46 protein-coding genes (2 of these 46 running past the window's edge) are annotated in these 57671 nt (G+C 70.1%); 34 read left to right on the top strand and 12 right to left on the bottom strand.

Annotated elements, in window-relative coordinates:
• Positions 1 to 2625, top strand: partial view of a choice-of-anchor D domain-containing protein gene (locus tag AMOR_RS12305; RefSeq protein ID WP_248361462.1) — the 3' portion only. 1986 nt of this gene lie to the left of the window's left edge; the window shows 2625 of its 4611 coding nt (coding positions 1987–4611); its start codon lies beyond the left edge, outside the window; the stop codon is at positions 2623 to 2625.
• Between the two features lie 137 nt (positions 2626 to 2762).
• Here AMOR_RS12305 and AMOR_RS12300 read toward each other — a convergent pair whose 3' ends face one another.
• Entirely contained in the window at positions 2763 to 4205 is a 1443-nt protein-coding gene (locus AMOR_RS12300) for a glycoside hydrolase family 55 protein (protein ID WP_248361460.1), read from the bottom strand.
• Between the two features lie 535 nt (positions 4206 to 4740).
• Between AMOR_RS12300 and AMOR_RS12295 the strand changes: the two genes are divergently transcribed.
• The 7 genes from AMOR_RS12295 to wecB all read left to right on the top strand — a co-directional run bounded on the left by AMOR_RS12295 (position 4741) and on the right by wecB (position 13608).
• Positions 4741 to 6294 (top strand): lipopolysaccharide biosynthesis protein, encoded by a 1554-nt coding sequence (locus AMOR_RS12295; protein WP_248361458.1) that lies wholly within the window; start codon positions 4741 to 4743, stop codon positions 6292 to 6294.
• A gap of 159 nt (positions 6295 to 6453) precedes the next feature.
• Entirely contained in the window at positions 6454 to 7602 is a 1149-nt protein-coding gene (locus tag AMOR_RS12290; RefSeq protein WP_248361456.1) for an O-antigen ligase family protein, read from the top strand.
• 14 nt (positions 7603 to 7616) lie between these two features.
• On the top strand, positions 7617 to 8972 hold the full coding sequence (locus AMOR_RS12285; RefSeq protein WP_248361454.1) for a glycosyltransferase family protein: 1356 nt from the start codon (positions 7617 to 7619) through the stop codon (positions 8970 to 8972).
• Complete coding sequence (locus AMOR_RS12280) at positions 8956 to 10176, top strand: glycosyltransferase family 4 protein (RefSeq protein ID WP_248361452.1); 1221 nt, start codon at positions 8956 to 8958, stop codon at positions 10174 to 10176. Before AMOR_RS12285 ends, AMOR_RS12280 begins: the two co-directional genes overlap by 17 nt.
• Before the next feature lie 126 nt (positions 10177 to 10302).
• Complete coding sequence (locus AMOR_RS12275) at positions 10303 to 11325, top strand: polysaccharide biosynthesis protein (protein ID WP_248361450.1); 1023 nt, start codon at positions 10303 to 10305, stop codon at positions 11323 to 11325.
• A gap of 31 nt (positions 11326 to 11356) precedes the next feature.
• The gene (locus AMOR_RS12270) at positions 11357 to 12481 is read left to right on the top strand and encodes a polysaccharide biosynthesis C-terminal domain-containing protein (protein ID WP_248361448.1); all 1125 of its coding nucleotides are present in this window, start codon (positions 11357 to 11359) and stop codon (positions 12479 to 12481) included.
• A gap of 5 nt (positions 12482 to 12486) precedes the next feature.
• On the top strand, positions 12487 to 13608 hold the full coding sequence (gene wecB / locus AMOR_RS12265) for a non-hydrolyzing UDP-N-acetylglucosamine 2-epimerase (RefSeq protein ID WP_248361446.1): 1122 nt from the start codon (positions 12487 to 12489) through the stop codon (positions 13606 to 13608).
• A gap of 8 nt (positions 13609 to 13616) precedes the next feature.
• Here wecB and AMOR_RS12260 read toward each other — a convergent pair whose 3' ends face one another.
• Positions 13617 to 14765 (bottom strand): glycosyltransferase family 4 protein, encoded by a 1149-nt coding sequence (locus tag AMOR_RS12260; protein ID WP_248361444.1) that lies wholly within the window; start codon positions 14763 to 14765, stop codon positions 13617 to 13619.
• 22 nt (positions 14766 to 14787) lie between these two features.
• Positions 14788 to 15963, bottom strand: coding sequence for a glycosyltransferase family 4 protein (locus AMOR_RS12255; RefSeq protein ID WP_248361443.1), 1176 nt, complete (start codon positions 15961 to 15963; stop codon positions 14788 to 14790).
• Between the two features lie 204 nt (positions 15964 to 16167).
• Here AMOR_RS12255 and AMOR_RS12250 point away from each other — a divergent pair, with 204 nt between their 5' ends.
• A complete protein-coding gene (locus AMOR_RS12250; protein WP_318653865.1) occupies positions 16168 to 17217 on the top strand; it encodes an NAD-dependent epimerase/dehydratase family protein in 1050 nt (349 codons plus the stop codon).
• Between the two features lie 41 nt (positions 17218 to 17258).
• On the opposite strand, the gene AMOR_RS12245 is transcribed toward AMOR_RS12250, so the two are convergent.
• Together AMOR_RS12245 and AMOR_RS12240 are read right to left on the bottom strand one after the other, a co-directional pair.
• Positions 17259 to 18305 (bottom strand): SDR family oxidoreductase, encoded by a 1047-nt coding sequence (locus AMOR_RS12245; protein ID WP_248361442.1) that lies wholly within the window; start codon positions 18303 to 18305, stop codon positions 17259 to 17261.
• The gene (locus tag AMOR_RS12240) at positions 18302 to 19624 is read right to left on the bottom strand and encodes a nucleotide sugar dehydrogenase (RefSeq protein WP_248361440.1); all 1323 of its coding nucleotides are present in this window, start codon (positions 19622 to 19624) and stop codon (positions 18302 to 18304) included. Before AMOR_RS12240 ends, AMOR_RS12245 begins: the two co-directional genes overlap by 4 nt.
• A gap of 181 nt (positions 19625 to 19805) precedes the next feature.
• Between AMOR_RS12240 and AMOR_RS12235 the strand changes: the two genes are divergently transcribed.
• From AMOR_RS12235 to AMOR_RS12205, 7 genes are all read left to right on the top strand, one after another.
• Positions 19806 to 20846, top strand: a complete 1041-nt coding sequence (locus AMOR_RS12235) for an MraY family glycosyltransferase (RefSeq protein ID WP_248361438.1) — start codon at positions 19806 to 19808, stop codon at positions 20844 to 20846.
• Between the two features lie 159 nt (positions 20847 to 21005).
• Entirely contained in the window at positions 21006 to 22880 is a 1875-nt protein-coding gene (locus AMOR_RS12230; protein WP_248361436.1) for a polysaccharide biosynthesis protein, read from the top strand.
• Positions 22881 to 22892: 12 nt separating this feature from the next.
• A complete protein-coding gene (locus AMOR_RS12225; protein ID WP_248361434.1) occupies positions 22893 to 24635 on the top strand; it encodes an ABC transporter ATP-binding protein in 1743 nt (580 codons plus the stop codon).
• Positions 24636 to 24871: 236 nt separating this feature from the next.
• On the top strand, positions 24872 to 25318 hold the full coding sequence (locus AMOR_RS12220; protein WP_248361432.1) for a low molecular weight protein-tyrosine-phosphatase: 447 nt from the start codon (positions 24872 to 24874) through the stop codon (positions 25316 to 25318).
• 25 nt (positions 25319 to 25343) lie between these two features.
• Positions 25344 to 27587 carry a polysaccharide biosynthesis tyrosine autokinase gene (locus tag AMOR_RS12215; RefSeq protein ID WP_248361430.1) on the top strand — a complete coding sequence of 748 codons (2244 nt, stop codon included), beginning with the start codon at positions 25344 to 25346 and terminating at the stop codon, positions 27585 to 27587.
• A 6-nt stretch (positions 27588 to 27593) separates the two neighbouring features.
• Entirely contained in the window at positions 27594 to 28751 is a 1158-nt protein-coding gene (locus tag AMOR_RS12210) for a polysaccharide export protein (protein ID WP_248361428.1), read from the top strand.
• Between the two features lie 9 nt (positions 28752 to 28760).
• Entirely contained in the window at positions 28761 to 30230 is a 1470-nt protein-coding gene (locus AMOR_RS12205; RefSeq protein WP_248361426.1) for a CpsD/CapB family tyrosine-protein kinase, read from the top strand.
• 113 nt (positions 30231 to 30343) lie between these two features.
• On the opposite strand, the gene AMOR_RS12200 is transcribed toward AMOR_RS12205, so the two are convergent.
• Complete coding sequence (locus AMOR_RS12200; protein WP_248361424.1) at positions 30344 to 31237, bottom strand: glycoside hydrolase family 16 protein; 894 nt, start codon at positions 31235 to 31237, stop codon at positions 30344 to 30346.
• Between the two features lie 12 nt (positions 31238 to 31249).
• A complete protein-coding gene (locus AMOR_RS12195; RefSeq protein ID WP_248361422.1) occupies positions 31250 to 32041 on the bottom strand; it encodes a hypothetical protein in 792 nt (263 codons plus the stop codon).
• A gap of 182 nt (positions 32042 to 32223) precedes the next feature.
• Here AMOR_RS12195 and AMOR_RS12190 point away from each other — a divergent pair, with 182 nt between their 5' ends.
• The 8 genes from AMOR_RS12190 to AMOR_RS12155 all read left to right on the top strand — a co-directional run bounded on the left by AMOR_RS12190 (position 32224) and on the right by AMOR_RS12155 (position 39913).
• Positions 32224 to 32856 carry a hypothetical protein gene (locus AMOR_RS12190; RefSeq protein ID WP_248361420.1) on the top strand — a complete coding sequence of 211 codons (633 nt, stop codon included), beginning with the start codon at positions 32224 to 32226 and terminating at the stop codon, positions 32854 to 32856.
• A gap of 176 nt (positions 32857 to 33032) precedes the next feature.
• The gene (locus AMOR_RS12185; protein WP_248361418.1) at positions 33033 to 33878 is read left to right on the top strand and encodes a glycosyltransferase family 25 protein; all 846 of its coding nucleotides are present in this window, start codon (positions 33033 to 33035) and stop codon (positions 33876 to 33878) included.
• A 73-nt stretch (positions 33879 to 33951) separates the two neighbouring features.
• Entirely contained in the window at positions 33952 to 35577 is a 1626-nt protein-coding gene (locus AMOR_RS12180) for a capsule assembly Wzi family protein (RefSeq protein WP_248361416.1), read from the top strand.
• Positions 35578 to 35606: 29 nt separating this feature from the next.
• A complete protein-coding gene (locus AMOR_RS12175; RefSeq protein WP_248361414.1) occupies positions 35607 to 36413 on the top strand; it encodes a glycosyltransferase family 2 protein in 807 nt (268 codons plus the stop codon).
• A 131-nt stretch (positions 36414 to 36544) separates the two neighbouring features.
• The gene (gene rfbA / locus AMOR_RS12170; protein ID WP_248361412.1) at positions 36545 to 37438 is read left to right on the top strand and encodes a glucose-1-phosphate thymidylyltransferase RfbA; all 894 of its coding nucleotides are present in this window, start codon (positions 36545 to 36547) and stop codon (positions 37436 to 37438) included.
• Positions 37438 to 38004: a dTDP-4-dehydrorhamnose 3,5-epimerase gene (gene rfbC, locus AMOR_RS12165; protein WP_248361410.1), complete on the top strand. Its 567-nt coding sequence runs from the start codon at positions 37438 to 37440 to the stop codon at positions 38002 to 38004. Before rfbA ends, rfbC begins: the two co-directional genes overlap by 1 nt.
• Positions 38001 to 39014 (top strand): dTDP-glucose 4,6-dehydratase, encoded by a 1014-nt coding sequence (rfbB, locus tag AMOR_RS12160; RefSeq protein WP_248361408.1) that lies wholly within the window; start codon positions 38001 to 38003, stop codon positions 39012 to 39014. Before rfbC ends, rfbB begins: the two co-directional genes overlap by 4 nt.
• Entirely contained in the window at positions 39011 to 39913 is a 903-nt protein-coding gene (locus tag AMOR_RS12155; protein WP_248361406.1) for an SDR family oxidoreductase, read from the top strand. The genes rfbB and AMOR_RS12155 overlap by 4 nt, the downstream gene beginning before the upstream one ends.
• A 168-nt stretch (positions 39914 to 40081) precedes the next feature.
• Here AMOR_RS12155 and AMOR_RS12150 read toward each other — a convergent pair whose 3' ends face one another.
• From AMOR_RS12150 to AMOR_RS12140, 3 genes are read right to left on the bottom strand one after another with little or no spacing between them, the layout of a single operon-like run.
• A complete protein-coding gene (locus AMOR_RS12150) occupies positions 40082 to 40513 on the bottom strand; it encodes a hypothetical protein (RefSeq protein ID WP_248361404.1) in 432 nt (143 codons plus the stop codon).
• A 19-nt stretch (positions 40514 to 40532) separates the two neighbouring features.
• Positions 40533 to 41033 (bottom strand): anti-sigma factor family protein, encoded by a 501-nt coding sequence (locus AMOR_RS12145; RefSeq protein ID WP_248361402.1) that lies wholly within the window; start codon positions 41031 to 41033, stop codon positions 40533 to 40535.
• The gene (locus AMOR_RS12140; protein ID WP_248361400.1) at positions 41030 to 41650 is read right to left on the bottom strand and encodes a sigma-70 family RNA polymerase sigma factor; all 621 of its coding nucleotides are present in this window, start codon (positions 41648 to 41650) and stop codon (positions 41030 to 41032) included. Before AMOR_RS12140 ends, AMOR_RS12145 begins: the two co-directional genes overlap by 4 nt.
• A 173-nt stretch (positions 41651 to 41823) precedes the next feature.
• Between AMOR_RS12140 and AMOR_RS12135 the strand changes: the two genes are divergently transcribed.
• From AMOR_RS12135 to AMOR_RS12100, 8 genes are all read left to right on the top strand, one after another.
• The gene (locus AMOR_RS12135; RefSeq protein WP_248361398.1) at positions 41824 to 45144 is read left to right on the top strand and encodes a DUF4175 family protein; all 3321 of its coding nucleotides are present in this window, start codon (positions 41824 to 41826) and stop codon (positions 45142 to 45144) included.
• On the top strand, positions 45141 to 46754 hold the full coding sequence (locus AMOR_RS12130; RefSeq protein WP_248361396.1) for a peptidase MA family metallohydrolase: 1614 nt from the start codon (positions 45141 to 45143) through the stop codon (positions 46752 to 46754). Before AMOR_RS12135 ends, AMOR_RS12130 begins: the two co-directional genes overlap by 4 nt.
• 2 nt (positions 46755 to 46756) lie before the next feature.
• Positions 46757 to 47776 carry an AAA family ATPase gene (locus AMOR_RS12125; RefSeq protein ID WP_404800964.1) on the top strand — a complete coding sequence of 340 codons (1020 nt, stop codon included), beginning with the start codon at positions 46757 to 46759 and terminating at the stop codon, positions 47774 to 47776.
• 693 nt (positions 47777 to 48469) lie between these two features.
• Complete coding sequence (locus tag AMOR_RS12120; protein ID WP_248361392.1) at positions 48470 to 49114, top strand: GIY-YIG nuclease family protein; 645 nt, start codon at positions 48470 to 48472, stop codon at positions 49112 to 49114.
• Entirely contained in the window at positions 49107 to 50015 is a 909-nt protein-coding gene (locus AMOR_RS12115) for a DUF58 domain-containing protein (protein WP_248361390.1), read from the top strand. The genes AMOR_RS12120 and AMOR_RS12115 overlap by 8 nt, the downstream gene beginning before the upstream one ends.
• On the top strand, positions 50012 to 52180 hold the full coding sequence (locus AMOR_RS12110) for a BatA domain-containing protein (RefSeq protein ID WP_248361388.1): 2169 nt from the start codon (positions 50012 to 50014) through the stop codon (positions 52178 to 52180). The genes AMOR_RS12115 and AMOR_RS12110 overlap by 4 nt, the downstream gene beginning before the upstream one ends.
• A gap of 102 nt (positions 52181 to 52282) precedes the next feature.
• Complete coding sequence (gene nagZ, locus AMOR_RS12105; RefSeq protein WP_404800963.1) at positions 52283 to 53383, top strand: beta-N-acetylhexosaminidase; 1101 nt, start codon at positions 52283 to 52285, stop codon at positions 53381 to 53383.
• 86 nt (positions 53384 to 53469) lie between these two features.
• The gene (locus tag AMOR_RS12100) at positions 53470 to 53781 is read left to right on the top strand and encodes a hypothetical protein (RefSeq protein WP_248361386.1); all 312 of its coding nucleotides are present in this window, start codon (positions 53470 to 53472) and stop codon (positions 53779 to 53781) included.
• Here AMOR_RS12100 and AMOR_RS12095 read toward each other — a convergent pair.
• Together AMOR_RS12095 and AMOR_RS12090 are read right to left on the bottom strand one after the other, a co-directional pair.
• On the bottom strand, positions 53696 to 54763 hold the full coding sequence (locus AMOR_RS12095) for an alpha/beta hydrolase family protein (protein ID WP_248361385.1): 1068 nt from the start codon (positions 54761 to 54763) through the stop codon (positions 53696 to 53698). The two genes, AMOR_RS12100 and AMOR_RS12095, sit on opposite strands and share 86 nt — an antisense overlap.
• Positions 54764 to 54889: 126 nt before the next feature.
• Positions 54890 to 56230, bottom strand: coding sequence for a response regulator (locus AMOR_RS12090; RefSeq protein ID WP_248361383.1), 1341 nt, complete (start codon positions 56228 to 56230; stop codon positions 54890 to 54892).
• Between the two features lie 175 nt (positions 56231 to 56405).
• Here AMOR_RS12090 and AMOR_RS12085 point away from each other — a divergent pair, with 175 nt between their 5' ends.
• Together AMOR_RS12085 and AMOR_RS12080 are read left to right on the top strand one after the other, a co-directional pair.
• A complete protein-coding gene (locus AMOR_RS12085) occupies positions 56406 to 57638 on the top strand; it encodes an ABC transporter substrate-binding protein (RefSeq protein ID WP_248361381.1) in 1233 nt (410 codons plus the stop codon).
• Between the two features lie 7 nt (positions 57639 to 57645).
• Positions 57646 to 57671, top strand: partial view of a branched-chain amino acid ABC transporter permease gene (locus AMOR_RS12080; RefSeq protein ID WP_248361379.1) — the 5' portion only. The gene runs 1009 nt beyond the window's last position; only the first 26 of its 1035 coding nucleotides appear in the window; it begins with the start codon at positions 57646 to 57648; its stop codon lies off the right edge, out of view.

Raw genomic sequence — 57671 nt, 5'->3', positions numbered from 1 at the left:
GGTGATCCGGACCAGACCGACACCGGCGGCGCGCCGGCGACGCTCGAGGGCTACGGCCCGAACACCCGCACCATCATGAAGTTCCGGGTGAAGGGAACGCCGGGCGCGCCGTTCGACCTCGCCGCCCTGAACGCCGCGTTCGCGACCACGGCCGGGCAGGCGGGCGCATTCGTGCAGGCGCAGGCGCCCATCGTCGTCCCGCAGTCCGCGTACAACTCCACCTACTCCGCGACGCTCAAGGACAACTTCGCGCGCATCCAGAGCACCTCGATGACGTTCACGCCGCTCTCCGGCGGCGCGCCGATCACGATCCCGCTCCAGCCGAAGGCGATCCACGAGCTCTTCGAGCTCGACTACGGGCGCATGAACGCGCTCCTCGGCGTCGAGCTGCCGTTCACCGACTTCTTCACCCAGACGACGATCCCCTACTACTACCCGGATCCGGCGACCGACATCATCAGGGCCGGCGAGACGCAGCTCTGGAAGATCACGCACAACGGCGTGGACACGCACGCCATCCACTTCCACCTCTTCAACGTCCAGGTGGTGAACCGCGTCGGCTGGGACGGCGCGATCCGTCCGCCCGATCCGAACGAGCTCGGGTGGAAGGACACCGTCCGGATGAACCCGCTCGAGGACTGCATCGTCGCGATCAAGCCGATCCGGCCGTTCGCGCCGTTCCCACTCGAGGACAGCATCCGGCCACTCAACCCGGCGGTGCCGCTCGGCTCGACCGCGGGGTTCACGGGGATCGACCCGACGAACAACAACCCCATCACCGTCGTGAACGAGGTGAAGAACTTCGGTCACGAGTACGTGTGGCACTGCCACCTCCTCGGCCACGAGGAGAATGACATGATGCGGCCGGTGATCTACCAGGTGCCGCCGGAGGACCCGACGGACCTCGCGGTCACGTGGACGGGGAGCGGCAACGTCCTCACGTGGAACGACAACTCGGCGAGCGAGACCTCCTTCACGGTGTCGCGCGGCCTCGACGCGAGCTTCGCGAGCGCGACGACGTTCAACGCACCGCCGAAGCCGGGCTACGGTTCGACTGTGACGTTCACAGACTCATCGGCGTCGCCGACCACCGGCTACTGGTACCGCGTGAACGCGTCGGGTCCGAACGGCACCTCCAACTGGTCGAACGCGGTCCAGATCGGGCCGCCGCCCGTCGCGACGGTCTCGCCGACGTCGATCGCGTTCGGGAACCAGCAGGTCGCGACCGCGAGCGTGACGAAGACGGTCACGCTTTCGAACACGGGGTACGGGACGCTCGCCGTCACGAGCGTCTCGGTGGGTGGAGCAACCCCCGGTGACTTCGCGCTGACGAACGGCTGCGGCGCCGCCGTCGCTCCCGGGACGAGCTGTACGCTCGGCGTGACGTTCAAGCCGGCCACGTCGGGCGCACGGGCAGGGATCCTCAGCATCAACAGCAACGACCCGGTGAACCCCGTGCTGACGGTCTCGCTGAGCGGCACGGGTCTCAGCGTGACGCTCACGGCGGACAAGCCCAGCCCGCAGGTGGTCGGGACGCCCGTGACCTTCACGGCGCAGGGGCAGGGCGCGTCCGGCTACCAGTACCAGTTCTTCATCCGCGCCTCGACGGCGACGACGTGGACGATGGTGCAGGACTGGAGCACGACGTCGACGTGGACGATGCCCGCCACGACACCGATCGGCAGCTACACGGTGGTGGTTCACATCCGCACCACGACGTCCGGCAACTTCGAGGCGCAGACCTCGGTCGGGTGCAACCTCACGTCAGCGGCGGCGACGGGCGTAACGCTCACAGCAGACAAGCCGAGCCCGCAGGTCACCGGCACTCAGGTGACGTTCACGGCGGCCGGCCAGGGATCGTCGGGGTACCAGTACCGTTTCTGGTTCTACAACGGCGTCACGTGGGCGATTGCACAGGACTACGGGGTCGCTTCCACGTGGACACTCCCGGGTAGCACGCCGGCAGGGACCTACTGGGTGCAGGTCGACGTTCGTACAAGCACTACCGTCATTCGCGACGCGCTTGCGACGATGAAGTACGTCATCGCGAATGTGCCTGCGACAGCGGTGACGCTCACGGCGAGTCAGCCGAGCCCGCACATCGCCGGAACGCCCGTCGTCTTCACCGGCATCGGGTCGGGCAGCACCGGATACCAGTACCGGTTCTGGCTGTACAACGGCACGAGTTGGTCCATGGTGCAGGACTACGGAATCGGTTCGAGCTGGACCATGACTGCATCGACGTCGCCGGGCTCCTACGCAATTCAGGTCGATGTTCGTACGACCACGACCGTCGTTCGCGACGCGGCCACGTCTATGAGCTACGCCATCGTCCCGCCGCCCGCGACGACCGTGACGCTCAGTGCCGACTCTCCAAGCCCGCATGCGACCGGTACTTCGGTGGTGTTCACGGCGACGGGCTCCGGCTCCTCCGGTTACCAGTACCGGTTCTGGTTCTATGACGGGACCACGTGGAAGATCGCACAGGACTACGGCACCGGTTCCACCTGGACGCTCCCGGGCTCGACCCCGCCGGGCACGTACGCAGTGCAGGTAGATGTCCGCACCAGCACGACGGTCGTTCGCGACGCACTCGCGACGATGAACTACGTGATCGCTCCATAGCGAGCAGTCGCAGCGGGTCGGGGGGATGCGGACGAAGACGCATCCCCCCGACACTTGTTGCCACGCGAAACGCTGTTGCAGAAAGAGGTCCGACGGTCCCCGAACATCGACCGCGCGCCCAATGGAAATCGCCGGGTCTACCAAGATGCGACAGGCGTCCGTTTCCATGAGCTCGGTGCCACGCACACGTACAAGAACGTCGTGTCTGCGCTCCATTCACCTGGATTGCACGAAGACGTCGAAGTCCTCGGCACGGCGACGAACGTCGCTAGAGGCGCCCCAGCCGAATCGCTCGCGGGGCGCCGGACCGTCGACGCAAACCTGAGCTGACCGGTATCTGCGGCGCGCCACAGAGCACCGGCCGAGCCCGTCTCAAGCGGATGGGCCGCCGTCATGTCCGGTCGCAGCGCAGCACCCGACAAGATCACGGTTTCCGTCCCCGAGCCGGTCTGGCCTTCGCGCCCGAGCCTCACGCTGCCGTCACTCTGCGTGGATTGTGGGTGCGAAGCGTCGCCAAGGGACATATAGCCGTCAACGCTCGGCGAGAACAGCCGCGCGTATCGGCTGTAGTGCGATGTTGCGCCCATCGAAGGTGAGACGGTTCCATCGCTCCAGGCAACTCTCCCGTTCAGGATCACCTCACCCTGGATGAACCTTTGGATGGCTGTTGGAGGCGAATTCACCTCGACCGTTACGTCCGAGCTCGCAACGGTGTCTATGGACACGCCACTCCCTACGACCGAGCCGCCGGAGGTGATCAGAATGCCTTTTCGGTCGTGGACGTCGAGATAGCCATCCGACAGCCATATGCGCGTGCCGTCCACGACGAGCGCCCGCTTGCCGAACGCGGACGAATCCATGAGCGAGAAGTCGCTCAAGAAGAGAGCGGTCGTGTAGCTCGGCCCGTACGAGGCTCTGAAAGCGGCACCGCCTGCGCCACGACTGACGAATCTCCTGAAATGGATGAACGACGTCGGGGCAGCCTTCGCGGAAGTCACGAAGACGTTGTCTCCACCAAACCCGAACACGGACAGATTCTGAAAATCGAGAAAGAATGCTCCGCACACTCGGAGCCCATCGGCGATGGTCGAAGTGTCGCCGTGCAGCGCGACGTCCGCCACGCCTCCAAAATAGATACCTGCGCCGCAGTCGCCGAACTGCAGGACGGGAGCGCGCGGGTTGGCCGGCCGAAAGATGGTGCCGGCCTCGCCACCCTGGGTGCGAGTGGAGCCCACGCCGGAACCGCGGAGGTACACGCCGCCTCTGGAAACCGTCAGGTTGAACCGGTACACCCCGGGAGGAAAGGTGATCGTTCCCCCTCTGGGCCCCAAGGCGGCGTAGGCGGCTTCGACGGCATGGGTGTCGTCGGTACGCCCGTCCCCGGTCGCGCCGAAGTCGCGTACGTTGAGCGCGTCCGCAAATCGATCTCTCAGCGTGCGGGCGGTATTCGAGTGCGCAGCAGTGACAAGCCACTCATTCGCGTTGGTCGTAGAGGAAGGTGCCTCCGCGCGCGCACGGACGTTGGCGAGCGCAAGTGAAGACGCGGCGAGTAGACGCAACGTGGTGTGGATGTGGCGCATGACTAGGTTCCTGAGCCGCGATGCGAACGGTACCAGTCGCACGAGAGGGCGACGCCCATGGAAGCTCGCGGGGGTTGTGGAAGGCGATCGACGAGCGACCGGATGGCGCGGCGGAATTCGATCGCACGGAGTCGGCGAGCGGGTGACGGCGCGAGACACGCAGCGCCAAGCGATGTTATCAGCAGCTGGTCCGCGGAGAAACCGTGCCCGGGACTCGACGGCGCCCGGCGATCCCTCTAGACTCACCCGTCCTTCGCCTCACTCGGCGGAAGGCAGCGACTTCGAGCCGACGGTGCTGTCACCAACTTCATCCCAGGGATGTGTCGCGGCCGACTGACGCTGAACCGGTCGGACGTGTGTTGAGCGCTCATGTCGCGTTGCGATCGGCGCCTCGGCGGAGCGGTGCATTCGCCCGGTGTTCAGGATGGTGGGCTGGAACGTCGCGCCCCTCGAGTCGCCTCGGGTGGCTGGGCTTCGCGGCAGCGGTCGCGTGGCTTAGAGCGTTGGTGGCGCTGGATCGTGGAGAGATGAGGACGTGACGGGCCAGTGCCGTGCAGTGCCGGATCTTGCGCCGCGGCAGTTCGGCAAGAACCTCGCGGTCAACATCGCCAGTCTCGGCACGAGCACACTCGTCGGCTTCTTTCTGGCGCCGTTCCTGGTCAGGAAGCTCGGGGTAGCCGGCTACGGTCTCGTTCCACTCACATACAGCATCGTCAATTACCTGTATGTCGCAAATGTGGCGCTCAACGCCGCCACGGCGAGGAACATCTCGATCGCGCTAACCAGAGGCGATCGAGCTCAGGCGATCGACATCTTCAGCACGGCACTGTGGGGCTCCCTGGCTCTCGGCGTCGTGCTCCTCGTCATCGGTGTCGGCCTGTCGTTCAGCGCCCCGTCGCTCATCAGGATACCTGCCGGGTTCGAGCCGGATGCACGCGTCCTGCTCATGGCTGCGACCGCAAACTTGGTTCTAGTGTTGGTCTCCTCGCCCCTTTCCGTCGCAATTTACTATACGAATCGGCTCGATAAGAAAGGCCAGATCGAAATCGTAAACAGAGTCGTGAACGTGGGACTCGTGGTCTTTCTCGTCACCGCCGTGTCCGCGCGTCCGGCGATGGTCGGGCTTGCGTTGCTCGCGAGCGGGATCGTGAGCCTCCTGCAAACGGTCACTTGGTTGATGCGGCGAATGCCATGGCTCAAGCCTCGCCTCATGTTCGATCGCGAGGTGTTCGTGGACCTGCTTCAGTTTGGCGGCTGGTCAGTGGTGGCGTTCACGGGAAACATGGTGTTCCTCACGATCGACGTCATCTTGGTGAATCGGCTGATCGGACCAGTCGAAGGTGGCATCTACGGCGCGCTGATGCAGTGGCCAACGATGATCCGTGCACTTGCGACCACCGTGGCTAGCGTGTTTTCACAGCCGATGGCCCACATCTATGCGAAGGATGGTCCGGAGGGCCTCAGCCGCCATAGCGTGCGAGCTGTTCGAATTCTCGCGGCGGTCGTTCTGGTTCCCACCGTCGTCGTGGCTGGTAGCGCGAGGCCGCTGTTGAAGCTCTGGCTCGGTGAAGCGATCGCGCCTTGGTGGCCGCTGCTACTGCTGGTCATCGTGCACCTGGGCTACAACCTCGCGACCATGCCCCTCGTTACGGCGCTCCAGACGGTCCGGAAGGTGCGCGCGATCGGTATGATCACGTGCCTGGCGGGGGTACTCGACGTTGGCCTCGCGGTCCTAGTGGTTCGGACGACGACACTGGGAGCCTACGGCGTCGCCCTCGCGAGTGCGGCAGCGTTCACCCTCCTCGGCGCAGTCCTGATGCCGCTCTATGCAAAGACTGTCTTCGGGATTCCCGCACGAGCGACCTTCTCGCCGGTTGTGAAGGCGGCGTCGCTCGCAATCGTCGGCGCACTTGTCGGCAATGTGATTTCCGTCTCGTGTGGGGTGTCTGGGTGGCGGCAGTTGTTGGCATTGGCCAGCGCCCTGACTGCGACAACGGCAGCGTCGTCGTTCTACTTCGTGCTGTCGGCCGCTGACCGCGACTCGATCAGGCGGATGCTGGCCGAGAGTATGCGGGGTCTGAAGGCATGACCGACCAAACGTTACACCGCAGCTCCTCGAGTCGTGTGCCGCAAGCCACCCCCGTGTTCGCGTGAACACGCGTGACGTAGGCAAAGTATGATGCCGACCCGATCTCCCTCATTCGTACGGTGGCCGCTGGTTCTCGGGCTGACCGTAGCAGCCGCACCCGTGACAAACAGCCAATATGCCCAGTTCGCCCTGTTGGCGGCTGCGGCGCTGTACGCCCTGCGCGCGCTGCGTGGAGGCACGATTCGACGGCCCAGTTCGGTGGAAGTGTTGTTGGTGCTCTTCGCCGGGTATGCCATTGCATCGATCCTCTGGCGTGATGTCAGCAGTGGCGCGTCCGCTACCACAATCTTCGTCGAATACGTGGGGCTCGCGGCCGCATTTATCGTCGTGGTGCGGACCTCGGGAATCCGATCGAACTGGTACTTCCTCGCAACCTGCTACATCGTCGGTTGCTGCGTCGATCTCATCCTGATCTTCTCGGCGTTCAAGAGCGGAACGACCATCGACTCTGCTGGTCGCTACGGGTTGGCGAACGTCAACTCAAACTACACGGCGTACTCGCTGGTCAGCGGAGTACCACTGTTAGTGCTTTTGTACTGGCGCCGGGCGAGGCGTCGCCTTGCCTCGAGCATTGCGCTGATGGTCGGGATGTCCACCTTCGGCCTCGGTATCGGCCTTACCGGATGTCGTGGTGCGACGGTCGCATTTCTGCTGTGCGTCTTCGTCATAGCGGCAAGAGGCCTGAAGACCCGTCCGCTAGCCGGAGGGTTGTTCACCGCCTCGATGGCGGGCGTCCTCGTGGCCGGCTGGTCGCACGTCGAGGATGTCCTGCCTTCGCGTCTGTTCCTGGATGCCAGCAGTGCGGAGGATCTGTCGTCCGGGCGGTTCACTCTTTGGGAGCGGGCGCTGGTCATCTTCGGGCGAAACCCGCTGCTCGGTAGCGGCGCAGATTCCTATCCCTGGCTGTCCGAGGATGGCATGCACGCCCATAATGTCTTCCTGAGCGTCCTGGCGGAGCTTGGGATAATCGGACTCCTGCTGCTGGTGGTGGCGCTTGCCCTGCTATTTCGCAGTTACTTCAGGTCCTCTGCTTCGAAGTCAGCTAGATCGGCTGCTCTCATGCTCGTGTGTACTTGGCTCGTCATCGCGGGTACCGGAGTGTGGCAATACGCGTTGCCCGCGTGGATTATGTTCGGGTTGTTTGTGACCATTCCGCGGGACGATGCAGAGTTCACGGTAGCGGACGGAGAACTTACCGCGCGCGACCGTTCGCTCGGATGGCGCCTCCGCAATCCGACAGCTTCATAGCCGAAGGAACTGCCGTGGACGAGCAATACCCACGTGTGCTGGTGGTGAACGGTCATCCGTTCACGACGACCTCAGCTACAGGGCTGACGCTCAACAGCCTATTTCGGGGATGGCCGCGCGATAAGTTGGCGTGCCTGTATACCGTCGACCTTCCCACGAGTGCGGACGTGTGCGAAACGTACTGGCAACTGTCGGTGGCGGACATCCCGCTTGCGCGGGTGGCGTACCGCGTGCTCGGGAAGCCAGGTACACGGCAGCGCCGGGACGCCCACGCGCCGCAGGGGTCGGACCAAGAGCGGAAGCTTCTCGAAATGTCGCCGGGTTCATCCGCCGCGTTGGAGTGGGTCAAGCGCGTCGTAAATAAGCATGCGTTGTTGCACCTTCAGCGTTATCGAGTTCCGGAGTCGATGTGGGAGGCGATTCGCAGGTTCCGGCCGCAGATCCTGTATTCGATGCTCGGCGCCAACCCGATCATGCGCCTCGTCCTGGACGTGCGAGAACGTTGTCGAGTGCCAGTCGTTCCACACCTCATGGACGATTGGCCAACGACGCTTTACGGAGCATCCGCGTTCCGGACCGTGCTCCGCTCGCGCATGAAGAGGGATTTCGACCGTATCCTCGCTTGCTCGCCCGTTCGATTGACGATCGGAAGCGAGATGGCGCAGGAATACCTTCGTCGCTATGGCGGCGAGTTCACTCCGTTCATGAACGCAGTTGAGCCGGAGTGGCTTGTGCCGTCCGACGCGCCGTCGACGAATCGCCGCCGCGTGCGGGTGACATACGTCGGAGGCCTTCATCTCAACCGCTGGAAGTCGCTGCGAGAGGTTGGGACGGCGCTTGCGGCACTGTCGGGGGAAGGGCTCGATTCGGAGCTCCTGGTCTACACGCAGACGCACTTCGCGAACGAGGCGAAGCAGCTCGAGATGCCGGGCGTGATTCGAGTAATGAGGGCACTTCCACCGTCCGAGGTCCCTGCCGTGCTGCGCGATTCCGACATCCTTCTGCACGTGGAGAGTTTCGACACGGATGCGAGGACCTATGCGCGTTACTCAGTGTCTACCAAGATCCCCGAGTGCATGGGGGCCGGACGCCCAATCCTGGCGTACGGACCGGGCGAACTTGCTTCCGTGCGGTACGTCGTTGACTCGGGAGCTGGCGTAGCCGTCGGAACACGGGACGAACGAGTGCTGGCCGCTTGCTTGCGAGAGCTGATTCGGTCAGCCGCTGTTCGGCAACGCCTTGGTTCCCGCGGGTTCGAGGTGGCTTCGACACGGCATCATGCCAGCAGACAGCGGGAGGAATTTCGCGGGATTCTCGGACATGTGGCATTTCCGGCGCTTCAAGGCCGTCGCGATGACCGCGCGCGCTGATCCATCGGGAGCCTTCAAAGTGACTAGGCCCGGATGGATCGCATATGTCGGACCGTTCATGTTCCCCTGGGGGCAGGCTTCATCTCGGAGGGTGTACGGGGTAGCCCAATCTCTCGCCCGGGCGGGGCACCGAGTCGTCGTCGGTAGCGGTGAGCAGCACCCGAGAGTCCCGGCCCTACTGGAACAGGAGAACGGGGGCCAGCTCGTCCATGTCGGTCTCGGCGAACTCCATGGGACCGACGCTTCGGTGATCGCAAAGGCCATCAGACTTCTGGTATCGCAGGGCGCAAGAGCAGTGCGGTGGCTGGAAGCCCAGCCGATCACACCAAGTCACGTGATTGTCTACGGGGGCTACGCGCCATTCATGGCGCGGATCATGCCGTGGTGCCGTCGCAGGGGCGTTCCCGTTATCGCAGACGTCGTCGAGTGGTACGAGCCTAGCCATCTCCCGGGGGGTCGGTGGGGCGCATTCAACGCAAGCACGAACATCGCGCTGCGATGGCAGTACCCCCGATGTGATGGTGTCATCGCCATAAGCGCGTTCTTGGAGCGGTACTACGCGGCTCGCGGAGTGCCTGTGATTCGAGTTCCGCCGACCCTGGACGTTTCCAGGTTCGCGGCCGCTGATGAGCAACGGACGAGTAAGTGCCCAGGGATCGACCTGGTATATGCCGGCACGCCAGGGAAGAAGGACTTGTTGCCGAACGTCATTGCGGCCGTGAGAAGACTGAGCTCGAGGCAGGTGCGACTCCGCGTCCTCGGCGTCTCTCATGAGCAGGTCGTACGCCTCGTCGGGAAACGAGAAGGCCTAAGCGACGAGATCAGCATTGTCGGTAGGGTTCCGCAGCAGGAAATCGCTCGCGCGTACCAAGATGCCGATTTCAGTGTGCTGGCACGCGCGCCCCTCCGGTACGCCGAGGCAGGTTTCCCAACGAAGGTCACCGAGAGTCTGGCGGCGGGGGTGCCCGTGATCTGCAATGCGACGGGTGATCTCGCCGAGTACATCCGCGACGGGCACGAGGGTCTGCTGTGTGCTGACCATTCGCCGGAAGCCCTGGCATCCGGGTTCGAGCGTGCCCTATCCCTCTCTGTTGCCGATCGGTTTCAGATGCGCACATCGGCGAGGCTGGCGGCGGAGCGAAGTTTCGATTACCGGCGCTACTCCGATTTGCTAGCTGACTTCCTGGCGGCCGTGCGGAGGTAGGCCGGCAACCTGTTAATACCGACTCAGGACATGTGCGTGGCGCATCGTCCTCGGGCCGGGGTCCGTTGACCCGCCGGTGATCACCGGCTAGCGTCGGGCACCCACGAATCGAAGGACAACAGCTCCATGTTCGGCGACAAGACCCTTCTCATCACCGGCGGCACTGGCACGTTCGGAAACGCCGTCCTCCGGCGATTCCTCGACACGCAGATCAAGGAGATCCGCGTCTTCAGTCGCGACGAGAAGAAGCAGGACGACATGCGGAAGGCGTTCGCGAACCCGAAGCTCCGCTTCTACATCGGGGACGTGCGGACCGAGAGCAGCCTCCGCGACGCCATGGCGGGCGTGGACTACGTCTTTCACGCGGCGGCGCTGAAGCAAGTCCCGTCCTGCGAGTTCTTCCCCATCGAGGCGCTCCGGACGAACGCGCTCGGGACCGAGAACGTGCTGAACGAGGCGATCCACGCGGGCGTCGAGCGCGTCATCGTTCTCAGCACGGACAAGGCGGTCTACCCCATCAATGCGATGGGGATCTCGAAGGCGATGATGGAGAAGCTCGCGATCGCCAAGTCGCGGGTCGCGAGCGGCAAGACGACCATCTGCGTCACGCGCTACGGCAACGTGATGGCGAGCCGCGGGTCGGTGATCCCGCTGTTCATCAACCAGATCCAGTCGGGCAAGCCGCTCACCATCACGGATCCCGCGATGACGCGGTTCATGATGAGCATCGACGACGCCGTCGATCTCGTCCTCTACGCGTTCCAGCACGGTGAGCCCGGCGACACGTTCGTGCAGAAGGCGGCCTCCGCGACCATCGAGACGCTCGCGCTTGCGGTCAAGCGGCTCCTCCGCGCCGATAACCCTGTGAACGTCATCGGCACGCGCCACGGCGAGAAGCTGTACGAGACCCTGCTCACGCGCGAGGAGCTCATCAGCGCCCAGGATCTCGGCGGCTATTTCCGGGTCGCCGCGGACAACCGGGACCTCAACTACGCGCTCTACTTCAGCGAGGGCCAGAAGGACGTCTCGCGGAAGGAAGACTACAACTCGCACAACGTACCGCTCGCGGACGTGAACGCCATGTGCGACCTGCTCCTCAAGCTCGATAGCGTCCAGCAGGCGATCCGCGGCGAGAAGATCGAGATCTGACGGGCAGCTCCGCACCGCCCGGGAGAACGATGTGAAAGTGCTCGTGACGGGGGCCGCCGGCTTCCTCGGCAAGAACCTGGTCGCCGCGCTCAGGCCAAGGAAGGACGTCGAGGTCCTTGAGGCCGACGTCGCGACCGCAGCCGACGCGCTCGAGGCGGCGCTCGGTGTCGCGGACGTCGTCTTCCATCTCGCCGGCGTGAACCGCCCCGAGAATGTCGCCGAGTTCGCGACGGGCAACGCCGGCGTCACCGAGGCTGTCTGCGCCGCGCTGGAGCGCAAGGGTCGCCGGCCGAAGATCGTGCTCTCCTCCTCGATCCAGGCGGAGCGCGACAACCCGTACGGCCAGAGCAAGCGCGGCGCGGAGGAGGCGCTCGAGCACTTCAGCGCGCGTACCGGCGCCGAGTGCGTCGTGCACCGGCTGAAGAACCTGTTCGGGAAGTGGTGCCGGCCCAACTACAACTCCGTGACGGCGACGTTCTGCCACAACATCGCCCACGACCTTCCGATCCAGATCTCGGACCCGGGCGCAGTCGTCGACCTGACCTACGTCGACGACGTGGTGGCAGCGTTCCTGAGCGAGCTCGATGCACCGCCGCGCTCCGGGTTCCGCTTCGCCGAGCCGCTCGTCTCGCATCAGGTGACCCTCGGCGAGCTCGCGGAGACGATCCGCGGGTTCCGCGCGCACCGGACGACGCTCCGGCTCCCTGACTTCTCGAGCCCGTTCGTGCGGGCGCTCTACGCGACGTACCTCTCGTACGTCGAGCCCGGCGAGCACGGGTACCAGCTCGACATCAAGGCGGACACGCGCGGCAGCCTCGCCGAGTTCCTCAAATCCCCCTGCTTCGGCCAGATCTTCATCTCGCGCACGAAGCCCGGGATCACGCGCGGGAACCACTACCACCACACCAAGACCGAGAAGTTCCTGGTGGTGCAGGGCGAGGGGCTGATCCGGCTCCGGCAGATCGATGGCCCCGCCGTGATCGAGTTCCGCGTCCGCGGCGAGGATTACCGCGTGGTCGACATCCCGCCGGGATATACCCACTCCATCGAGAACGTCGGCGCAGGCGAGATGGTGACGCTGTTCTGGTCGAGCGAGGTGTTCGATCCCTCGCGGACCGACACGATCTTCGACCCCGTCCTGCCGCCCGCGAGGTGACGACGATGAAGGTGATGACGGTGGTGGGCACGCGCCCGGAGATCATCCGGCTGTCGCGGGTCATGGCGGCGCTGGATCGTCACGTCGAGCACGTGATCGTCCACACCGGCCAGAACTACGACTACGAGCTGAACCAGATCTTCTTCGACGACCTGGAGCTCCGGAAGCCAGACCACTTCCTCGCCGCCGCCGGCGCGACGGGGGCCGAGACCGTCGGGAACGTGATCGCGAAGGTGGACGCGGTGCTCGCGGACGTGAAGCCCGACGCGCTGCTCGTCCTCGGCGACACGAACAGCTGCCTCGCGGCCTACCCGGCGAAGCGCCGGAAGATCCCCGTCTTCCACATGGAGGCCGGCAACCGCTGCTTCGACCAGCGCGTCCCGGAGGAGATCAACCGGAAGATCGTCGACCACATCAGCGACGTGAACATGCCGTACAGCACCATCAGCCGCGAGTACTTGCTCGCGGAGGGGCTGCCGCCGGACCGCGTGATCAAGACGGGGAGCCCGATGCGCGAGGTGCTCGAGCACTACGCGCCGAAGATCCGGCGCTCGGACGTGCTCGCGCGCCTCGGCCTCGCGCCCGGGCAGTTCTTCGTCGTGAGCGCGCACCGCGAGGAGAACATCGACGCGCCCGAGCAGTTCCGGAAGCTCGTCGAGGTGCTGAATGGCCTCGCCTCCACCTACCGGGTCCGTACGATCGTCTCCACCCACCCGCGGACGCGGAAGCGGATCGAGGCGGAGCGTGTCACGCTCGATCCGCTCGTGGAGCTGCAGAAGCCGCTCGGGTTCTCCGACTACGTCCACCTGCAGACGCAGGCGAAGGCGGTGCTCTCGGACAGCGGGACGATCACGGAGGAGAGCTCGATCCTGAACTTCCCGGCTCTGAACATCCGGAACGCCCACGAGCGTCCGGAGGGGTTCGAGGAGGGAGCCGTGATGATGACCGGCCTGGAGTGGCCGACGGTCCGGGCGGCGCTGGGCGTGCTCGAGACGCAGCCGAGGGGCGAGGAGCGGCTGCTGCGGATGATCGCGGACTACGCGCCGACCAACGTCAGCGAGAAGGTCGTGCGGGTGATCCTCAGCTACACCGCGTACGTAAACCGGGTGGTCTGGCGGAAGGCGTAACCGCGCCGTCAGCCGGACCGAGCGGCACCCGCTATCGACGAATACAGGTTCTGGTACTTCTCGGCGACCGCGTCCAGCGTGAACATCTCAGTCACGCGGGAGCGTGCGGCAGCAGACAGCAACCGACGCTCGTCGGGCGTGCTGGAGAGAATCGACACGATCGCATTCCCGAGGAGAACGGGATCGCGTGGTGGCACGACCTTCCCGGAGTCCCCGACGATGTACGCCGAGTCCCCGCAGTCCGTGACGACGCACGGCACACCGCACGCCATCGCTTCACCGATCGTGTTCGAAAATCCCTCCGTGTACGACGATGAGCACGCGACGTCGAGCGCAGCCGTGAGCCGCGGGACATCGTCCCTCCTGCCGAGCAGGTGGACCCTCCCGAGAACTGCGTTCCGCTCGATTTCCGCGGAGAGGGCCTCGTTTCCCAACGTGATGCCGGCTCCCGCGAGCACGAATCGTGCACTTGGAGCATGCTCGGCGACGACCCGCGCCGCCGCCAAGAATGTGGCGTGATCCTTCACTGGGTCATAGCGCGCGATGAGGCCGACGAGCGGCGTGTTCGGATCGAGCGAGAGCTCGGCACGGACCGAAGCCCGCGCTTCAGCGTCCGGACGGAACCGGGAGGGATCGAACCCGTTCCCGATGACCACGAACTTGCGCCCGTCATAGCCAGCCGAGATCTGCCCTTTGCGCCCAGCCTCAGAGCACGCGACGATGCGCGTGGGAATGACGCGCGACAGTGCGGCACATGCTTTCTGGGTCGCACGCGTCGTCAGCTTGGCTTGGCGGGGATCCAGGAAGCTATCTCGTACGTTCCAGACGACTGGAACGCGTGCGAGCCTCCCGGCCAAACCGCCGAGAAGATCCGAGTGGTACATCCACGTCTGAACGAGATCAGGGCGGGCGGAACGGATCCACTTCACGAGCCTGGGGACCATCGCCGCGTTGGGGACGCCGCGGCGCATCCCGAGGGCGCGGACGTTGATCCCTAGCGCGCTGATCTCCCGGGCGACGGGACCCGCGTCGGTCAAGGAGATCACTCCTGCTGGCGTGACGATTCGGCGATCCAGCCGGGTCAGGAGCTTCAGCAACATGAGTTCCGCACCACCGGTGTCCAGCCCGTTGATGACGTGAATGATCCTGATGGGCATGGCTGTCACGCGATCCGCGGACCTAATGGTCGCGCGTGGTCGCCTCGGCCGAGGTGTCCCGCTGCAGTCCAATGGTCGAGCCCATCTCCGCTAACGCCTCGCCGTAGTGGCGCGAGAGCGCGGCCCACACTCGGCTCTGATCGAACTCCCGCAGTACCCACGCCCGGCCAGCCCGGCCGTGGGCGCGTGCAAGAGCCTCGTTCTCGATGTATTGGCGAATGGCGCGCGCGAGCGCGTCAGGGTCTCTCGGTTCGACGAGCGTGCCGGTCACGCCATCGCGAACGGCGTCGACGCACCCGGGGATCCGCGTTGCGACGACCGGCAACTCCATCGCGGCTGCCTCGAGCGGGACGAACGGAAGCCCCTCTCGATAGGAGGGTAGGACGACGACGTCCATCGCGGAGTAAAGGGGCGGCGTCTCCCAGTCGATTCCGTGAAGGTGCACGCGGGGATGCTCGCGTAACGAGCGCTCCACGTCCCGCGGGACTGGGTCTTCCGCCTCGAAGGGCCCGACGATGAGGAGATGGGCCTGCGGGATCGCGTAGCTGAGCGCTTCCCACGCCGCCGTGAGCTCGACGAGGCCCTTGTCGCGAACGACGCGTCCGACGTACCCGATCACGAGCGCATCGTCTGCAATGCCGTGCGCCTTTCGGACGCGAGCGCGGTGGACGGGCTTGAGGTCGGGGCTGAACCGAGAGCGCGCGTCCACACCGTTGATGCTGCCACCGAGCAGCACGATGGGATCACGGTTGGTGATTCGCTCTTCGATCACCACCTCGCGGATGGAGCGACTCACGCAGAGAACTCGCGTCGCGCACCGCGACGCGACCTGCTCAGTCCATCGCAGCAAGCGCCTCTTGAGTCCTCGACGCGTGACGAACGCGAGGCCGTGGATGTGGTAGATGCGAACGGGGACACGCGCGAGTCGAGCAGCGAGCATCCCGAGGAGCCCACCCTTCGGCGTGTGAGCGTGAACGATCTCGGGTCGAATCCGGCGAAACGTGCGGTACAGCTTCGCGACGGCGATCAGGTCTCGCAATGGCGTGATGCGCCGTGTCATTCGAATTTCGTGTGTGTGCACCCGTTCATCGCGCCCGAACTCCACGAGGTCAAGGCCAGGGGACGACACGGCATGCACGTCGAAGCCCGCGAGGCGCATCGCCTCGGGCTGGCCGGGCAGAAAGTAACGCAGCGACATCGGGACGGTCGTGACGTGTACGACCGTCGCCCGCGGATCGCGAGCGGCCCCCGGCTCGATCCACTTACACTCATCTTTCGTCTGATGTGCGAGTGAGCTCACAGGATGCAGAAATCGCTTTGTACCGCATCGCGCTGCCTTCTTGAAAGGCGGTCCTCCGCGTAGACGTGAACAGCGGACGCGGAACGTGACGCCCGTTGTCGGATGTCCGGAACCGGTGGTAAGACGTCGCGAGTTGCTGCCGAGCGCAGCCGCGCGCTTCCGATCCCGATGGATGATCGTCGTGCCGACGAAGTGTGGATTACCGGGGCAGCGGGAGCACTTGGACGCGCTCTCGCCCAACGGATTGCCTCGCTGTGTCGACCCGGCGCCATCGTCGGGACGGTCCGCAGACCGCCCGCGGACCCAGTGGCCGGTCTGAGCCGGCTCATCGTTTCGGACGTGTGCGACTGCGACTGGAACCGACATCTGACGTCGGCGCGGGTGATCTTCCATCTCGCGGCCTTCGTCCACCGGCGTCCGCGCTCGGAGCTCGACCGAAAGGAACTGTGGCGCATCAACTGCGAGGGTACGCAGCGCATCGCGGAGGCTTGTAGAGCGACGGGTGCGCTCCTCGTCTACGCGAGCACCGTTGCGGTGTACGGCAACGGCTCGAGAACGTCGCCGGACGACGAGACGCGCCCCTGCCCGACCACCGAGTACGGAAAATCCAAGCTGGTGGCGGAAGAGTTCATCAGGTCGCTCCCCGGGCTCTCTTACGTCGTCCTGAGATTTCCGCTTCTCGTGGGACCGCACGGCCGCGGGAACATGGAGCGACTGGTGGCGGCGATCTCTCGGCGGCGATACTGGCCCGTCGATTCGCGCGGTACCGAAAAGTCCTGGCTCTCGACCGACGACGCTGCAGCCGCCTTGCTGGCGGCCGACGTCGCGCATGCGCGCGGGAACACCTTCGTCGTCAGCCGCCCGGTACCGGACAGCCTGGATGCGATCCAGCAGGCAGCCTATCGCGCAACGGATCGTGTGCGGCCACGTCCGGCGCTGCCGGTCGGAGTCGCGAAGGTGGCTGCGTTCGTGGCGGACGGCTTCTCGCGAGCCGTCGGCCGAACACCGGTCGCGGCCGACGCGCTTCGAACCCTGACCGGTTCCGCCATATACGACGGCTCCCGGTTCGCGAGCGTCATGGGGTTCACCCCCGTCGACGATTTGGATGACGCCCTCAGGCGCACCGCCGCGTGGCAGCGCGGACGCCGATAGTGCTCGCAAGCATTCTCGCCGATGTCAGTACTCGCCGAAGCTCACCCGCTGGCGTGTGACGCGTACCAGGCGGCGGCCTCGACTAGCCCATCTCTCACCCCGTGGGAAGGCGCATATCCCAGCAGAGAGCGCGCGCAATCGATCGCTGCGAGCGAATGACGGATATCACCGGGCCGGAACGGCGCGTAACTCGGCATCCTCAAGCTCGCATCGGTCCGGAAGCGAGCCACCTGGTCGCGGATCGCGGCGAACAACTCGTTCAGGGTGGTTCGCTCGCCGCAAGCCACGTTGTACACGCGGCCGAGCGCCGCCGCGTTCGTAGAGGATGCAGCCAGGAGGTTCGCTTGCACGACGTTGGCGACGTAGCAGAAGTCGCGGCTCGTCTCGCCATCGCCGTTTATGACGACGTCGCCCCCGCCCAGCAGTGCCGCGAACCACCGCGGCATCACGGCCGCGTAGGGACCGTCGGGATCCTGTCGAGGACCGAAGACGTTGAAGTAACGCAGCCCCATGAGCTCGAGCCCATAAGCCTTCGCGAACGCCTCCGCGTAGAGCTCGTTCGTGAGCTTCGTCACTGCATACGGCGAGAGTGGGCGCCCGATGACGTCCTCCCGCTTCGGGAGGTCGGGATGATCTCCGTACACGGAGCTGGAGCTCGCGTAGACGATTCGCTTCACTCCGGCATCACGGGCTGCGAGCAGCACGTTCATGAAGCCCGTCACGTTGACGTCGTGCGACGTGCGTGGATCCTTGATCGACCGCGGGACCGAGCCGAGCGCTGCTTGATGCAGGACGCGCTGGACACCTAGCATCGCCGCGCGGCAGGCGGACAGGTCCCGGATGTCACCCTCGACGAGTCGGAATCGAGCGGCGCGAGCGCTGCCGACCGTCGTCAAGACATCTTCGATGTTCTCTCGTCGCCCCGTCGAGAAATCGTCAACTCCGATGACTTCCTGATCGAGGCAGAGAAGAGCCTGGACGAGGTGCGATCCGATGAAGCCTGCGGCGCCCGTCACGCACCAGCGGCTCGGTTCCGCGGACAGCGTGCGTTTGACCTGCTCGTATGCAACCATATCGCGCACGCTCACGCCTTCACGAGGCGGAATGGAAGTGCTCGTCCGGCAAACAGGGGAGCTACCAGGTTGCGCGTGTCCACGACGATCCGGGCACGTGCGAACAGGTCTGGTGAGCGAAATGCATCATGGGCCGTCGAGACCACGATTGCGTCACGGCGCGCGAAAGCGTCGGGCGTGCACGGAACGCTCTCGAGCCGCACGTCATGCTTTCGCCCCTTTCGAGCGGCCGGAAAGTGCGGATCGCAATAGTCGACGTGAGCCCCCGAGTCCTCGAGGAGCTCTATTAACTCGTAAGAAGGCGATTCGCGGTCGTCGTCGACGTTCGCCTTGTATGACAGTCCGAGCACGAGGACGCGCGAGCCTTTTAGAGCCTTTCCGTCCTCGTTCAGTGCGCGCATCGTCTTGTCGACGACGTAACGCGGCATCCGAGTGTTGATCTCACCAGCGAGCTCGATGAACCGCGCCCACCCGCCATGTTCCGCGGCTTTCCACGATAAGTAAAATGGATCGAGGGGGATGCAGTGACCGCCCAACCCAGGGCCCGGGTAGAACGGCATGAACCCGAACGGTTTCGTCTTGGCGGCCTCGATCACCTCCCAGACGTCGATCCCCATCCCGTCGAAGATCATCTTGAGCTCATTGACGAGCGCAATGTTCACGGACCGGAAGATGTTCTCCAGGAGCTTTGAGGACTCCGCAACGCGAGAGGAAGAGACTGGGACGACGCGGTCCAGCGCGGACGCGTAAAGCGCCACGGCGACGTGCGTCGACGGTTCGTTGACGCCGCCGACGATCTTCGGAATCGACTTGGTCGAGAACCTGTCGTTCCCGGGATCCTCTCGCTCTGGCGAAAACGCGAGAAAGTAGTCTTCGGGCGTCGTGAGCCCGGACGAGGCGAGAATGCGTTGCACCTCCTCGTCCGTCGTTCCGGGATAGGTCGTGGACTCCAGAACCACAAGCTGACCCTTCCGGAGGACCTTCGCGATCTCGCGAGCCGTCGCGTGAATGTAGGAATTGTCCGGCTCACGATGGGTGCCGAGAGGCGTGGGGACGCAGATCACGATCGCGTCGCACGCCGCGAGCCGATCAAAGTCGGTCGTCGCCTCGAACAGCCCGCTACTGACCGCAGCCTGAACGCGGTCTGGACCGATGTGCTTGATGTAGGACTCGCCGCGATTCAGCGCGTCGACCTTGCGGCTGTCGAGATCAAACCCGATGACGCGGAAGCCGGATTCGCGGAACACGAGCGCGAGCGGGAGTCCGACGTATCCTTGTCCGATGACGCCAATGACGGCGGCGCGCGTCTGGATGCGCGCAAGAACCGACTTCATCTCTGTCTCCCGGGGGGAACTTTGGAGCAGCGGAGTGTAGAGGGAACCCAGGCTCGCGCCAAGCCCGGGCGGTCGCCAGCGCTGACCGGCGTGCGGGTGGATTCCCCGCGAGCGCGACGTTTGCTACGTTGCCCGCGGGTCACAGAGTCCGCCACGGCGACGTCGAAGAGGAAGGATTGAGATGAGCGTGTGGAGTCTCGCGCTGAGCGCCACCGCGGCGATCGCGTCCCTGATCGTCACCTGGGGCGTCCGCGAGGTCGCCCTGAGGCGACAGCTCCTCGACCACCCGAACGACCGAAGCGCTCACGTCCGCCCGACGCCGCGCCTCGGCGGCATCGGGATCATGTGCGCCTTCCTCCCGTCTGCGGCGGTGATCGTCGTGATGTCAGGCGGCGGCGCGCGGGCGCTGTGCATCGTTGCTGCGACCGCCCTCATCTCGGCGCTCGGCCTCGCCGACGACCTCCGCCCGCTGGCCGCCCGGTGGCGGTTCGGCGTTCAGCTGCTGGCCGCGACGGTAGTCGTTGCCGTGAACATGGGGACGGTCCGCACCGCCTGGACGCTGCTGCCCCTCCCGGTGTGGCTGCTCGCTCCGCTGTCCGTCCTGTGGATCGTGTGGGTCACGAACCTCTTCAACTTCATGGACGGTATCGACGGCCTCGCCGGCGGGCAGGCCGTGATCGGGGGTGCCGCCATCTGCGCGGCGGCCGCCGCCGCGGGCGCGTGGATGCAGGCGAGCCTGGCGCTCGCGCTCGTCGCCGCCGCGCTCGGGTTCCTGCTCCTCAACTTCCCGCCGGCCTCGATCTTCATGGGCGACGTCGGCTCGACCGCGATCGGCTTCTTCCTCGCGTGCTTCCCGTTCCTCCCTGGCAGCGCCGGGATCCCGGTCGAGGTCGTCGGGCTCGCGATCGCGCTGTTCATCCTGGACGCGACCACGACGCTCGTCCGGCGCCTCGCGCGCGGCGAGCGGTTCTTCGAGGCGCACCGGACGCACGTCTACCAGCGGCCGCTCGCGGCGGGTGTCCCGCACGGCGTCATCACCCTCTCGGCGTACCCCGGAATGGCGATCGTCGGTGCCCTCGCGCTCGCGTACCGCGAGTCACAGTGGACGCAGCGCCATCTGCTCGTGGCCGCCGCGGTCGCGATCTTCCTCGGGTACGTGTACGTCGTGGCGTCGCTCGAGCGACGCGCTGCCGGCGTGGATCGCGACGGTGCTTCGTCCTGACATTTCCCGCGTTCGCGCTGATCGTGCGACAGCGGTGCTGATCCGCCGGCGAACAGAACCCTTCGGGTGCGCGATCCTGTCCCGCGCCCGAGGGCTCCACTTCCGCGCACCCCTCTGTTAGGTTCCGCCATTGTGATGCACCCGGGGGTAGTTCTCAGCGTGAGCGCGCGTCGCGCGCTCGTGATCGCGGCCCACCTCGCGCTGTGGGCTGCGTCGCTCCTCCTCGCCTTCAACCTTCGGTTCGACTTCCGCATCCCGCTTCCGCACGGGCAGCTGCTCCCCATCTGGCTCCCGGTCCTGCTCGCGGTGCGGACCCTCACGTATTTCCAGCTCGGGTTGTTCCGGGGGCTCTGGCGGTACACCGGCGCGCGCGACCTCGCGACGATCGTGATCGCGAACACGGTGTCGACCGCGCTCACGACCGTCCTCATCCTCTACGCCTTCAAGGCGTACCCTCGCTCCGTCATCGCCATCGAGTGGCTCACCGCGACCATGCTGGTGGGCGGCGCCCGGTTCTCGATCCGCATGCTCCGGCACTGGGTCGCTCCGGTGATGGCGAGCCCCTCGGAGGCCCGGCGGCAGCGGATCCTGATCCTCGGCGCCGGCGACGCCGGCGAGATGCTGCTCCGCGAGGTGCTCCGCAGCCACGGCGGCAGGTGGGAGCCGGTCGCGTTCCTCGACGACGACCCGCTGAAGCGCGGCGTCCAGATCCACGGCGTGCGCGTCGTCGGCCCCATCGCCGAGCTCGAGTCCGTCGCGGCGGAGCTGGAGATCGACGAGGTACTCATCGCGATCCCGTCCGCCACCGGCGCCGAGATGCGCGGCATCGTCGAGCACTGCAAGCGAGCCAGCGTTCGCTTCAAGACCATCCCCGGGCTCGATCACCTGATCGACGGCCGCGTCGCGGTGAGCCAGCTCCGGAACGTCGCCATCGAGGATCTCCTCGGCCGTGAGCCCGTCCAGCTCGACATGGACGCCATCTCGGCGGTCATGCAGGGCCACGTCGTGATGGTCTCCGGCGCGGGCGGGTCGATCGGTTCGGAGCTCTGCCGTCAGGTCTGCCGCTTCGACCCGGCGGTCCTGCTCCTCGTGGAACGGACCGAGAACGCGCTCTTCAACGTCCACCGCGAGCTCGCCGCGCGCTATCCCGACGTCCCGCTCGTCCCGTGCATCGCAGACGTCGCCGACGAGCCGCGCATGGCGGAGCTGTTCGCCCAGCACCGGCCGACCCTGGTGCTCCACGCCGCCGCGCACAAGCACGTGCCGATGATGGAGTGGAACCCAGGCGAGGCGGTGAAGAACAACGTCTTCGGCACGAAGACGCTCGCCGATCTCGCGGACCGGTTCGGCGTCGAGCGGTTCGTGATGATCTCGACCGACAAGGCGGTGAACCCGACCTCGGTCATGGGCGTCTCGAAGCGCGTCGCCGAGATCTACGTCCAGGCCCTCTCGCAGCGGAGCCGCACTAAGTTCGTGACGGTCCGCTTCGGGAACGTCCTCGGCTCTGCCGGCAGCGTCATCCCGATCTTCCAGGAGCAGATCGCGAACGGCGGCCCGGTGACCGTCACGCACCCGGAGATGCGCCGCTACTTCATGACCATCCCCGAGGCGAGCCAGCTCGTGCTCCAGGCCGGGACGATGGGCAACGGCGGCGAGATCTTCATCCTCGACATGGGCGAGCCGGTTAGGATCGCGGACCTCGCGCGCGACCTCATCACGCTCTCCGGGTTCACGCCCGACGTCGACATCGAGATCCGGTTCTCCGGCGTCCGGCCCGGCGAGAAGCTCTTCGAGGAGCTGTCGGTTGACGCGGAGAACGCCGAGAAGACGCGCCATCCGAAGATCTTCGTCGGTCGCTTCCGCCCGCACCCGTGGGAGCAGGTGAAGCGGCACCTCGACGAGCTCGGCAAGGTCGCCGAAGGTCGCCCGGCGGACATCCGGCGGAAGTTCGCGGACGCCGTTCCCGAGTACCGCCCGCAGCACGTTCCGACGCCGCAGGCGCCCGCCGCAGCGGCGAAGAAGCTCAGCGCCTGATAAGTCCTGCGCGTGACGACGTCTCGCGCGCGCACCGCCCGCCGCCTCGCCGCGCTCCTCCGCAAGGAGTGGCCGGCCCTCACCGGAGGCACCGTCCTCCTCGTCCTCGGCGCGGGGCTCGCGCTCGTGTACCCGCAGGGCATCCGCGCCATCGTGGACGGCGCCATCGCCGGCGCCGATCCACATCGCCTGGCGCGGGTCGCGCTGTGGCTCGGGGCGCTCGCGGTCCTGCAGGGGCTCGCGGTCGCAGGACGCCACGTCCTCTTCTCCCTCGCCGGCGAGCGCGGCGTCCGGCGCATCCGCGAGCAGCTCTACGAGAGCCTCGTCTCGCAGGAGGTCGCGTTCTTCGACGGGTCCCGCACCGGCGATCTCCTTTCCCGGCTCGGCGCGGACGCCGCGAGCCTGCAAGGCCTCCTCGCCGGCCAGCTGTCGATGACGCTTCGCCACGCCATCACGGCGGTGGGCGGCGTCGCGCTGCTCCTCGTCACCTCGCCGCGCCTCACGCTCGTGATGCTGCTCGTCGTTCCGCCGGTCGCCATCGGCGCGGTGATCTACGGGCGCAAGGTCCGCGCCCTCGCCCGCCGCTACCAGGACGCGCTCGCCGACGCCTCCCACGTCGCCGAGGAGTCGTTCTCGGCGATCCGGACGGTCCGCTCCTTCGTCGCCGAGCGCTCCGAGGCGGCCCGCTACCGGCGCGCCATCGCGGACGCGTACGCCGCCGCGCGGCGCCGTGCGTGGGCCGCGGCCGGGTTCATGGGGGGCGCATCCACCGGCGTCTACGCGGCGGCCGCGGCGGTGCTCGGGTACGGCGGCCTCCTGGTGGCGCGGGGCGCGCTCACGCCCGGCGCGCTCACCGCGTTCCTCGTCTACACGCTGCTCGTCGCGATGAGCTTCTCGTCGCTCGCCGAGAGCTGGTCCGACGCGATGCAGGCGCTCGGGGCGGCCGAGAAGGTGCTCGCGCTCCTCGACCGGATCCCCGCGATGCCGCTCGAGGGCGGCGTCCGGCTCGTGGGGTGCGAGGGACGCATCGGCTACGAGGGCGTCCGCTTCGCGTACCCGACCCGCCCCGACGTCGAGGTGCTCCAGGGTGTCGACCTCGAGATCGCGCCGGGCGAGGTGGTCGCGCTCGTCGGGCCGTCGGGCTCGGGGAAGACCACCCTCGGCGCGCTCCTCGGCCGTCTCTACGATCCGACCGCGGGGCGGGTCCTCCTCGACGGGCACGACCTCCGCGCGCTCGACCCCGCGTGGCTGCGCGCGCAGGTGGGCGTCGTATCGCAGGAGCCGATCCTCTTCTCGGCGTCCATCGAGGACAACGTGCGCTACGGCCGGCCCGGCGCGAGCCGCGCCGAGGTCGAGGCCGCCTGCCGCGCCGCGCACGCGCACGGGTTCGTCTCCGCATTCCCGGATGGCTACGCGACGCGCGTCGGCGAGCGCGGGCAGCAGCTCTCCGGCGGGCAGCGCCAGCGCATCGCCATCGCTCGCGCGGTGCTGAAGGATCCGCGCATCCTCCTCCTCGACGAGGCGACGAGCGCGCTCGACGCGGAGTCCGAGGCGCTCGTGCAGGACGCGCTCGCGGCGTTGATGCGAGGGCGGACCGCCATCGTGATCGCACACCGGCTGTCGACCGTCGCGGGAGCGGATCGGGTCGTGGTCGTGGACGGAGGCGTGGTGGTCGAGGCGGGCCGGCACGCGGCGCTGATGGCGCAGGGTGGTGTGTACCGGCGCCTCGTGGAGCGGCAGCTCCTGCGGGCGTAGGGTTTTCCCTCGATTCCTGGGCCGCGTGCGGGCGCTCGCTCCCTCGGGGATGGTTCACTTACTGAGCGGGCGTCTGTCCCCTCATCTGGGTGCGGCCCGTACCTCGACTGGGGCGTCCGGCTCGTCTAGGATGCGCGGCTTCCGGCAGCCCGGCGCCGCCGCTCGCACCGCCCGGCCCAGCCGTCCCGACCGTCCGACCGGAAGGATCTCGCGCCCGCGCGAGCGACCCAGCCTCCATGCTCGACAGCGTCCTCATCGTGTGCACCGCGAACATCTGCCGGAGCCCCATGGCGGAGGCCCTCCTGCGCCGGCGCTTCGAGGCGCGTCGCGGCGCCCGCGTCGAGTCCGCCGGCATCGCGGCGCTCGTGGGGCGCCCCGCGGATGCGGAGGCGCAGGCGGTCGTCGCCGCGCGAGGCCTGGACCTGTCGGCGCACCGGGCCCGCCAGCTCACGCCCGAGCTGGCCGCCGGCTTCGAGCTCATCCTCGTGATGGAGGAGGGGCAGCGGCAGGCGGTGCAGGACCTCGCGCCGCTCGCGCGCGGCAAGGTTCACCGGATTGGGCGGTTCGGTCGATACGACGTGGCCGATCCGTACCGCCGCGGCCGCGCCGCGTTCGAGGAGGCGCTCGCGGCCATCGAGGCCGGCCTCGAGGCGTTCGGCCGGGCGTTCTGGAGCGGCGCTTGAGCAGGGCAGCAAGGGGGAACGAGGGATGACACCGCCGAGGAGAGGAGACGCCACGCTCGAGGTGGTGCCGGATCCGGCGCCGCGCGCGCCCGAGGCGGTCGCCGACGCGCCGCCGGAGCCGACGCTCGGCGAGTACCTCGACGTCATCGTCCGGCGTCGCTGGCTCGTGGCGGCGGTCGCCGCGCTGTCGATCCTCGCCGGCGTCGCGTACGCCGTGCTCGCCACGCCGGTATACCGGTCCGACGTGCTCCTGCAGGTCGAGGACCGGAACGCCGGCCTGATGCTCGGCGCGCTCGGCGACCTCTCCGCGATGTTCGGCGACGCGTCTCCGGCCGACACCGAGATGGAGATCCTCCGTTCCCGCTCGCTCGTCGGCGGCGTGGTGGACGTGCTCCACCTCGACGTCCAGGCGACGCCGCGGAGGTTCCCGCTCGTCGGCGCGGCCATCGCTCGGCGCCACCGCGGCGCGACCGTCGCGCCGGCCCCGCTCGGCCTCGGCCGTTACGCGTGGGGCGGCGAGCGGATCCAGGTGACCCGCTTCTCCATCCCGCCCGATCTCTCTCGCGAGCGGTTCGTGCTGGAGGCGAAGGAGGGCGGCCGGTTCGCCCTGCGCGGCCCGGACGGCGCCGGCGCCCTGGAAGGGAAGGTCGGCGAGGTCGCCCGCTCCCCGGACGGCGTGGAGGTCTTCGTCGCCGAGCTGGTGGCGCGGCCGGGGACCGAGTTCCGCGTCGCCGCCGTCCCGCGGACGGACGCGATCGCCAACCTGCAGGACGATCTCCGTGTCGCCGAGCGCGGCAAGAAGACCGGCATCATGCAGATGACGCTCGACGGCGCCGACGCGGGCCGAACCGCCGCGATCCTCGACGCGCTGGCCCAGGCATACGTCCGCCAGAACGTCGAGCGGAAGAGCGCCGCGGCCGGGAAGACGCTCGAGTTCCTCGAGTCCCAGCTCCCGGTGCTCCAGAGGAACCTCCAGGCGGCCGAGCACGCCATGGAGGGTTACCAGTCGAAGCGCGGCAGCGTGGACGTGAGCCTCGAGACGCAGGCGGCGGTCGCGCGCGCCGCGGACATCGAGAAGGCCTCCTCCGAGCTGCAGGTCGAGTACGCCGCCCTCAGGCAGAAGTTCACGGACGCCCACCCGGCCCTCGCGGCGATGAAGCAGAAGCTCGACCGGCTCGCGGCCGAGCGCGCAGTGCTCGACACGCAGTTCCGCCGGCTCCCGGCGCACGAGCTCGAGTCGGCCCGGCTGCTCCGCGACTTGAAGGTCGCGAACGAGCTGTACCTGACCGTGCTGAACCGGGCGCAGGAGCTGAAGGTCGTGAAGGAGGGGACGGTCGGGAACGTCCGCGTCCTCGACGCGGCGGTCGTGCCGCTCACGCCGATCTCGCCGAGGCGTGGCGCGGTGGTGCTCCTCTCCGTGCTCCTCGGCCTCGCTGCGGGTCTCGCGGCGGCGTTCGCCCTCCACGCGCTCGATCCGGGCGTCGAGGATCCCGCGGCGGTGGAGCGCGCGGCCGGGGTCGGCGTCCACGCGTCCATCCCCTACAGCGCGGTCCAGTCGACGAACCTCCGCCGGTCGGAGCGCGAGGGCGGGCGCCCGCCGCTCCTCGCCGAGGTCGATCCGAAGGACCTCGCCATCGAGGCGCTCCGGAGCCTCCGGACGAGCCTCGAGTTCGAGCTGCTCGACGCGCCGAACAACATCGTCACCGTCGGTGGCCCCGCGCCGTCGGTCGGCAAGTCCTTCGTCACCGTGAACCTCGCCCACGTGCTCGGGGAGACCGGGAAGCGCGTCGTGATCGTGGACGCCGACCTGCGCCGCGGGCACCTCCACCGGATGTACGGCGTCGACCGCGCGCAGGGGCTCACGGAGGTCGTCACGGGGCACCTGCCCCTGGCCGACGCGCTCCGCCCGACGTCGCTGCCGAGCGTCCGCGTCCTCACCACCGGTACGCTGCCGCCCAACCCGGCCGAGCTGCTCGGCTCGGAGCGATTCGAGCGGGTGCTCGCGGAGCTCTCGCGGACGTTCGACGTCGTGCTCGTGGACACGCCGCCCGTGCTGGCGGTCACCGACGGCCTCGTCGTGGCGCGGCGCGCGGGCGTGAACCTGTTCGTGATCTGGTCCGGGAAGCACCCGGCCGGCGAGATCACCGCCGCGGTCCGCCAGATGGCGCGGAGCCGGATCCGGCTGCACGGGATCGTGATGAATGGCGTCGCGCTCGAGCGCGGCCTCGGCCGCCGGAGCGCCTACCACTACCAGTACCACTACCGCTGATCGCCAATGCACGAAGAAGTCGCCGGCTCTGCCCAGGGAAGAACGTCCGCCTCGCCCGCCGCTCGCGCGGTGCTCGTGCCCGTCCTCGCGCTCGTCCTGTCGGCGACCGGGTGCGCGGCCATCGCTCCGGGGCTGCACGCCTCGGAGACGGGAATGACCTCGCGGCAGACCGCGACCGGGCCGCTCGAGATCGTCCCGATCACGCCCGCGGTCCTCGTCGACCAGGCGAACGCGCGCGCGGCGGCGGTCGAGCGCCGCGCGCACGAGCCGGCCGTCGAGGGGCCGTACCAGTACCGGGTCGCGCCGTTCGACGTCCTCTCGGTGATCGTCTGGGATCACCCGGAGCTGACGATCCCGGCCGGCGAGTTCCGCGCCGCCGAGGCGGCGGGCAACATGGTCCAGGCCGACGGGACGATGTTCTACCCGTTCGTCGGGGTCGTCCCCGTCGTGGGGAAGACGCTCCCCGAGATCCGCGCCCTCCTGACGGAGAAGCTCCGCACGTACGTGGAGAACCCGCAGCTCGACGTCCGCGTCGCGGCGTTCCGCGGAAAGCGTGTCCAGGTCACCGGCGACGTGCTCCAGCCCTCGACGCTGCCCATCACCGACGTGCCGCTGCGCGTGCAGGACGCGATCGCGGCGGCGCACGGCCTCGGGCCCGACGCGTGGACGCGAGGCGTGACCCTCACGCGCGACGGCAAGACGATCGCGCTGGATCTCCAGGCGCTCTACGACCAGGGGGACGTCTCGCAGAACTGGGTGCTGCAGGACGGGGACGTCCTCCACGTGCCGAGCCGACTCGAGAACAAGGTGTTCGTGCTCGGCGAGGTCCGGAGCCCGTCCTCGAAGGTCATGGCGCGGGGCCGGATGAGCCTCGCCGAGGCCATCGGCGATTCCCAGGGATTCGACCCGCTCACCTCGAACCCGGGCGCGATCTACGTCTTCCGGGGGCGCTACGACGCGCCACGCGTCTTCAAGCTGGACGCGTCGAGCGCGGACGCGCTCCTGCTCGCGGTGCAGTTCCAGCTCGAGCCGCTCGACGTGGTGTTCGTCTCGGCTTACCGCCTCACCGACTGGAACCGGGTCATGACGCAGATCCTCCCGACGATCCAGGGCATCTGGCAGACCGCGGACATCGGGAACCGGACGGTGAACACCTTCCAGTAAGATGGGGTCGTGCCGCAGTCCTCGATCGCCCGGTATGCGGACGTCGTCGTCCGGCACGGGCGGCTCGTGCTGTCCGTCGCGGTAGCGGTGCTCGCCGCCGGGATCGTGTACGGCCTCCTCGCTCGCCCGGTGTACCGGTCGACGCTCCTGCTCCACGTGGACGCGCGCGACGGCGGCGGCAGGGGCGCAGAGGTAGGCGTGCGCTCCGCCACCGAGGCGGCGATGGAGAGCATCGGATCGCGCACCCTGCTCGGCGCGGTCGTCGACGAGCTGCACCTCGAGACGGTCGACGAGCCAGACGGCGCGCGCCACGTCTCCCGCGAGCAGGCCATCGACGACCTGCACCACGCGTTGCGGGTGATCGAGAAGGGGAACGGCACCGGGATCCTCCAGCTCACGCTGGACGGCGAGGACCCGGGCCGGCTCGCGGCGACCCTCGACGCCATCGCCGCCGCGTGCGTCCGCCAGGACCTGGAGCGGAGAAGGGCGGAGGCAGCGCGGGCGGTCGCGCTCCTCGAGTCTGGTCTCTCCACCCGTGACGAGGCGCTGCGCGTCGTGGGCGAGGCGGTGATCGACCGGATCCGCGTCCTCGACGCGGCGAGCCGCCCGGTGAGCCCGGTCGCGCCCCGGCGCGCCGTGACCGCGGCCGCCGCCGCCTTGCTCGGCCTGGCGCTCGGAGCCGCCCTCGCGCTCGCGTGGCATCCCTTCGTGCGCGTCGACGAGCCGGGCGCGATCGAGCGCGCCACCGGCGTGAGCGTGTACGCCGCGGTCCCCTTCAGCGTTCGCCAGGAGCAGGGCGCGGGCTGCGCCGAGCGCGCCGGCGGCGCGAGCCCGATCCTCGCCAGCGTCTGCCCCGAGGACGTTGCGGTGGAGGCGCTCCGCGCGCTGCGGACGGGCCTGCTGGTCGAGCTGCTCGACGCGCCGAGCCGCGTCGTGGCGGTGAGCACCCCCGCGGCCGGCGAGGGTACCTCGTTCGTCACGGTGAACGTCGCGCACCTGCTCGGCGAGCTCGGGCGTCGCGTCGTCGTGGTGGACGCCGAGCTCCGCCGCGGGCACCTCCACCGCTCCTACGGCCTCGAGCCCGGCCCGGGCCTCGCGGAGGTCGTCGGCGGGCAGGCAGGGCTCGCCGAGGTGCTCCGGGAGACCGCCTCGCCGAATGTGCGCTTCCTCCCGGCCGGGACGGTGCCGTCGGATGCGCCGGACCTGCTCGCGTCGGAGCGGTTCGCTGCGGTACTGGACGAGCTGTCCCGCGCCGCCGACGTCGTCATCGTCGTCACCCCGCCCCTCGCCGCCGGCGCCGGCGCGACCATCGCAGCGCGCCACGCCGGGCTCGGCCTGCTCGTGATCCGCGGCGGCGAGCATCGGCTCCGCGAGGTCGTCGCCGCCGTGCGGCGGTTCTCCGCGAGCGGGGTCCGCGTGCACGGGATCGTCATGAACGCCGTCGGACTGAGGCCGGACATCGAACGCCAGGACGTGTGACAGCCCCCAGAGCCTGTCGAAGGCCGGCTCGCCGCTCCCGCTCGTGGTTCGACGGGATCACCACGAACGGTTCTCGCCATGACTCCGCTCGCCGCGGCCAGGAGCGCCCGCGCTCAGGGAGGTCGTTGCCACACGCGCACCCAGTCCACCTCCATCCCGGTGGTGCTCGTCTCGCGTGTCCCGTAGCCGCCCGCGGGGACGGAGCCGTCCCACGCGCCGTCCCAGACCTCGCAGGTGACGTAGATCGGCTCGGGCCGGTGCGAGAGCGCAGCGCTCGTAGTCCAGACCGGGATCTCGTCGATGTAGAAGGTCACGAGCGAGTCCGTCCAGAGCGCGGCGTAGGTGTGCCACGCGTGGCTCAGCGGCGCGCCGAGCGGGTGCGCCAGCATCCGGTTCTCTCTTTCCCAGCCATTGTCGGGCCCCGCCCAGATCAGGCCGGCCTGGACCATGTCCCGGAGCTCGGAGCCGTACTGATCCACGTCGCGATGCTCGAACACATCGATCTCGACGCCTGACGTCCCCGGATCTCCAACGGAGTCCCTGATCGTGCGGGGCCAGAGGAAGAACGAGCACCACTGACCCACGCTGTCGAGGAACCGAGCCCGGATCTCGAAGTAGCCGTACGTCGCCTCGAAGCTACCGTCCGTCGTGATGCGTCCCGCGTGATGGGCGCCCGCCGTGTCGGTGAAGACGGTGAGCGAGAAGAGCCCGTCCTTCACCTGGATGGTGTCCCGGGCGTCCAGGCCGCTCCGCCAGGGACCGAGGAGGATCTTCCACTTGTTCTCGTCGAGCGCGACGCCGTCGAACTCGTCGTGAAAGGCGAGCGCGAACCCGGGAAACGGCGGCCTCGGAGCGATCTGCCCCGGGACGCCAGGGTCCGTCGCCTGCGCGAACGGCGCGTCGCGCGTGCCCGGATCCCCGAGGACGCGCGCCGGAGGCCCGGGCGGATCGAGGAGCCCGCATCCGGAGACGACCACGACCGCGAGCCCGAGCAGATTGGCTCTCATACGGACCTCGCCTCAGTACGCCCAGCTCACGCCCGCGGCGACGACGCCGGTGCCCTGCCGGCTGGTCCGCGTCCAGCCTCGCAGGCCCTCGAGGCTCGCCGCGTCGCGATAGGTCACGAACAGCCCGCCCGGCCGGAGGTCGGCGCGGCCGAGCGCGAACGAGGCGCGCCACGGAGGCGGCGACGCCGAGCCGGGGAGCGCGCCGGGGATGGTCCAGCCGAGCGCGCCGGTCGCGAACCAGGTCCCGTGCAGGGTGAGGCTCGCGCGCGCGCCCAGGTAGGGACCGCCCGAGAACGGCGCGGTGGCGAACGCGCTCGACGCGAGGCAGAGCGCGCGCCCGCACGGCATCGGCAGCTTGTACCCGGCGCTCGCCTGGGCCGTACGGAGCGTGAACGGCTCGCCGGGGGCGATGGGGCCCCAGTCATCGACGTGCAGGAAGAACGTCCTGTCCTGCGCGCGCTCGACGCCGAGCCCCCACAGGAACCCGAGATCGTCCGCCCTCGAGCCCGGCGTCACCGCCGCGCCGAGGCGGACGAACGCGCCCCACCCCGGAGAGATCGTCGCGATGGCCGCGGTGGTCTCGCCGTCGGTGCCGCGGTACCCGATGAAGACGGTGCCGCTCACGTGCTGGCCGTCGAACACGGGCGGGATCACGGGCAGGGGCGCGCCGGACAGGTCGGGCACGATCCCGAGCGCCACGTCGACCTGGTCGGCTCCTCGCGCGTGCGCGCCGGGGCGTGGAGCGGCGGCGAGGAGGAGCGCCGCGATCGAGGCGGACAGGATCGTCGTCCGCGGAGAGGTCACGTCGAGAAGGTGAACTCCGCCGGATGGCGGGAAACGGCCCGGACGCGGCGCGCGCCAGCAAGCCGCAAGTGCAGCGCAGCGCGCGTCATCCGTTCTGCCCCGAGCATGGCGCCCCACCGGCGCTCGCGGCGTGGCCTTGAATTCGGGGTTCCGCCTGGCGAGGGTTGGCCAGGAGGCGCTGCGTGCCCGCGCTCGTCCTCATCCTTCTCGCCGCCGCCGCGGCTCCGGTCGATCCCGCGGACCCCGCCGGGTCCCCGACTGCGCAGGCCATGATCACCGACGCCCGCGCGAGCGCCCGCGGGCTCGTCATCGAGCTGCGGAGCGACTTCGGGTTCGAGCGGCTGGTCGAGATCGAGTACGCCGGCGGGCGGCGCAACACGATGCACCTCAACGACGGCCTCGTGGTCGCGCTCGGGTGGAGCTTCCTCCCGCTCGCGGAGGGGCGGCTCGGCACGCGCGCGGCCGTCGGGTTCAAGGTGGATCTGCTTCGCGCGACGAACGGGTCCGCGACGTTCGTCGCCGTCCCCGTCGATCTCATGGAGGCGCTCTACGCGGGGCCGCTCCGGCTCGGCGCCGGGGTCTCGGTCCTCCTGGCGCCGCGCGTCGCCGGGTCCGGGTTCCTGGACCAGGAGGCCACGACGTTCCGCCCCGCTCCCGGGGTCCTCCTCGACGCCGAGTGGATCGTGGCGCCGCGCGCGCGGACCGGGATCGGGCTCCGCGCGAGCTGGTACCGGTTCGAGTCGAGCGCCGGCGTGCGGGATGCGCCGTCCGTCGGCGTCCTCCTCCGCTCGGACCTGGACCTCGCCCGGCGCTGAACCACTGGACAGCGCCGAGCGGCCCCCCTCACCCCGACCCTCTCCCCCCGCCAGAGGCGGCGGGGGGAGAGGGAGGAGGGCACGGGGCCCGAGTCTCGCCGCGCGAGACGACCGGGGCGCATCCCGACCGGCCCGGCCCTCTCCGCTCCACCCGACCGGTGCTACCATCCGCCGCGATGACGCGACTTCCGTTCGCCCTGAGCGTAGGCCCGCGGAGCGGGCCGGAGTCGAAGGGCGATCCGGTCCCCGCTGCGCTCAGCTCGTGCGAAAGCGCCTCGTACCAGGCGCTGAACGACTACTTCGATCGCATCTACGTGCTCACGCTCCGCCGGGCGACCGACCGGCACCCGGCCTTCGCCCGGGCGCTCGCGGGGCTCGATTACGAGGTCGTCTACGGGCTCGACCAGGCCGAGCTCGATCTCGCCGACCTCGAGGCGCGCGGCCTGTACGACGACCGCACCGCGCGGCGGGTCCACCGGTACGGGCGTGGCGTCACGCTGGGCCACGTCGCGTGCGTCCTATCGCACGCGCTGATCTGGCGGAGGATCCTCGACGAGGGGCACGAGCGGGTGCTCGTGTTCGAGGACGACGCGGAGCCCATCCCCGGCGCCCTCGAGCACGCGCCCGCGGTGCTGGCGCAGCTCCCGCGGAGCTTCGAGCTGGCCTACCTCGGCTACGACCGCCACGAGACGGTCACGCTCCGGCGCCGCCTGGACCAGGCGGCGTACGTCGCCCTCGCGGCGGTCCGGCTCATCCGCTGGACGCCGCGCGAGGCGATGAACCTGCTGCCGCGGCCGTACTCGCCGAACCTGCGCCGGGCCGGGCAGCACGACTTCACGCACGCATACGCCCTCACCGCGCCGGCCGCCCGGAAGCTGCTCGCCGGCCAGACGCCCGTGATCCAGAACGTGGACACCGGGATCACCCGGTTGATCCTCCGCGGCGAGCTCGAGGCCTACGTGAGCGAGCCGAAGCTGTTCCGGCAGCGAGGCACCGCGTCGTACGTCAAGGGCGAGCTGTAGCGGTGTCCCTCCCGCTGGGGAGGGAACCCCTCTCGCGTGCGCGTGGCCCGTCCGGGTAGAGTGCGCATCCCCGATGCGCCCCGGCCGCCTCCTCGTGCTCCTCGCGCTCGCGTCGGCGACGCCTCCGGCCGCGCGCGCCGACGAGGACCTGCCCTGCACGCCCGCGGCGCCGTTCGTGGTCGACGGCTTCCGCAGCCCCGCCGACGATCTCGCGCGCGTCGGCGAGCTGGTCGGCGCGGTCGCTCCGGAGCCGAGGCTCATCCGCCGCGGCGGGCTCCGGCTGGAGTCCACCTGCGCGGAGGGCGCGGCCCTGCCGTGGACCCTCGCGGCGGCGCCCGGGGACGTCCGGTCCTTCCTCGTCCCGATCCCGGCGCGCCTCGAGAGCGTCGTCAACAGCGCCTACCCGGAGGGCGCGAACGACGGCCTCCTGTGGGCGGGACGCGGCGTCTCCGCCTTCGCGACGGCCGGGCTCGCCGGTCGGTACGGTCCGCTCTCGTTCGCGGTCGCGCCCGAGGTCGCCTGGTCGGAGAACCACGCGTTCGCGATGGTCCCGAACGGCCAGAGCGGCGACCTCCGGTACATGAACCCGTGGCACGGGGCCACCATCGATTACCCGTCCCGCTTCGGCGGCTCCCCGGTGACCTCGTGGGCGCCGGGGCAGAGCTACCTCCGGCTCGACCTCGGGAACGTCGCGCTCGGGATCTCGACCGAGAACCTCTGGCTCGGCCCCGGGATCCGGAACGCGATCACGATGTCCTCCGCGGGCCCCGGGTTCCCGCACGTGTTCCTCGGCACGACCCGGCCGGCGGACGTCTGGATCGGCACGGTGGAGGCGAAGGTCCTCTGGGGCCGGCTCGAGCGCACCCGCTACGTCCCGAGCCCGACGCACCCGCTCCTCACCGCGCTCGTCGTCGACTACACGCCGCGGTGGCTGCCGCGCCTCTCCGTCGGCTTCTCGCGCGTGCAGCTCCAGGTCTGGAACGATCTCCGGCTCCGGGACTGGTTCCCGTTCCTCCAGAGCTTCCAGAAGAAGGACCTCACCTCCTGGTACGGCGACCCGCTCGGCGACAACCCGAAGGACAACCAGCTCGCCTCGGTCTTCGCGCGGTGGGTCTTCCCGGAGAGCGGGCTCGAGCTGTACGGCGAGTTCGCGCGCGAGGACCACGAGAACTCGTGGGAGATGGTCGTCCGCGAGCCGGATCACTCGGAGGCGATCATGGTCGGCCTCCAGAAGGTGTTCCGGACCGGTCGGCGGTGGGTCCGCCTGCAGGCGGAGGCGACCGATCTCCAGATCTTCTTCCCCGCCGGGAACCAGCGCGGGAACCCGACCTACTACGTGCACGGGAACGACCTCTCGTACACGTACCAGGGCCAGCTCCTCGGCGCGTGGATCGGGCCCGGCTCGGACTCCCAGACGCTGGCGGTGGACGTGTTCGGGCCGACGGGCCGGCTCGGCGGCTACCTGGAGCGCGTGCGCAGGAACGAGGACGTCTACTGGCTCGTGATCGAGCCGCAGCACACCCTCACCTCGCACGACACCGAGGTCACCGCGGCGGTGCGTCAGGTCTTCTTCGCCGGTCCGGTGGACGTGTCCTGGGAGGCGGGCGCCTCCTATCGATGGAACCGCGACTTCCTCGGGAACGCGACGAACCTTCGATTCATGGTGCAGGTCGCGGTGCCGATGAGCCGGGGGCCGTGAGCCGGTCGGACGGAGCGCAGGGACGAGCGATGCTGGGGATCTCGATCGCGATCATCACCTACAACGAGGAGCGCGCGCTCGCGGACTGCATCCGGTCGTGCGAGGACATCGCGGACGAGATCGTCGTCCTCGACTCGTTCAGCACCGACGGCACCGAGGCCGTCGCCCGGGCGTTCCCGAAGGTGCGCTTCGCGCAGCACGCGTTCGACGGCCACGTCGAGCAGAAGACGCGCGCCGTCGCGCTCTGCAGGAACGAGTGGATCCTCGCCCTCGACGCCGACGAGCGGCTCACGCCGGAGCTGCGCGAGGAGATCCGCGCGCTCGAGCCCGGGGACTTGGACGGCTTCCGGGTGCCGCGCCTCACCTTCGCCATGGGCGAGCCGGTCCGGCACTCGGGGTGGTACCCGCAGCGGAAGGTCCGGCTGTTCCGGCGGTCCCGGGCGCGCTGGGCCGGCGACAACCCGCACGACTACGTGGTCGTGGACGGGAAGGGCGGCGATCTCCGGGGCGACCTCCTCCACCACAGCTTCCGGGACCTCGCCGATCAGGCGACGCGCGCCAACGCGTTCTCCTCGATCCAGGCGTTCAATCTCCTCCACCGCGGCCGCCGCTTCAGCGCGCTCGCGGCGCTCGTCCGCCCGGTGGTGAAGTTCCTCGAGGTCTACGTCTACAAGCGCGGCTTCCTGGACGGCTTCGCAGGGTTCACCATCGCGGTGAACGCGGCCTACGCGACGTTCCTCAAGTTCGCGAAGATCTACGAGCTCGAGGCGCGGATCGTCGATCGGCCGTCGAACGTCCGCCCGGAATATCGACCGCAGTCGCAGGAACACGACTAGGGCTGCGGCACGATGCCTTGCTCGCGCGCCGCGTTCGGGGCGCGACGAACGGTTGCGACCCGGTCGAACGGGGGCCACGCCTTGCGCCCGCATCCTCCCGTGCTTTGATCCTTCGAAGCGCGGGGGGCCGGATGCGCGCCAGGACCCATCGAAAGGGCATCATCCTCGCCGGCGGCGCCGGCACGCGGCTCTACCCCGCGACGCTCGCCGTCTCGAAGCAGCTCCTGCCCGTCTACGACAAGCCGATGGTCTACTACCCGCTCTCGGTGCTCATGCTCGCCGGGATCCGGGACGTCCTCGTCATCTCCACGCCCCAGGACACGCCGCGGTTCGCGAGCCTGCTCGGGGACGGCACCGCCTGGGGCATCCACCTCGAGTACAAGGTGCAGCCGAGCCCGGACGGCCTCGCGCAGGCGTTCGTGCTCGGGGCGGAGTTCGTGCGCGACCGACCGTCCGCGCTCGTCCTCGGCGACAACCTGTTCTACGGGCACGACCTGCAGAACGCCCTCCGCGCGGCGGACGAGCGCCGCGACGGCGCCACGATCTTCGCGTACGCCGTGAACGACCCCGAGCGCTACGGCGTCGTCGAGTTCGACGCGGGCCGGCGGGCGATCAGCATCGAGGAGAAGCCCGCCCGCCCGAAGTCGCGCTACGCGGTGACCGGCCTCTACTTCTACGACGAGCAGGTGGTGGAGCACGCGCGGGCGCTCCGGCCCTCCGCGCGCGGCGAGCTCGAGATCACCGACCTGAACCGGCGCTACCTCGACGCGGGGAAGCTCGCGGTGGAGATCATGGGCCGCGGCTACGCGTGGCTCGACACCGGCACGCACGAGTCGCTGCTCGACGCGGGGCAGTTCATCGCCACGATCGAGAAGCGGCAGGGGCTCAAGATCGCGTGTCCGGAGGAGGTCGCCTGGCGGCAGGGGTGGATCGACGACGGCCAGCTCGAGCGCTGCGCGGCTGCGCTCGGACACTCGAGCTACGGCGAGTACGTCCGCCGCCTGCTCGGGACGAAGGTGTACTGATGAAGGTCACCCCGACGCGCGTCCCGGACGTGCTGGTCCTCGAGCCCCGCGTCTTCGGCGACGCGCGGGGGTACTTCTTCGAGAGCTACAACCGAAAGGTGCTCGAGGCTGCCGTCGGCCGTCCGCTCGGGTTCGTGCAGGACAACCACAGCCTCTCGACGCGGAACGTGCTGCGCGGGCTGCACTACCAGCTCCCGAACCCGCAGGGGAAGCTGGTCCGCGTCGTCCGCGGCGAGGTGTTCGACGTCGCGGTGGACCTCCGCCGCGGGTCGCCGACGTTCGGGCGCTGGACGGGTACGCTCCTCTCGGCGGAGAACCGCCGGCAGCTCTGGATCCCGGAGGGCTTCGCCCACGGGTTCCTCACGCTGTCCGACGAGGCCGAGTTCCTCTACAAGACGACCGAGTACTGGCAGCCGCAGCACGAGCGCTGCATCCGGTGGGACGATCCCGACCTCGGGATCGACTGGCCGCTCCGCGGCGGCCCCCCGGTGGTGTCCGCCAAGGACGCCGCGGGAAGCCGGTTCTCCGACGCGGTGGTCTTCGAGGCCGTGGAGCTGCGCGGATGAACGTCCTCGTCACGGGCGGCTCGGGGTTCATCGGGTCGAACCTGGTCCGGCTCATCCTGACGGAGCGCCCGGACTGGCGCATCGTGAACCTCGACAAGCTCACGTACGCCGGGAACGCGGAGAACCTGGCCGATCTCGAGGGCTATGCGCGGTACCGCTTCGTCCGCGGCGACATCTGCAACGGCGAGCTCCTCGCCGACGTCTTCCAGACCGAGCGGATCGACGCGGTGATGCACCTTGCGGCCGAGAGCCACGTGGACCGCTCGATCCTCGCGCCGTCCGTCTTCATCGAGACGAACGTGCGGGGCACCCAGGTGCTCCTCGAGGCGGCTCGCGAGTTCAGGGTGAAGCGCTTCCTGCACGTCTCGACCGACGAGGTCTACGGGTCGCTCGGGCCGACGGGCCTGTTCACCGAGAAGACGCCCCTCGATCCCTCCTCGCCTTACTCCGCCTCGAAGGCGGCGAGCGATCTCCTGGCGCTCGCGTACGCGCACACCTTCGAGGTGCCCGTCGTCGTCACGCGGTGCTCGAACAACTACGGGCCCTACCAGTTCCCGGAGAAGCTCATCCCGCTCATGATCGCGAACGCGATCCGCGACCTGCCGCTGCCCGTGTACGGCGACGGCATGAACGTGCGGGACTGGATCCACGTCGAGGACCACTGCCGCGGGCTGCTCGCCGCCCTCGAGGAGGGCGCGGACGGCGAGGTCTACAACCTCGGCGCGTCGAGCGAGCGGCACAACCTCGAGATCGTGAAGCAGGTGCTGCGCCTCGTCGGCAAGCCGGAGACCCTCATCGACTTCGTGAAGGACCGGCCCGGTCACGACCGCCGCTACGCCATCGACTCGACGAAGGCGCGGGCGAAGCTCGCGTGGGCGCCGCGCCACCGGTTCGAGGAGGCGCTCGCCGCCACCGTCCGGTGGTACGTCGACCACCGGCCCTGGTGGGAGCGCATCATCTCGGGCGAGTACGTGAAGTACTACGAGCGGCAGTACGGGAAGCGCGCGTGAAGGTCGCGGTCACCGGCGCCAACGGTCTCCTCGGCGGCGAGGCCGTCGCGCAGCTCGCGGGACGGCACGAGGTGCTCGCGGTCGGGCGCGGTCCCTGCCGCCTCGCGGCGGGTCCGTTCGCCTGGGCGGACGCGGATCTCGGCGACGGGCGGTCCGTGGAGCAGGCCCTCCGCGCGTTCGGGGCGGAGGCGGTGCTGCACGCCGGCGCCCTCACCGACGTGGACGCGTGCGAGCGGGAGCCCGAGGCCGCGTGGCGCGTGAACGTGGGCGGCACGGAGCAGGTGGCGCGCGCCTGCCGCGCGCTCGGCGCCCGGCTGGTGGCGGTCTCCACCGACTACGTCTTCGACGGCACGGCGGGGCCCTACGGGGAGGACGACGTCCCGAACCCGCGGGGTGCCTACGCGCGCACGAAGCGGTGCGGCGAGGAGGCGGCGCTGCTCCTCGCTCCGGACTGCGCCGTGGCGCGGGTGGCGGTCGTCTACGGCGGGCGCCCCGGCGCGAAGAGCACCTTCGCGACGCAGGTGGTCGAGAAGCTCTCCCGCGGCGAGCCGGTGAAGGCGTTCTCCGATCAGCAGGTCTCGACCACGCTCGCCGCGAACGGCGCCGCGATGTGCCTCGAGCTGCTCCTCAAGACCGCGTACCGCGGCGTCCTCCACACCAGCGACGCCACCGTGCTCGACCGCGTGGAGTTCGCGCGCCGGATCGCGCGCCGGTTCGGGCTCGGCGGCGAGATCGTCCCGGTCAAGACGGCCGAGGCGAAGCTGCTCGCGCCGCGGCCGCTGCAGGGCGGGCTCCGGGTGGAGCGGGCGGCCACCGTGCTCCGGAGCCACCGGCCGCTCGCGATCGACGAGGCGATGGACCGCTTCCACGCCGAGTGGGTGCTCAGGAAGACGGCCTGACCGAGGGGAGGATGAGGCCCTCTCCACGTAGAGCGGGATCGGTCCTTCCTCACGTACGACAAGGTCTTCGGGCGGAGGTGGGGCGGACTCCTCGTCGAGAACGGATGTCCCCCTCTCCCCACGCGAAGCGGGGGGAGAGGGTCGGGGTGAGGGGGGCCGCCGGTCAGCTCACGGCCACGCCGCGACGGTGAGGAAGAACGCGGTCCCGTTCTTCTCCGCCGTCACCTGGTGCACGATCCGCTGGCCCCGCTCGATCGTGAGCCGGCTCTGGGTGTTCCGCTGCGCGAGGGCGACCTCGATCGTCACGGTGTTCCCGCGCTCCTCCTGGACGGTGATCCCGGCCGTGTCGCCGTCGGGGAGCGGGACGAACTCGGTCCGGCCCTTCGCGAGCGTGAGCTTCCGCTCGTCGGTCTGCTGCCAGCTCACGTACGCGAGCGGGGAGAGCTGGCGCTTCAGCGGCTCGAGGCGCGGGTCCATCTTCGGCGGACCCTGGCGCGAGCCCTTGATGACCCGGACGTGGAGAGGGACGTCGGCCCGGGCGGGCGCGGCGGCGAACAGGACCGTGGCGGCGATTGCGAGGATGAACGAGCGGCGGGTCATGTCGCCTCCAGGCTGCGCGTCACCCGGCGTCCTCGTCCGCGAGGAGCACCACCGGGCCGTCGGCCGTCTGGAGCACCGTCGAGACGCCCTCGCTCGACATCTCGAGGGACGCCACCTGGTGCCCCTGTCCGGCGCCGGAGCGAACGTACATGAACACCGCGAAGGCCGCCAGAACCGGTGCGACCGCGGCGGTGGTTCCCTTCCAGTGAAGGCCGAGCCAGGCGAGGATGCCCCCCGCGCCCTTCGACTCCGCCGCCGCGGTGCGGCGGCTACGCTCAGGACGACCGGGCTCCAGGCCGACCCGCGCCATCACCTCGTCCAGGAACGGGGCGAAGTCCCGCGCGCTCGCGTGCGCGAGGAGCCCCTCGGACACGATCCCTTCGGTCGCGGCCAGGTCGGCCGCGCGGCCCTGGCACGCCTCGCAGATGGCGAGGTGCGCCGCGAGCGCCTTCACCTCGATCTCGGTCAGCTCGCCCTCGCGGGCGCCGATCATCGGTGCGTAGTGGAGGCAGTCCTTCATGACTCGTCCTCCTCCCCTTCGGCGTCCGCAGGCGCGGGCACGCCCGCGTACTCCCGCAGCGCCGCCTGCATCTTCTTCCGGGCATGGAACAGCCGGCTCATCACGGTGCCCTTGTGGATCCCGAGCCGCTCCGACAGCTCCTCGTAGGAGAGCCCCTCCACCTCCCGGAGCACCAGGATCGTCCGGTGCTTCTCGGGGAGGGTCGCGAGCGCCTCCTGGATCTTCTCCGCCAGCTCCCGCCGCAGCGCGTTCTGCCGCGGGTCGGTGCCGAGGCGCGTCGCGAGGATCCCCTCGCCGCCGCCCTCGAGGTCGGCCTCGCGCACCTCGTCCACGTCCTCCTTGCGGCTCGTCCGCTCCTTCCGGATCGCGTCGATCGCGAGGTGGGTCGTGATGCGGAAGAGCCAGGTCGAGAAGGCGGAGTCGCCCTTGAACTCGCCGAGGCTGCGGTGGACCCGGACGAACGCCTCCTGAGCGACGTCCCAGGCGAGATCCGGATCCTTCACGATGCCGAGCGCCACGGCGTAGACCTTCCTCTGGTAACGGACGACCAGGGCGCGAAAGGCGTCTTTCTCGCCGGCCCGGACCCGCTGGACCAGCGCGAGGTCGTCTGCTTCCATCGGTGTGACGCGGTCTCCCTTGGCGAAATTCACCGGACGGTGCGGCAACGTAGCATGCCCGCGCGCACCCCGGGCGAGCTTCGGCGGCGGCCCCGGGGACGCCCATCGAGCGTGATCGCGGGTCGCCCGCCCGGGCCAGGGGCGTTATCCTTCGCAGACCGCCGGAATGCCCGGTGGAGAGGGCCGTTTCGATCCAGGAAGCCATGGCCGGCGCGTACTCGGACATCGCCCGCGTCCTGCGAGGGGCGCGGCTGCGGCAGGTGCGGATCGTCCTGCTCGCGGCTGCGGCAGCAGGCGTGGCGGGCGCGCTGCTGTTCCTCCTCGCCGGCGCCGTCGCCCTCGCCTCCGGCGCGCGGCCGTTCGTGCGGATCGCCGCCCTCGCCGGGGCCGCGACCGCGATCCTCGCCGCCGGGGTGCTCGCGATCCGGGCACTGCTCCGGAGCGCCCGCGACGACGCCTCCGCGGCCCGGACGGTCGCAGGCGGCCTCCCGGCCCTCCGGTCGGCGCTCCTCTCGTCGGTCGAGCTGGCGCGGTCCCGGTCGGACATCGCGGCGAGCGGCCACTTCTCCGTGGCGCTGGTCGACGCCCACCTGGAGCGGACCGCCGCGGACGCCCGCGGCATCGACCTCGCCCGGGCGATCCCCGACCGGCGCGCCCGGCAGGCGGCGCTCCTCCTCGTCGGCGTCGCGGGTCTCCACCTGATCGCGCTCGTCGCGGGGGGCACCCACCTCGCGAAGGCATACGGCCGCGTCCTCGCCGGCGATCCGCCGGGGACGCCCGCGCCGCAGGTCGACCCGATCACCGGCGACGTCGAGCTCACCTACGCCTACCCGGCCTACATGAAGCGGGAGGCGCGCACGCTCTCCGGGACGGGCGGCGAGATCCGGGCGCCGAAGGGCACCGAGGTCACGCTGCGCACCCGGGCCGACCGGCCGGTGAAGGCGGCGGAGATCGAGATCCTCTACGACGCCGCCCCGGAGGCGGAGGCGCGCCCTTCGACTCCGGGCGCGGACGGCGGCGCCAGCGGACGCGAGACCGCGCCCTACGCTCAGGGCGAGCGGAGGGATGGTCAGGCTGGACGGAAGAAGCAGGAAACGGCCGACCTCCAGGCATCCGGTCGGCCTGAGCGTAGCGGCCGCGAAGCGGCCGCGGAGTCGAAGGCCCCCCCGGTCGTGAAGCGCTTCGCCCTCGCGGTCTCGGGCGACCGCGATCTCCAGGGCCGCTTCCTCGTCGACGACGGCGGGAGCTACCGGTTCCGCTTCCTCGACGCGAAGGGCCGGACCGTGGCCGAGGGCCCGACGGTCCCGATCGCGCTCGAGCCCGACGCCTTCCCGCAGGTGCGCATCACCGCGCCCGAGCGCGAGATCGAGGTCTCGGGCAACGCGGTGGTCCAGATCGTCTGGGACGCGGAGGACGACTTCGGGCTCTCCGAGGTCGCCCTCGTGCTGAAGGGGCCGACCGGGAAGGAGGAGCGCCGGATCCTGCGCCGCGACGGGCTCCGCCGCGACGGCGGCACCGCCGACCTCGCGCTCGTGCCGCTCGGCCTCGGGGAGGGCGACGAGCTCGCCTACTGGATGGAGGCGGTCGACACCGACACCGTCTCGGGCCCGAAGAAGAGCGTCTCCGACGTGCAGCGCGTGAAGATCTACTCGGAGGCGGAGCACCGGCGGCAGGTCCTCGAGCGGGCACGCCAGGTGTACGAGGAGCTGGTCGCGCTCCTCGGCGATCGCCTCGACGGGATCTCGGCGGGCCCGGTCGCGACGCCGGAGCGGCTCCCGGCCGCGCAGGCGCTCGACACGCGGACGCGGCTCCTCGCCGAGGCGATGCGCGACACGGCGCGCGAGATCCGCCGCGACCGGGCCGGTCCGCGCGAGGTCGCCGCCGCGATCTCCAACGTCGCCGGCGCGCTCCGGAGCGCCGAGCAGCGGCTCACGCAGTACCGGAACATGATCGCCCGGAGCCTCGCCGTGCACCTGCGGCCGGACGGCTCGATCGTGCGGACGATGGCGGCCTCCGACGCCGCGCTCGACGCGGAGATGGAGAAGGGGATCCTCTACCTCGAGCAGCTCCTCGACAAGCGGCGCGCCGAGGACCTGGTCCGGCTCGCGAAGGACCTCCAGAAGCAGCGGCGCGACCTCGCGAACCTCATGGAGAAGTTCCGGTCGTCGCCGTCGGACGAGAGGAAGAAGGAGCTCCTCGCCCAGATCGGCCGGATGAAGGAGCGCGTCCGTGATCTCCTCCAGCAGATGGCCGAGCTGTCGAAGGGGTTCAACGACGAGCACATGAACGAGGAGGCCCTCGCCGAGATGGCGAAGTCGCAGGACATGATGGCCGGCCTCGACGAGGTCGAGCAGAAGCTGGCGAAGGGTGATCTCGAGGGCGCGATGAAGGCGCTCGATCAGATGGCGAACGCCATGGACAAGATGCTCGCGGGCCTGCAGCGCACCGCGGGCATGCCCGACGAGAAGGCCCAGGCGCTCATGAAGGACATGCTCGCGTTCAAGGAGGACCTCGAGAAGGTCCAGGCCGAGCAGAAGCGCACCGCCGACGAGACCGAGAAGATCCGCGCCGACTACCGGCGGAAGATCGCCGACAAGATGAAGGGCGCCGAGAAGCAGCTCGAGGAGCTGTCGCAGAAGGCGAAGGAGGCGCGGGAGGACGTGGACCGCGCCCAGCCGGGCGTCTCGATGCGCGCGGAGCCGGAGTACGAGATGTCGAAGGAGTCGCTCCGCGATCTCGAGCGGGCGCTCGCGGCGCGGGAGCTCGAGGGCGCGGCGGAGGCGGCGCTCCGGGCGCAGCCGTCGGTGGACCGGCTCTCGACGCTGCTGCAGGAGGACGCGCAGCTCGCGGACCGGAGCCGCGCCCTCACCGGGAAGGATCCCCAGCAGATCGACGACGCGCGCCGGCAGGCCGACAAGGCCGCCCCGAAGGTCCGCCAGATCCGCGACGCGCTCGCGCAGATGTTCCCCGACCCGCGCTCCGTGCTCGGGCAGGACCAGCAGCGGAAGCTCGAGGGCCTCTCGAAGCGACAGGTCGATCTCGAGAGGCAGGCCGGCCAGCTCCAGCAGAAGCTCCGCGACCTCGCCCAGCAGGCGCCGGTCTTCCCGCCGTCGGCGGAGAACCAGCTCTCCGAGTCGCGGCGGCACATGGGCCAGGCCGGCGCCGAGCTCGGCGCGAAGAACCCGCAGCGCGGCCACGGCGAGCAGGAGCTCGCGCTCGACGCCCTCGACCGGTTCAAGAAGGGGCTCGAGGAGGCCGCGAAGAAGGGCCAGGGCGGCGGCGGCCAGGGCTTCCCGTTCCCCTTCGCCGAGGCGGGCGGCGAGCGCGAGGGCGACGGCCGCGATCCCTCGCGCGAGAAGGTGAAGATCCCCGGCGCGGAGGCGCACAAGGTGCCGGAGGAGTTCCGGAAGGATCTCCTCGAGGCGATGAAGCAGGGCGCGCCGGAGCGCTACAAGGGCGAGGTCCAGCGCTACTACGAGGAGCTGGTGAAGTGACGGTGCGTGTTGCCATCGGAGTGGCGGCGAGGAGGGTCACGGAGACCTGCGCGGTCGCCCTGGTCGCGTCGTTCGTCGCCGGGATGCCGGCGCCGGCCCGCGCCGCGCCCGACCCGGACAAGGCCGCCGTGACCGCCCTGAAGCGGCTCGCCGAGGAGGACGTGGACGCGGCGCGGAAGGTGCTCGCGCCGTTCGAGCCGTTCGACGCCGCGTCCGACGAGGTGAAGCTCGCGGCGGGCGTCCTCCGCTTCTTCGAGCAGGACTACCGCGCGGCGGTGTCGCTCATCGAGGAGTCCGGCGCCGGGAACGCGGGCGGCTACCTCGCGCTCGCGAAGGCCGCCCGCGACGTCACGAAGGACGACGTCCGCTTCGAGAGCGAGCACTTCGTCGTCTCGTACCCGAAGGGCAAGGACGAGGTGCTCGTGCCGTACCTCGTCGACGCCCTCGAGCGGCAGCGCGCCGCGCTGCACGAGGCCATCGGCGTGGTCCCGGCGGGCCGGCTCACCGTGGAGATCGTGCCGGACGTGCGCGCCCTCGCGAAGGTGTCGACGCTCACCGAGGCCGAGGTCCGGACGAGCGGCACCGTCGCCGTCGCGAAGTTCGGGAAGCTGATGATGCTCTCCCCGAAGGCGCTCCTGAAGGGCTACGACTGGCTCGACACCGCGGCGCACGAGTACACGCACGCCGTCGTGACCCTCAAGACCCGGAACCGCGCGCCCATCTGGCTGCAGGAGGGGCTCGCGAAGTGGTTCGAGACCGCCTGGCGCGGCCGGACCGATCCGCTCACGCCGTTCTCCGCGGCGCTCGTGAAGGACGCGGCGGCGAAGGGGAACCTCGTCACGTTCCAGGAGATGCACCCGTCGCTCGCGAAGCTGCCGTCGCAGGAGCGCGCCGCCCTCGCGTACGCGCAGGTGGTGCTCGCGGTCGAGTACCTCGTGAAGCAGGTCGGGCCGGCGGCCATCGCCAAGGTGACGGGGCTCGTCGGCGAGGGCCGGACGGCGGAGCAGGCGGTGGCGGACGTCCTCGGCGTCCCGTTCGACCGGTTCATGAGGGAGTGGCGGAGCTACCTCGGCGCCCGCCCGCTCCCGCGCGGCGGCGACCACGAGCTCAAGAAGCTCAAGTTCAAGGACGACCCGAAGCAGCGCGGCGAGTACGCCGAGTGGGCGGAGATCTCCGACGCCCCCTCCCGCGGCTACGCGCGGCTCGGCGAGATCTTCCGCGCCCGCGGCCGCTGGAACTCCGCGCGGATCGAGTACGGCAAGGCGTACCAGCGCGTGGGCGGCCGCGTCGCGATCCTCTCCGGCCAGTACGCGCTCGCGGCGGCGATGGCGGGGCAGAAGGACGAGGCGGCGCGGGTGCTCACCGAGGCGCTCGAGTGGAACCCCGATTACCCCGCCCTGAACGTGCAGCTCGCGCGCATCCTGATCGACCGGCAGGACTTCGCGGGGGCGAAGGAGCACCTTCTCGCCGCGAACCGCCAGGACCCGTTCGATCCGGAGATCCACGCCGGCCTGGCGAAGGTGAGCGGCGCCCTCGGCGACCCGGGCGGCTCCTCGCGGGAGGCACGCTTTGCGACGATACTCTCGGCGCGAGGCGAGGGACATCCATGACCATCGAGACCACGACGCCGCAGCCCCCACCGAGCCCGGACCAGGACCTCCACGCCGTCCGGGAGCTGCACGAGGCGCGACGCCTCCTCCTCGGCGAGATCGAGAAGCGGATCGTCGGCCAGAAGGACGTCGTCGAGTCGCTCCTCGTCGCGCTCTTCGCCCGCGGTCACTGCCTCTTCGTCGGCGTGCCCGGGCTCGCGAAGACGCTCCTCATCTCCACCGTCGCGGACGTCCTCGACCTCTCCTTCAACCGCATCCAGTTCACGCCGGACCTGATGCCGTCGGACATCACCGGCACCGACGTCCTCGAGGAGGACCACACCACCGGCCGGCGCGCCTTCCGCTTCGTGCGCGGCCCGATCTTCGCGAACCTCCTCCTCGCCGACGAGATCAACCGCACGCCGCCGAAGACGCAGGCGGCGCTCCTCCAGGCGATGCAGGAGTACCGCGTCAGCGCCGGCGGCGAGACCTACCCCCTCGACCTCCCGTTCCTCGTCTTCGCGACGCAGAACCCCATCGAGCAGGAGGGCACGTACCCGCTCCCCGAGGCGCAGCTCGACCGGTTCATGTTCTACGTCACGGTGACCTACCCGTCGGCGTCGGAGGAGCTCGAGATCGTCCGCTCGACGACGGTCGCGACGCGCGCCGCCCTCCGCCGCGTGCTCTCGCCCCACAAGATCCGCGACCTCCAGGACCTCGTGCTCCGCGTGCCGGCGGCGGACCACGTCATCAAGTACGCGGTGGAGCTCGTCCGGCGCACGCGCCCGAACGAGCCCGGCGCGCCCGACTTCGTGAAGGAGAACGTCTCCTGGGGCGCCGGCCCGCGCGCGAGCCAGTACCTCGTCCTCGGCGCGAAGAGCCGCGCGATCCTCGACGGCCGGATGGCGGCGTCGGAGGAGGACATCCGCGCCCTCGCCAAGAACGTCCTCGTCCACCGGGTGATCACGAACTTCCGGGCCGAGTCGGAGGGCATCACGTCGGCGCAGATCGTCGAGCGGCTGCTGGAGAAGGTGCGGGTGTGAGGGCAGCGTCTCGAGCGCGCTTCCAGCGAGCAGCCCCCTCACCCTGGCCCTCTCCCCCGGTGGGGGAGAGGGGAGGGAAGATCCATGCGAGGCCGCGTGGAAGGAGGTCCGGAGCGCGGATCGCATGACCAGTGCAGGAGTTGAAGAACCGGCAGCGCGAAGCTTCAGATCCGGTCGGAGTGAGATGGCCAGTGGAGGAGTGAGAACGGCAGCGCGAAGCTTCAGATCCGGTCGGAGTGAGATGGCCAGTGCAGGAGTGAGAACGGCAGTGCGAAGCTTCAGATCCGGTCGGAGTGAGATGGCCAGTGGAGGAGTGAGAACGGCAGCGCGAAGCTTCAGATCCGGTCGGAGTGAGATGGCCAGTGGAGGAGTGAGAACGGCAGCGCGAAGCTTCAGATCCGGTCGGAGTGAGATGGCCAGTGGAGGAGTTGAGAACCGGCAGCGCGAAGCTTCAGATCCGGTCGGAGTGAGATGGCCAGTGCAGGAGTGAGAACGGCAGCGCGGAGCTTCAGATCCGGTCGGAGTGAGATGGCCAGTGGAGGAGTTGAGAACCGGCAGCGCGAAGCTTCAGATCCGGTCGGAGTGAGATGGCCAGTGGAGGAGTGAGAACGGCAGCGCAGTTGCATCAGGTCCGGTCGCCCTGAGCGTAGCGCCCGCGAAGCGGGCGCGGAGTCGAAGGGCGGACGGTGATGCGTGAAGCCATTCTTCGTCTACATGCTTCGTTGCAGGAACGGCAGCTACTACGTGGGACACACCGACGACCTCGAGACGCGGATCGCCCAGCACGTCGATGGGACGTACGGCGGCCATACGTCCAGGCAACGGCCGGTGTCATTCGTGTGGTGTGCGGAATGCGGCAGCCGCGACGAGGCGCTCACGCGTGAGTGGCAGCTGAAGAAGTGGACGCGCGCCAAGAAGGAAGCGCTCGTCGGGGAGAACTGGTCGCAGCTCAAGGAGCTCGCTCGCGGACCGAACCGGACGGAGCGGCTGGGCAGATCCGGGCTGATGCCCGTTCGCAGCGCGCGCCCCGCTGCATCCGTTCGCCCCGAGCCCTTCGACTCCGGCGCTTCGCGCCTAGGCTCAGGGCAGGCAGAGTCCAGGGGCGCCACGCTTGCCTGTGCTGCCGGATCGCCCTTCGACTCCGGGCCCGGGTGCTTGATGGACAGCGGATCCGTCCGAGGTCTGGTGCGGCCCGGGCCCTACGCTCAGGGCGAACGGGGGGCTGTGCTCCCCGGGGCACCGGCGGTCGGGGTTCGTCCGGATGGCGAACGGGAGGCTGTGCTCCCCGGGGCACCGGCGGTCGGGGTCCGTCCGGATGGCGAGGACGTCGATGCCTGACCCGAAGCGCCACCGCCTCCTCGACCCCGCGGTCCTCGCCCGGCTCGGGACGCTGAAGCTCCGGGTGCGCGCGATCACCGAGGGCGTGCTCACCGGGCTCCACAAGTCGCCCCACCACGGCCAGTCGGTCGAGTTCGCCGAGCACAAGGAGTACGCGCCCGGCGACGAGATCCGGCACATCGACTGGAAGGCCTACGGCAAGTTCGACAAGTACTACGTGAAGAAGTACGAGCAGGAGACCAACCTCCGCGCCTACCTCGTCGTCGACGCGTCGGGCTCGATGGGCTACCGCGGCGACCCCGGCCGCATGACGAAGCTCGAGTACGCGAGCGCGCTCGCGGGCTCGCTCGCGTACCTCCTCGTGCGCCAGCAGGACGCGGCCGGCCTCGTGCTGGTGCAGGGCCAGGTCGCCGCCTCGATCCCGCCCCGCGCGTCGGCGCACCACCTCGGCCCGATCGTCGACGCCCTCGAGGGCGCGCGGGCGGAGGGGACGACGCGGCTCTCGAGCGCGGTGGACTTCATCATCGAGCACGCGCCGCGCCGGTCGTCGGTGATCGTGTTCTCCGACCTCTTCGATCCGGAGGAGAAGGTCCTGAAGAAGCTCGCCCAGCTCGGCAGGCGCAAGCACGAGGTGACCCTCTTCCACGTGCTCGACCCCGCCGAGCTGGAGTTCCCGTTCGACGACCCGACGCTCTTCCTCTCGATGGAGGACGACCGGCAGGTCGAGGCGCACGGGCGCGACGTGAAGAAGGGCTACCTCGACGTCCTCGGCCGCTGGCTCGAGGAGGTGAGGCGCACCGCCGCCGAGGCGGACGTCGACTACGCGCTGTGCCGGACCGATCGCCCGCTCGACGAGGTGCTGCTGCCGTTCCTCGCGCGCCGGGAGCGGAGCGCGGCGTGAGCGTCGGCTTCGTCCACCCCGCCCTGCTCTGGGGCCTGCTCGCGGCGGCGATCCCGCTCGTCGTCCACCTCTTCTTCCGCCGCCGCCCTCGGCCGACGCCGTTCCCCGCCATCGACTTCATCCTCCGCGCCCGGCGCGAGACGCAGCGCCGGCTGCGCCTGAAGAAGCTCCTCCTCTTCACGGCGCGCACCCTCCTCCTCGCGGCCATCGCCGCCGCCATCGCGCGGCCGCGCGCCGAGAAGGGCGGCGAGGCCGCCGCCGCGGTCGCGCGCGGCCCCCGGGCGACCGCCATCGTCCTCGACGCGTCCGGGTCGATGCGCTACCGCATCGGCGACAAGCCGATCTTCGAGCGCGCCCGCTCCGACGCGCTCCGCGCCCTCGCCGAGCTCTCCAGCGAGGAGCCCGCCACCGCCATCGTCTGCGGCATGGACCCGGTCCAGGCCGAGCCGCCGTCGTTCGACCGGAACGCGGTGCGCCGCGTGCTCGAGGCCGCGCAGGCCACGGCCGGCTACGGCGACCTCACCGCCTGCGTCGGCACGGCCGTGCGCGCGCTCTCCGCGGCGAAGGCGCAGGAGTCGCTGCCGAAGCGGCTCGTCGTCGCGACCGATCTCGCGGCGAGCGCCTGGCGCCTCGACGTGCCCGCCCCGGCGGTGGACGGCCCGCGGGGCCCGGTCCGGCCGGAGGTGACGATCCTCGACGCCGCGCGCGGCGCCGACCTCCCGAACCACGCCATCGTCGGCCTCGACGCGGAGCCCGATCCGGCCGCGGGGCCCCGCGGCTACCGCTTCACCGCGGTCCTCGCGAACCACGCGAAGGAGCCGCTCGCGGACGCCCCGCTCTCGCTCGTGACCGGCACCGGCGACGCGGCGAAGGTCGCGATCCGCGCGTTCGCGGAGGTCCCCGCCGACGGCACGAGCCGGAAGACGCTGCTCCACGCGTTCCCCCAGGGCGGCCCTGCCGTCGTGAAGGTGACGCTCCCCGAGGACGGGCTCGCCGACGACGACGTGCGCGCCCTCGCCATCGTCGTGCCGCGCGAGGTCCGCGCGCTCGTGGTGGACGGTGCGCCCTCGCCGGTGAAGTACCGGGACGAGGCGTACTTCGTCGAGTCGGCGCTCGCGTCGCCGGCCTCGCCGGTCCGGCCGAAGCTCGTGGACGCGGAGGCGTTCCCGCAGGAGGACCTCTCGAAGTTCGACGTCGTCTTCCTCCTCAACGTCCGCTCGGTGGGCGCGAAGGCGCTCGAGCTCGCCCGCTTCGTCGAGTCCGGCGGTGGCCTGTTCATCTCGGTGGGCGACCAGGTCGACCCGGAGCTGTACTCCCGGGAGCTCGGCGCGGTGCTCCCGATGCCGCTCCACGTGGAGAAGACCGCCGGCGCGAACGGCGACGCGGGCTCCGGGGCGCGCGCCGCCCGGTTCGCGGAGATCGACCTCGACCACCCCGCGCTCTCCGTCTTCCACGGCGACGCGCGCGAGGGGCTCCTCGGCGTCCGGACGTCCCGCTACCTCCTCGCGAAGCCGCGCGGGAGCGGCGCGGCGGCCGGAGACGCCGCGCGGGTGCTCGCGCGGTTCGACGACGGCGCGCCGGCGCTCGTCGAGGCGCGGCGCGGCCGCGGCCGGGTCCTCCTCTTCACCTCCACCGCCGATCGCGACTGGACCGACTGGCCCATCCGCACGAGCTTCCTCCCCGCGATGCAGCGGTTCGCCGGGTTCCTCGCCGGCACCCTCGAGGAGCGGCGCGACCCGGCGGCGGTGGTGGGCGCGCGTCGCACGATCCGGCTCGACGAGGGGGAGACCCTCCTCGCCCTCGTCGATCCCGCCGGCCGGGAGCGGACGCGCGCCGAGCTCGAGCGGGCCGGGCTCGCGGAGCCGTCGCCGGCCGTCCTCGAGTGGACCCCGCGCGAGCCCGGGCTCTGGCAGGTCAAGGTCCGGGCCCGGGGCGAGGAGCGGCTCGAGCCGCGCCTCGCGTTCGCGGTGACGCCCGATCCCCGCGAGTCCGACACCCGCCGGATCGCGCCCGCCGAGCTCACCGCGTGGTTCGGCGGCGAGTCCCACGCGAGAGTCGAGGGCGGCGCCCGCGCCGCCGCCGGCGGCCGCGAGATCCCGCTCTGGTCGGTGCTCCTCGTGCTCGGGGTCGCCGCGTTCTTCCTGGAGGGGCTCCTTCTTGCGTGACGCGCGCCCCCCGACTCCGGGCCCGCTGCGCGGCCTTACGCTCGGGGCGAACGGGTCCCACCCCGGCCCCCGTTCAACCCCGCGAGCCTGTTCGGTAACATGATCCCCGTGCCGCCCTCCCTCGACACCGAAGTAGCCGGCCTCTTCTGCGTCGGCTTCCACGGAACGACGCCGTCGCCCGAGGTGCTGGAGCTCGTCCGGCGCGGCGTGTACGGCGTCGTCCTCTTCGCCCGGAACGTCGAGAGCGCCGAGCAGGTCGCCGAGCTCTCCGCCGCGCTGAAGCGGGCCGCGGGCCGCCCGCTCCTGGTCAGCATCGACCAGGAGGGCGGCCGCGTCGCGCGGCTCCGGTCGCCGCACGGGTTCACCGAGCTCCCGCCCATGCGCGCCCTCGGCGAGCTCGGGGACGTCGAGGTGGCCCGCGCCACCGGCGCGCTCCTCGGACGCGAGCTCCGCGCCGTCGGGATCGACCAGGACTACGCGCCGGTGGTCGACGTCGACACGAACCCCGCGAACCCGGTGATCGGCGACCGGTCCTTCTCCCGGGACCCCGCGGTCGTCGGCCGCCTGGGCGCCGCCCTCGCGGCCGGGCTCCAGGGCGAGGGGGTGGCCGCGTGCGCGAAGCACTTCCCCGGCCACGGCGACACGAGCCAGGACTCGCACAAGGACCTGCCCCGGCTCCCTCACGCCCGGGCGCGGCTGGACGAGGTGGAGCTCCAGCCGTTCCGGGCGCTCGCGCGCGCCGGCGTCGCGTCCGTCATGACCGCGCACGTCGTCTTCGAGCCGCTCGACGCGGTGCGGCCGGCGACGCTCGCGCCGTCGGTGATGCGGCTGCTCCGCGAGGACGTCGGCTACGACGGGTGCGCGATCTCGGACGACCTCGAGATGAAGGCGGTGACGGAGCACTTCTCGCTCGAGGAGGTCGCGCCCGGCGCCGTCGCCGCTGGCGTCGACGCGCTCCTCGTCTGTCACACCGCGTCGATGCAGCACCAGGCCATCGACCTCGTGCGCGCTGCCGTGGAGGGCGGTTCGATCCCGCGGCAGCGGCTCGCCGAGGCCCGGGCCCGGGTCGAGCGGCTGCTCCGCTTCGCGGGTCCGCCGCCGGACCCGGCCGTCGCCCGGGCCCGCCTGCGCACCGCGGACCACCTCGCCCTCGCCGCGCGCATCCCCGCGCTCGCCGCCGGGAACGATCCGACCGCGGCGTGAGGGGGCCCTGCCGGCGCGTGACGCACGGCCATGGTTCGAGCGGCCCGCTCGCCTCGGTCCGCGACCTCGGGCTAGACTCGGGCGGCGTGAGCCCGCCGGCGATCCCCTGCCCGTCCTGCAGCGTCCCGCTCGTCACCCCCGACGTGCTGGACGCGGGCACCGTGGCGATCCCGGACCTCTCGGTCCTCCAGTTCCGCTGCCCGCACTGCCGCGCGGGTGCCTGGGCGCGGCTCGGCGACGGCCACGTCGCGCTCGGACCCGTGGGCGGCGAGCCGGGGGACTTCGACGCAGCGTGCGAGCCGGCGCTGTCGGTCAGGCCGGATGCCGGCTGGCTCGACTGCTGGTACGCGGGGCAGTACCGTCGGTTCCCCGCGCGCATCGCCGCGCGCGTCGCCTGACCGGGACCGCCGCGCGCCGCGCGTGCACCGCGCCGAGGCGGGCGAACGCGTCCCGGAGCGCCTCCCGCATCGCCGGCTGCTCCCGGAGGACCGCCGAGACGTGGCCCGCCGCGAGCCAGCGCAGCTCGCAGCCCCAGTGCTCCGCGATCCGCACCATCTCCGACGGCGGAACGACGCCGTCCGCTGCGGTGCCGACCACGATCGCGGCCTCCGGCGCGACCGGTGGCGGGAGCGCCCGCACCGAGAACCGCGCGAAGCGTGCGAGCAGCTCGCGGCGTGCGGCGTCCACCGGCGCGCCCCCCGCGATCGCCGCCCAGTCCGCCACGCGAGAGAGGACGCCGTCCCGGAGCACCGCGTCCGGCGAGCAGGACGGCGCGACCGGCACCACCGCCACGGGGAAGGGCGTCGCCGCCCCCGCCATCGCGGCGAGCTGCCCGCCCATGCTGTAGCCCGTGACGCCCACCGGCACGCGGTAGGTCGCGGCGAGCCAGGCGAGGAGCGCGCGGGCCTCGTCCACCGTCGCGCGCGCGAGCAGGACCAGGTCCGATACGCAGCGCACCGCGTGCCGGACCTGCGCCGGGGGGCGGCGGGCGCCGTAGTAGGGATTCTCGAGGACGAGCGCGCCGAGGCCGTGCGCGAGGAGCGGGGCGGCGAAGCGGAGCCGGAGCTCGAACCCCTGGTCGCCCGACGCGGCGAGGTGGACGGCGATGCCGGCGAGCGGCCCGTCCGGGAGGAGCAGCCGGAACCGGGCGGTGCGCGCGCACGCCGGCAGCAGGGCCTCCGGGCTCTCGAACGTGCCCTCGGAGAGCCGGCCGCCGAGCATCTCGTGCGGCGGCCCCAGCGCGGGAGCGATCCGGGCCGGCGGCCGCGCGGCCAGCGCCGCCGGGTCGCTCGCGTCGCAGAGCGCGCGATCTCCCCAGCCGTCCGCGAAGAAGCGCGGTCCGCGCACGGTGAGGCCGAAGAAGAGATCGAGCACGTGCATCCCGCGGGGCCTCCGCCCCTGGGAAAGTTGCGCGCGCGGCGCGGCGATGGGGAGTGCGGCGGCCGAGGGGCCACCGTTCGCCCTCGGAGCTGTCGAGGGGCGGCCCGCCGGGGGGCGCCTCGTGGATCAGCCTCGATCGACGATCTTCAGCGCGACCATCCCGTACAGGAAGCCGTAGACCGCGTGCTCGGGGCGCTGGGCGACGTGGATGAGCTCGGCGAGCGTCCGCGTCCCGTCGACCCTGGGGAGCAGCTCCGCCTCCCAGCGCTCGAGCTCGACCTCGTGCAGCCCGTACGCCGGCTGCTGCGAGGGGATGAGCCGGTCCTCGGGGGAGAGCAGCCGGTACAGGCGCTCGGGCTTGTAGAGCTTCTTCACGCCGCGGGTGATGAGGTTGGCCGGGTGGAGGTCGATCTTGATCGCCTCCTTCGCGGCGCGGTCGGCGAAGTGGAGCCGGTACTCGCCCTGCTCCCAGCCGAACGCGGAGTAGACGATCGCCTTCACCTGCTGGGCGACGTAGTACAGCTTCTCCGTCTCCTTGAGGAGCCCCATCTCGACGAGCACGTCGCCGGTGCGCCGACCGGTCTTGTCGGCGGCGGCCTGGCAGAGCTCGAGCTGCGCGCTCGTGATCTTCCCGACGCGCACGAGGAACGGGCCGAAGCGGTCGGTGACGAGGTTCGAGATGGCGAAGCAGGGCCGCCCCTTCTCGAAGTAGATCGTCTTCTTCACCTTGCCGCGCTGCACGGTCAGCTCGCCGGTCTGCTGCGCGAGGTGGAACGCGGTGATGAGGTCGGGGAGGTTCTCCTCGAGCTTGCCCTCCGTCTTCGAGAGGTCGTGCCGGCGCGCCTGGGTGCGGACCTCGGCCGCGGAGGGCGGCGGCGCGGTGCGGAGCGGCGGCGGCCGCGCCGGCGCGCCGACCGGGCCGGCGGTGATGGTCTCGCCGCGGAGCACCGCCGACACTTTGCCGTCCTCGGTGAGGACGACGCGGCCGGTGAGCTCCATCGCGTCCACCGGCTCGTCCGCCTCGACCGCGACCTCCACGTCGAAGTCGGCCAGCTCGCCCCGCAGCGGCGGGGGCGTCTGCATCGGGGCGGCGCGCGAGGGCGGCTGCGACGGGAGCAGCCCGCGGAGCGCGTCGACGAGCTTCCGGGCCTCGAACGGCTTCTCGAAGTAGCCGGAGGCGCCGTGCTGCGTGCGGGAGTCGGTGGCGGCGCGGCCGCCCTTGAAGACCCCCGTCATGAACACGAAGGGGATCTGCGCGTTCCGCAGCGCGTGCCCGACGTCGTAGCCCATCATGTCGGGGAGGAGCACGTCCACGACCGCCGCGGCGGGCCGCTCCTTCGCGACCAGGTCGATCGCCTGCTTCCCCTTGGACGCGAGGACGGGCGTCCAGCCCTCCGCCTCGATCAGCCGGGCGAGGAGCGTGAGGAGCTCCTGGTTGTCATCCACGAGGAGGATCTTCGGCGGCATCGGGAAGGGCACGATACCGGCCGGGAGCGGGTGGGATCAACGACCGGCGCGAGAACGTGGCGCCCGCGGCGCGATCGCGGCCTCCACGCCCCGCGAAGGCCCACTCGAATCTGGCGGCGCCCCGGGCGGCGTGCTAGAAAATCGTGCTTTCTTCGGACCTTCGGAGGTTCCCGTGATGCGCTCCGCCCGCGCGCTGCCGCTCGTCCTCGCGGTCCTCGCCACCATCGCCTGCGAGAAGAAGAAGCCGACCGAGGGCGCGGCCGCCCCGGCCGGCGGCGCCACCGCCGCGGGGGCACCCGCGCCCGGCGACAGGATCCTCTTCGGCCACGTCGGCTCGCTCACCGGGCTGTCGGCGACGTTCGGGCTCTCCTCGGACAAGGGGATCCAGCTCGCGATCGAGGAGCTGAACGCGAAGGGGGGCGTGAAGGGGAAGCTCCTCGCGGTGAAGACCTACGACGACCAGGGCAAGCCCGACGAGGCCGCGATCACCGCCACGCGGCTCGTGGTGCAGGACCGGGTCGCGGTGCTCCTCGGCGAGGTGGCCTCGACGCGCTCGCTCGCGATGGCGCCCATCGCCGACGCGAACAAGGTCTCGATGATCACGCCGTCGTCCACGAACGTGAAGGTCACGAAGGACGGCGACAAGACCCGGCCCTACGTGTTCCGCGTCTGCTTCATCGACCCGTTCCAGGGGACGGTGATGGCGAAGTTCGCGCGGGGCGAGCTCAAGCTCGCGCGCGTGGCGGTGCTCCGCGACGTCGGGAACGACTACTCGGTCGGCCTCGCGGACGCGTTCCTCGCCAAGTACAAGGAGCTCGGCGGCGCGATCGTCGACGACCAGAGCTACCGGGAGGGCGACCAGGACTTCAAGGCGCAGCTCACCGCCATCAAGGCGAGGAACCCGGAGGCGATCTACGTCCCCGGCTACTACACCGACGTCGCGCTCATCGCCCGCCAGGCCCGCGAGCTCGGGATGAAGCAGCCGCTCCTCGGCGGCGACGGCTGGGACTCGGAGAAGCTCTACGAGATCGGCGGCAAGGCGCTCCAGGGCTCGTACTTCTCGAACCACTACTCGGCCGAGGACCCGGCGCCCCGCATCCAGGAGTTCGTGAAGCGGTACAAGGAGCGCTTCGGCGCCGTCCCGGACTCGCTCGCCGCGCAGGCCTACGACGCCGCGAAGATCGCCGCCGACGCCATCGGCCGGGCGAAGGACTTCTCCGGCCCGGCGATCCGCGACGCGATCGCGGCGACCCGCGACTACCCCGGCGTCACGGGCGTCATCACCATCGACCAGGACCACAACGCCGTGAAGCCCGCGGTGGTCCTGAAGGTGGAAGGCAACGCCGCGCGGTACGTCACCACGATCCAGCCAGACACCGCGCCGGCCGGCGCCGCCGCGAGCAAGTAGCGACCGCGTGATCCAGTTCCTGCAGCACCTCGT

The organism is Anaeromyxobacter oryzae (assembly GCF_023169945.1).
GTDB classification, from domain to species: domain Bacteria; phylum Myxococcota; class Myxococcia; order Myxococcales; family Anaeromyxobacteraceae; genus Anaeromyxobacter; species Anaeromyxobacter oryzae.
Note: the sequence above shows the minus strand (reverse complement) of the source record. Positions and strands in the feature narration are given on the sequence as shown.

Coding starts and splice junctions, on each gene's coding strand:
- AMOR_RS12115 (WP_248361390.1), top strand. CDS start 49,107: ATGCCTGACCCGAAGCGCCACCGCCTCCTCGACCCCGCGGTCCTCGCC.
- wecB (WP_248361446.1), top strand. CDS start 12,487: ATGAAGGTGATGACGGTGGTGGGCACGCGCCCGGAGATCATCCGGCTG.
- AMOR_RS12300 (WP_248361460.1), bottom strand. CDS start 4,205: ATGCGCCACATCCACACCACGTTGCGTCTACTCGCCGCGTCTTCACTT.
- AMOR_RS12150 (WP_248361404.1), bottom strand. CDS start 40,513: ATGACCCGCCGCTCGTTCATCCTCGCAATCGCCGCCACGGTCCTGTTC.
- rfbA (WP_248361412.1), top strand. CDS start 36,545: ATGCGCGCCAGGACCCATCGAAAGGGCATCATCCTCGCCGGCGGCGCC.
- AMOR_RS12180 (WP_248361416.1), top strand. CDS start 33,952: ATGCGCCCCGGCCGCCTCCTCGTGCTCCTCGCGCTCGCGTCGGCGACG.
- AMOR_RS12250 (WP_318653865.1), top strand. CDS start 16,168: ATGTCCGGAACCGGTGGTAAGACGTCGCGAGTTGCTGCCGAGCGCAGC.
- rfbB (WP_248361408.1), top strand. CDS start 38,001: ATGAACGTCCTCGTCACGGGCGGCTCGGGGTTCATCGGGTCGAACCTG.
- AMOR_RS12240 (WP_248361440.1), bottom strand. CDS start 19,624: ATGAAGTCGGTTCTTGCGCGCATCCAGACGCGCGCCGCCGTCATTGGC.
- AMOR_RS12280 (WP_248361452.1), top strand. CDS start 8,956: ATGACCGCGCGCGCTGATCCATCGGGAGCCTTCAAAGTGACTAGGCCC.
- AMOR_RS12145 (WP_248361402.1), bottom strand. CDS start 41,033: ATGAAGGACTGCCTCCACTACGCACCGATGATCGGCGCCCGCGAGGGC.
- AMOR_RS12235 (WP_248361438.1), top strand. CDS start 19,806: ATGAGCGTGTGGAGTCTCGCGCTGAGCGCCACCGCGGCGATCGCGTCC.
- AMOR_RS12255 (WP_248361443.1), bottom strand. CDS start 15,963: ATGTCGCTGCGTTACTTTCTGCCCGGCCAGCCCGAGGCGATGCGCCTC.
- AMOR_RS12095 (WP_248361385.1), bottom strand. CDS start 54,763: ATGCACGTGCTCGATCTCTTCTTCGGCCTCACCGTGCGCGGACCGCGC.
- AMOR_RS12260 (WP_248361444.1), bottom strand. CDS start 14,765: ATGCCCATCAGGATCATTCACGTCATCAACGGGCTGGACACCGGTGGT.
- AMOR_RS12275 (WP_248361450.1), top strand. CDS start 10,303: ATGTTCGGCGACAAGACCCTTCTCATCACCGGCGGCACTGGCACGTTC.
- AMOR_RS12140 (WP_248361400.1), bottom strand. CDS start 41,650: ATGGAAGCAGACGACCTCGCGCTGGTCCAGCGGGTCCGGGCCGGCGAG.
- rfbC (WP_248361410.1), top strand. CDS start 37,438: ATGAAGGTCACCCCGACGCGCGTCCCGGACGTGCTGGTCCTCGAGCCC.
- AMOR_RS12090 (WP_248361383.1), bottom strand. CDS start 56,230: ATGCCGCCGAAGATCCTCCTCGTGGATGACAACCAGGAGCTCCTCACG.
- AMOR_RS12200 (WP_248361424.1), bottom strand. CDS start 31,237: ATGAGAGCCAATCTGCTCGGGCTCGCGGTCGTGGTCGTCTCCGGATGC.
- AMOR_RS12185 (WP_248361418.1), top strand. CDS start 33,033: ATGACGCGACTTCCGTTCGCCCTGAGCGTAGGCCCGCGGAGCGGGCCG.
- AMOR_RS12085 (WP_248361381.1), top strand. CDS start 56,406: ATGCGCTCCGCCCGCGCGCTGCCGCTCGTCCTCGCGGTCCTCGCCACC.
- AMOR_RS12220 (WP_248361432.1), top strand. CDS start 24,872: ATGCTCGACAGCGTCCTCATCGTGTGCACCGCGAACATCTGCCGGAGC.
- AMOR_RS12175 (WP_248361414.1), top strand. CDS start 35,607: ATGCTGGGGATCTCGATCGCGATCATCACCTACAACGAGGAGCGCGCG.
- AMOR_RS12210 (WP_248361428.1), top strand. CDS start 27,594: ATGCACGAAGAAGTCGCCGGCTCTGCCCAGGGAAGAACGTCCGCCTCG.
- AMOR_RS12215 (WP_248361430.1), top strand. CDS start 25,344: ATGACACCGCCGAGGAGAGGAGACGCCACGCTCGAGGTGGTGCCGGAT.